Below are 57,394 nucleotides of genomic sequence, written 5' to 3' on the forward strand. Positions count from 1 at the left end.
GGAGTTCGTGCGGGCGTACCGGGAGGCGTGGCGGCAATGGCGCGCAGGGGTTCGCGAGGTCCTCTTTCCGGCGGGAACCTATGCGCTTCATCTCCACGCGGGCGTGCGCGTCGTCGAAATGACCTGAGCGGCGGCTCTGCTCCCCGTTCCCTCGTGCTCGTTCGCGCAGACTTGAGCCGCATCTGCTGCGGACCTGTTGCCGGGCGACAGTGATACTGACCCCCTCCGGCTCCGGTGAGAGCGAGGAGGCCGAGACGGGAACCACTATCCGAGACGGGAACCACGGTCCGGGCACCGGGGCACCGGCGCGGGAACCGCGCGGAACCACGGCTCGGGCTCCGCGACGACGCAGGAGAGATCGGCGACCACGGTTCGGGCTCCGCGAGAGACCCGGGTCGGTTCAGCGCTCGCCGAGGCAACCACGGTGCGGGTACTGGGGCCGGTTCGGGCTCCGGCGGCAGAGCCAACCACGGTCCGGGCACCCGGGCAGAGCCAACCACGGTGCGGGCACCCGAGCCAACCACGGTGCGGGCACCCGGGCACCGGTGGCACCGGCGGCACCGGGAGGCAACCACGGTGCGGGTACCCGCGGTGCGGGTACCCGGCGAGCCCCTCGGAGGGGCAGCACCCACGCGCCGCAGCGAGCGTAGCTTCGGCGCGTCGATCAGGCGCCCCTCTGGGGGCCCTCGCCCCGGAGCGCGCAGCCCGTGCTCGTGCCACCGACCGCTGCTCGACGCGCGGTCTCGGACTTTCGCGCCTTTCCGCCCGCCCGTCCTCTCCCGACCAGCGGCACGTCCGTTGCTATTCCCTTGGATCCGCCGCGTCGCGGCCAACGGTCTCCGAGGAAACCAGGTGCCGAAGCACTCCCCACGACCCGACCTCCGTCTATTGCGCGCCCCCACCCAGGTTGCGCGCACCGGGCGCACCGGACAAGGCTACTTGCGCAGACATCGCGCCACGCTCGTCCTCTTTCCCCTATGCCTCGCCTACGCCGTCGTGCGCTACATCGTGATCAAAGGCGTGCCGTGGAGCGAACTCCCGCTCTTCGTCACCAACAAGGCTCTCGCCTTCACGTCCCTCGCGCTCTTCGGGCTCGCCGCCGTCGCACGAGATCCCGAGCGTCGGCGCGCCGCCGGCCTCACGGGCCTCACGCTCGCCAGCGTGCACACCGTGATCACGCTCTGCCTCCTGCCCACGGCCTCTTTCGCCCCCCTCTTTGCGGCCTTTCCCGCGGGTCGCACGCTGCGCGTCGGGCCCCAGCTCGCGCTCCTCGCCGGAGCTGCCGGTCTCGTGGCCGTCGCCTTCGCCGCCCACCGCGTGCGACTCGCGGTCCCGGCCCTGCTCCTCCTCGGCGTGCTGCACTGCGCGGCCCTCGGCTGGCCGGGATGGTGGCGCGCCAGTACTTGGCCCGGACGGCTTCCGCCGATCACGTTGCTCGCGAGCGCCACTGCCGCCCTCGCGCTCGTCGCGCTCGGCCTCCGGGCGCGCGTGCGCCGACGCGCCGTACACGCTCCGCCGAATCTGCGGCTCCTCGGGGGAGCGCGCACGAAGGTCGCCACGCTCGGCCTCCTCGCTGCCTTGCTCCTCGCCGTGGCGTGTACGGATGGCGCTCCCAGCACCTCGCGCGACGGGGGCGCCGGCGGGGACCCGGCCTCTCCCGATGATGCGGCGAGCCAAGGCCCCGGGCCCGGCGGGCTCCCACGCGACGGAGTCGCAGCGCGCGACGGCAGCCCCGCCCCGTCGAGGGACGGTGCCCCCCGCGACGGTGCGCAACTCCCGGAGGCCGGCGCGCCCGCGAGCGGCAGCTTCCGCTTCATCGCGTGGGGCGACACTAAGTCCGGCACCTCGACGCTCTCCGCGCTCTCCAACCAGGCCCTCGCCCTCAACCCCAAGTTCACGATTTACGCCGGCGACATGATCAGCACCTGGTCGGACGCGGCGATGGACAAGTGGAGGACCGCGGCCAACGGCGACAAGAGCAACGGCATCTTCGACATCACCTTCACCGTGCGCGGCAACCATGACGCGTCCGGCTCCGCGACGGGGTACTTCAACTGGATGGCCAAGAACCACCCGCTCGATCGGTCCGCCGCGGCCATCGGCGCCAAGAGCTTCTCCCACATGCCGGGGCGCGAGAATGGGGCGTACTCCTTCGACTACGCCAACGCGCACTTCGTCGGGCTCGACTCGACCGGTGACGCGGATACGATCAAATCCGACCAGATCGCGTGGCTGGATGCCGACCTCGCGGCCGCCTCCAAGCGCGGCATGACCCACGCCTTCCTCTGGTTCCACGGCCCGATCTACTGCGTCGCGGGGCACTGCGACTGCACGACCAACATCTGCAAGAGCGGCATCTACGCGCTCGTGGCGGTGCTCAACAAGTACAACTTCGTCAGCGCCACCTTCCACGGGCACGAGCACGTCTACACCTATACCTACCTCGACAGCCGACGCGACCCGAAGATCACGCACCCCTTCCATCAGTTCGTGAACGGCGCGACAGGCGCGGGACCCGATGTCTGCGACCCCGGCCGCTACGACTACTGGATGAAGACCCCGGGCTTCCTCGCGGTCGACGTGGATGGCCCGCGCGTCTCGGTGCAGTTCCACAAGCAGGGGGGCACGGTCCCGGAGAAGACCATCACCTGGACCAAGTGACAGGTCAGGCGCGCGGGACCCCCGTGAGGAGCAGCCCGGCCGTGCCGAGCGCCGAATGGCCGGAGGCCGCGCCAAGCGTGAGCACGCCGGGGAGGAAGCCGAACTCGACGGCCGCCCCCGTAGCGAGCCCCATCAGGATGCCGCCGACGTCTGGATCTCCGTTTGACGGAAACTTGGCCTGCGTGGAGGTATGAGAAACTCAGCTGTAGGAGGGCGCCATGAACATCATCGACCTTGGTGACGACCACCGGGCGCTCTTCGCTGCCTGCCTCGAGGACTGGTCGGACGACGTTCGCGAGGCCGGCGACCGCCGGGCCCGCTGGGTCGAGCGCTTCCTTGCCAAGGGGCTGCGGGCCAAGCTGGCGATCGACGAGCACGGTGCCGTTGGCGGGATGATCCAGTACCTCCCGATCGAGCAGTCTACCGTTCAAGGCGCCGGGCTCTACTTCATCCCATGCATCTGGGTCCACGGCCACAAGCAGGGACGCGGCAATTTCCAGGGCCATGGCATGGGAAGCGCCTTGCTCGAAGCAGCCGAGGCGGACGTGCGGACCCTTGGGGCCAGGGGCCTGGCGGCCTGGGGCCTCTGGCTCCCGTTATGGATGAAGGCCTCCTGGTTCAAGCGGCACGGCTACCGCAAAGCGGACCGTCAAGGCATCGCGGTCCTCGTGTGGAAACCGTTCACGGATGACGCTCAACCACCTCGCTGGCACCCCAGGGGCAAGAAGCTCCCCGACCCGGTACCCGGCAAGGTCAACGTGACCGCATTCGTGAACGGCTGGTGCACGGGGATGAACCTCGCCGTCGAACGCGCCCGACGCGCGGCCACCGAACTCGGTGACAGGGTCGTCTACCGAGAGATTGACACCTCGGAGCCTGCCGCCATCGCGAAGTGGGGCTTCTCCGATGCGCTCTTCGTGGATGGCAAGGCCGTTCGGACAGGCCCACCCCCGAGCTACGAGAAGATCCGCTCTGTCATCGCGAGGAGGCTGCGAAGTTGCGCGGAGACGGAGCCGACGGAGCCGCAACCACGGTGCGGTGGGGCCGACGGCAACCACGGTGGGGAATGACGGAATGACGCACGGTGGGGAATGACGCGGTGGGGAATGACGCGGTGCGGGGGCCGACGGCAACCACGGTGGGGAATGACGCGGGGAATGACGCGGTGCGGGGGCCGACGGCAACCACGGTGGGGAATGACGGGGGAATGACCGAATGACGAGGGCGTGCGGGGCGGTCAAAGCCCGTGAAGGAGCGCGGCCCGCGCTGCCTCGGCCATCGCGCCCCGCGACACGGCCTCCGCGGGACAGAAGTGCCGGGCCGTCGCGCAACCTGGGAGGAGGCCCGCCTGCGTCACGACCTGCACGGCGGCAAAGGCGAGGTGATCGCGCGGCACGTCCGTGTAATAGGGTGTGGTCGGCGCCTTCGCGAGATCGAGCGCGAGCCCTCGGGCGAGGAAGCTGGCGAGCATCGCCCGCGTGAGAGGCTCGTCGGGGCAATACCGGGGCGGGCTCGTCGAACAACCGCCGGTAAGCCCGGCCCGCTTGATCGCCTCGATCGCGCCGTAGGCGAAGTGGTCGGCTGGCACATCCTGGAACGAGGGCGTGGCGGGGGGCGTGCTCGTTGCGAGGCCGAGGAGCCGGGCGAGCACGATGGCCGTCTCGGCGCGGCTCAACGGGTCGGCGACGCGAAAGCGCCCGTCACTACCGCCGACCATTACACCGCGGGCCGAGACGAGCTCGACAGCGGGCCAGAGCGCGTGCCCGGGCGGCATGTCGTCGAAGCGATACAGGGAGAGCCGCGCGCCCGCCTTGACGAGGGCGTTCTGCACCAGCACGGGCTTCACCGCGCGGGGCGCGATGCCTCGCGCGACCGCGAGCGCGGCCAAAGCGCCCATCGCCTGTCCCGTGGCCATCGTGGTGGGTTGCAGGCGCGTGGCGCCGTTTGCGAGCCGGCTCTGCGAGAAGTTCTTCTCCGCGGGGAGAAACCCGTCGAGCGTCTCGGGGAGGAAGGCCTCGAGCGGGATCTGGAAGACGCGGCCGGAGCTCACGTCGGCCCGCGTCTCGAGCGCGCTCTCGAGCGTGGCGTCGCTGCTGCAGTTGTGCAGATCGTTGGCGTAGCCGCCAACGGCGATGGCGCTCGGCTCTAGGGTCTTCGAGCGCGGCACGCCCGGGTCGTTGACCAGGTGCCTCGCTGTGAGCGTGCGGGACCCGATCATTCGACGGCTCTCGCGCACGTAGGGGTAGAGGGGGAAGTGCCGCTCGAGGCTCCTGAAGGCGGCGGGGATGTTCGGACAGGGGGCGGGGTCGTAGCCCTCGTCGTTGGCGACGGACCAGAGGGGTTCCCCGAGGTCGGTCTGCAGGTAGTAGAGGAACTGGAGCGTTTTAAGCCGCGCCTCGCAGTCGACCTGCGCGCGGTAGGTGCGGTCCTCGAGGTAGCGCACGGGAAGCGTCGGGTTGGTCACGCCGGGCGCCGGGTTGTAGAGGTTCAGCGCGGGATGGTCGTTGGCCCAGTTGATGCCGGTCTTGGTAATCGCGGCGCTCGTCGCGGCGTTCGCGGCCGTATAGCTGCCGGCGCCCGTCGAATCGGGGGTGCCGCGGTAGGCCGCGTGCGTCACCGCGTCGTACGGGTAGTACGGGGCAAGCCCGAACCAGCTCGTCCCCCCCTTCCTGATCACGCGCTCGAAGTGCGGCTTGGCCTCGGCATAGCCCGGAGGGGCCGACGAAAAGGCCAGCCCCGTCGGGAGGCCCTTCGGGTATTTCTTGGCGATCGCCACATAGGTGAGGTCCTGAAGGCAGGCCGCGGCGTTCGGCGCGTCGCTCGTCGCGTTGCCCACGCGGTAGCGTACCCCGGCGAGCGGCAAGAGGTCGCCGTGCTCGGTCGCGTCGACGAGCACCCTGGCCTGGAAGATCTCTCCACCCGAGGTGCGGACGCCGGTCACGGCCTGCCCGCTTTTCAGCACGGCTGCGACCGAAACCTGGGTGAAGAGCTCGAGCGAGCCCTTGCCGGAGGGCGCCGCACGCAAGAGCTCGAGAAGCTTGTCCTTCCCGACGCGCGGCTCGAAGCACTGCGAGTCGCCGGACCAGTAGCAGGTGCTGATCGATTTGCCGAGCCCCGCGTAGTGCGTGCGGACCCTGTCGATGAGCTCCTTGTAGAGCCCGTAGTCCGCTTCGCGCGCGGAGCTCACGTCCATCGAGGAGACCCCGGCGCTCGTGGCCTGGCCCCCGACCCAGGTTGATTCCTCGAGGAGCGCCACCCTCGCCCCCATCCGGGCGGCCTGGATCGCGGCGGCGGTCCCGCCCGTCCCCGCGCCAACGATCACGACGTCGAAGGTCCGCACCACGCGGGCGTCGAATCGACCGAGATCGGCCGCGCCGCGGTCCGTCGAAGGGCCGAGATCGTGCAAGCCGGCATCGGAGGTGCCGACGCCGCTGTCGCTGTCGGTGGTGCCGGGTCCGCTACCCGGACAGGCGGCAAGGAGCAGCGCGGGGAGCAGGGTGGAGATTGACCGTCGGCTGGGCATGCGCCGGAGCCTAGCACCGGTTGGACCATGCAAAGGAGTGTCCGGCGGCGCCGGGCAAGCGGCGGGAATCAGCGCGGTGCCGGCGGGTGGACGGCAGAGACGACGGCAGGGTGTTCGGCGCGCCGGATCCGGCCGTCCTCCATCTCGTAGAGCGCGTCGAAGACGTCGAGCGCCCGGTGGTCGTGCGTGACCACGAGCACGGCTGTCCCCCGCTCGTGCGCTACCTTACGGAAGAGCTCCATCACCAGGCGGCTGCGCAGGCTGTCCAGCGCCGCGGTCGGTTCGTCGGCGAGGATCAACGACGGTTCGTTGGCCAGGGCGCGAGCGATGGCCACGCGCTGTTGCTCGCCGCCGCTCAGGGTCTCCGGGTACGCGCGCTCGCGGTGTCCGACCTCGAGGTAGGCGAGGAGTTCCCGGGCGCGCTGCCGACCGTGGGGCTTCTCCCCGAGCTCGCAGGCGATCTCCACGTTCTCGCGCGCGGTGAGGAACGAGGTGAGGTTCGCCTTCTGGAAGACGAAGCCGAGGTGGTGCCGTCGCAGCCGCGGCAGGTCGGCGAGCGGGACGCCATCCTTGACGACGCGCCGACCCTCGAAGAAGACCTCGCCGCGCTGAGCGGGGGAGACGAAGCCGAGCGCCTTGATAAGCGTGGACTTTCCCGCGCCGCTCGGACCGAGCAGGGCGGACACCGTGCCGCGTGCGAGGGTGAGGCTCACGTCGTCGAGTGCGGTCACCGCGTTGGCCCCGCTGCCGTAGGTCTTGGTCAGGCCGATGGCCTGGAGCGCGTCGCGCATGGTCAGCCCTCCAGCGCTCGCGCGGGGTCGATGCGCATCACGTGGCTCACCCCGAGGATGCTCGCCAGGGTGACGATGGCGAGGGTCACCACCGGCGCGACGACGGATATCGTCGGCGTGATGAGCACGCGGCGCGGGAAGGCCGGAAAGGCCAGGTCCCCGATGAGGTAGGCCACCGCGTAGCCGAGGGCGCCGAGGAGCCAGGACTGCTGCAAGACGAGCCCGAGCAGGCGCCGGCGCTGCGCGCCCATCAGTTTGAGCACGGCCAGGTCGTGGGTCTTCTCGAGGGTCAGGTTGTAGATCACCATCATCACGATCACCGCCGCCGTGAGCGTGAGGATGGCCGTGAAGAGCCCGATCTGCAGCCGCGCGCGCTGCACCACGCCGCCGAGGAGCAGGGCCTCCTCCTCGTCTTGCGTGTAGACGGCGACGTCTCCCCAGCGGCGGAGCACCTCGCGCACCTCGTCGCGCTGGTGCGGCGCGGTCTCGACGAGCACGGCGGCCAGCGGCGGGGCGGCCAGTGCGGGGGCGCGCCACCTCGGGTCGGTGAGCAGGTCCTCGAGCGCCGGTTGTCCGCGGCCGAGGTCGGTGCGGCGCAGGCGTTCGACGACGCGCTGCCGTTCGAGGAGCGTGGCCTCGGCCGGCTGGTCGTAGGCCACGAGCTGCGCATCGGCGGCGCTCATGAAGGCCACGGAGTCGCCGCCCGAGGTGAGCGCGTTACGCGTCAGCCCCACCACGCGGTAGGGCTCGCCGGCGAGGGTGAGGGTCTCGCCGAGCTCGAGCCCGAGCGACGCGTCGAGGATCAGCTCGCCGTGCCCCTGCGAGAGCGGCCGACCGCGGACGAGTGGAAGCGCCTGGCCTGCGTCGTCGGGCCAGCCGAGGCCCACGAGAGCGATACGCAGCACCTTGCCGTCGCGCTCGCGCTGGATGAGCTGGTAGGTGTAGGGGCGGGCGCTTCGCACGCCGGGTACGGCGGCGACGCGCGCCTCGATGCTCGGGTCGAGCCGGGACGCCTCGGCGAAGGGGCCACGGGTCTCGCGCTGGACCACCCAGAGGTCCGCGCGCATGGCCCGCGTGAGGATCGTCGCGTCGTCCACCATCCCGGCGTAGATCCCCTGCATCGCGACTACGACGCTTAGGAGGAGCCCGAGGCCGCCCGCGGTGCCGAGGAAGCGCGGTAGATGTCGGCGCACGTCGCGGAGTGCGAGGTTCACGGCGTCCTCCAGCGGCGACCGAGGGGCAGACGACCGGCCGGGGAGGCGGCGGCGAGCACGATCTCACCCTCGGCGAGCCCCGCGAGCACCTCGACGTGGTCCTTCCCGGTCACGCCGAGCTTCGGCCGGAGGGTGGCGATCCGCCCGCCCCGATCGACATAGACGAAGGTCCCCTCGGCGTCGCGTTGGAGCATGCGCAGCGGCAGGCGTAGCACGCGGGCCTTGCGCGCGAGCTCGATGCGCACGTCGGCGCGCTGGCCGATCGCCACGCGTTGCGCCAGGCGATCGGGCGTGACCTCGACCTCTATCTCGTGGGTCTGGCGGTCCGCTTCCCAGGAGATGCGGGTCACCTTGCCCGAGATGGCATCGCTCCTTCCCGGAAAGTGGATCGTCGCCGGCTGGTCGACCGCGAGCTCGGAGAGGACCGTCTCGTCCACAGCCGCGCTGACGTGCACGCGGTTCGTGTCGACGAGGCGCAGGACCGTCGAGCCGATGGTCACCGTGTCGCCGGGCTCGCGCAGGCGTCGCGTGACGAGGCCCTCGAAGGGGGCGAGGAGCGTGGCGCGGACCATCGCCACGCGGCGTTGCTCGGCGCCTCCCCGGGCCACGTCGATGCCACGCGTGGCCTCCGAGCGCTGAGCGAGCACCCGGTCCAGGTCGGCGCGGGCGAGGCGTAGTCGGTCCTTCGTGTCGTCGCGCGCCTGGCCACCGATGGCACCCGAGGCGAACAGGGCCTGCGTGCGCGCCGCCTCGCGCTCGGCGGCGGCGAGGACGGCTCGAGCGCGCTCCTCCTCGGCGGCGAGGCGCTCCAGCGAGGAGCGTGCCGCCGAGATCCCCGTCTGTGCCGAGCGCAGGTCGGCGAGGGCCTGGCTCGTCTCGAGCCGGGCGAGCTCCTGGCCGAGGCTCACGCGCGTGCCCTCCTCGACGAGCACCTGACTCAGCCGGCCCACGAGGTCGAAGCCCACTGCGGCCTCGCGCTGGCTCTCGACCAGCCCGCGACCGAAGGCCTCCTTCACCACGAGGCCACGCTCGAGACGTGCGCGCTCGACGGGTACCGGGGCGAGGACGCGGAACCAGAGCAAGGCGAAGGCGGCTGCACCGAGCAGCAGCAGCCATCGGGCACGCCGGAGGAGGTCGAGCAGGCGACGGAGGAGGTTCGAGGGTGTCACGGGCTACCTCACCTTCTTCGGGGCGCGGATACGCGGTTTCTTCGCCGGGCCGCGGGGGCTCGGGGACGCCTCGGCCTGCATCGGCCGCAGCAACAGCGAGAGGGCCCGCGCCACGGCGCGCGAGTCGGCCCCCTGCAGCCCGGGATTCGCGCCGGCGAGAGCCAGGAGCTGCGTCGTGCCGAGCACTACGGCGGAGAGGGCCTCGGCGGGGAGATCGTTGCGGACGGAACCGTCCCGCTGGGCCTCGCGCACGCAGGCGGAGACGAACGCGCGTGTCTGCTCCACGCAGGAGGTGAGCCTCGCCGAGCCCTGGTCGGGAAGCGCGAGCAGGAACTGCTCGGAGAGGACGAGCCGCAGGATCCCGAGGTGCTGGCCTACTGCGGTGCTGCGCGCCTCGACGAAACGCTCGAGGCGCTCGAGCGGAGGCAGCTCGCTCGACGGATAGGTCCCGGCGAGCACGGCCTCCACGCGCACCACGACGGCCTCGAGCAGGGCGTCGAGCGTGACGAAGTGCCGAAAGATGGCCCCGGTCGTGAGGCCCACGGCCTCGGCGAGCTTCCGCGTGGTGAGCGCGGCGATCCCGCGCGTGGCGATGAGGTGCAGCGCCGCGTCCACGAGCTCGACCTGGCGCATCTCGGAGGTTCGACGAGAGGGTGTCACAGATATAGACAGTAAGCACTTACTTACTACAAGTCAAGCCCCTTCGTCCTCCATCGCCCCGAGGCCCCTTCAGCCTCGTCGCCCCCGGTATCGAGCCTCCGAGCGAAGGAGCCAATTACCACCTTCCCTGTCCCCGTATCGCCCTGGAGGGACCCGTTGGCGTCGGGCATGGGCGGCACGCCGGCGTCGGTACGGACCGCGGGGCCGAGGTCACTCGCGCTCCGGCCGGCATCGTTCCAGGCCGGCTCAATGCCGCTCGCGGTGTTCATGTACTTTGTCGGGTCGTCGACGGTCGTGCCGGCTGGCGGAAGGCGGATGAGCGCAGAGATATAGAGGTCAGGGGAGACGGAGGAGATCACCGGCAGCGCCGGCACGAATCTCTCGTCCGCCGTCGTCTTGGGCTTCACCTGGGCGTACAGCGGGTGCGGGTCGTAGGGCGCGCCGAAGCCCCAGACGGCGTCTTCGAGTGGGCCGTCGCTCTTCGGAGGCAGGTCCTCCTTCGGTACCCCGAAGGTGTTGAACTGCGCGGCATGGGCACTCCTCGCGCGCCGGGTTGAACCGGTGACGTGCTGTGAACGAAAGCGTTGTGAATGAACAGAGCACAGACATCAATCGCAACCGAGTTCGTGCGCAGCTGAGGGTGTCCGCGAGGGCCTCAGCGGGCGGACTTCCCCTTAGCGGCCAGAACGAGGCTCCTCGTGAGCTTCACGAAATCCACCCGGTCGAAGGGCTTGTCCACGCGGAGATTGCCGACCTTGGCGAGGTACTCCGAGGCTCCCGGGGTGAACGCACCGCCTGTGACGAAGACGACGTGTCTGGCGAGAGCCGCGTCCTCGGCCGCCAGCCAGGCATGCAGCTCCATTCCCGACATCGCGGGCATCATCAGGTCGCAGTAGACGAGATCGAACCCGCGATCCCTTCGCAAGAGCGCCTGGGCTTCTTGCCCGCAGGACGCCGTGAGCACCTCGTGTTCTCCTTGAAGGATACGTACGATGGCCGCGCGGACCCCGGCCTCGTCGTCCACGACGAGAATCCGCCCCCGGATCGTCGGCTGGGCCCGAGTCTTCTCCGGCTCGGCCTCGTGCGGCGCTCTCCAGTCGTCAGGTGCCCGCGCGAGCCGAATCCGGAAACGCGTCCGCTGGCCCAGCTCGCTCGTGAAGCCGATCTCTCCGCCGAAGCCCGTGATGATGGCGCGGCAGATCGACAGACCGAGGCCCGTCCCGGCGCCAACGCCCTTGGTGGTGAAGAAGGGCTCGAAGATCTTTCCCCGATGCTCGTTCGCGATGCCCTTGCCGGTGTCACTCACCTCGGCAAGGACCTCGTCCCCCTCGGTCCAGGTCCGGATCCGTATCTCGTTCTGCTCGACGCGACCCTCATCGATGGCGTGTGCGGCGTTGAGAAGCAGGTTCAGGAACACCTGCGACAGCTTGCCGTCCGAGGCCAGGACCATGGGTGGCGAACCGAGGTCCTTGACCAGCCGCGCCCGGTACTTGATCTCGTTGAACGCCAGGGTGATCGCGTGCTCGATGGCCTGGTGCAGGCTGACCGGTGCGAGCTCCGTTCGTTCCACTCGCGAGAAGGTCCCCAGCCCTCGTGCGATCTCCCGGATGCGGAGCGTTCCCGACAGGGCATCCCCGACCCGCTCGGCGACGTCGCCGAGCCTCTCCGGCGTGAAGAACTCCTCGCCGGCTCCGAGCAGGTCCCGGACCGTGTCGGGGTCGGTGTGGGAGCACAAGGCGCGGTGACACCTCCGCATGGCCTCGGTCAGCTCGGGCAGCTCCTCGGAGATCGTCTGGATGTTGCAGAGCACGAAGGACAGGGGGTTATTGATTTCGTGGGCCACGCTCGCGGCAAGGGTTCCCATCGTCGTGAGCCGGTCTGCCTGGGCGAGCTGCGCCTGCAGCCGCCTCGTCTCGGTCACGTCGCGAAAGATCTCCAGGACTGCCGGTTGGTCCTGGAACGTTATGCCCGTGTAGAGGATCTCGAAGGTCCTCCCTCCATAGAGGTCGGAAACCTCCAGCGAGGTGCTCTGACCGATGGTTAGTCCAAGCTCGCCCGGACGGCCCTCGCGGGGGTGCTGCGTGTCGGCGGTGCGCGCCCAGCGCCGCTCTCCTGGCTGCCACGAAGCGGTCAACTGCTGGAACCGCTCGTTCGTGAAGAGGACGCGCCCCTCGTGGTCGACGATCTCCATGGGGAACGGGAGGCTTCGGAGCAGGGTTTCGTTGAACTCGAAGAGCTCTCGGTATCTCTTCTCGCTGTCGTGCAGCGCGGCCTCGGCCCTGCCGCGCGCAAGCGCCGCCCCGACGCGCGCGCAGAGTCCCTCGAGGAAGAGGATCATCTCCGGCGTGAGCAGGTATCGCCGACTGTCGACGAGCTGCAAGAGCCCGAGGCTCTGCGTACCCGCGTGCACGGGAATGAGCGCGATGGACTCGTACCCTTCGCCGCGGCAGCTGGAACACGCGCGATCCTGTAGACCACCCTCGGTGATCGAGGCCCAGCGCTCGGCGGAGCTGTTGCGCCAGAAGCTGCCCCCCTCCGTGAAGCGAGGAGCCCGCGGGGCGGCCCCCCCACCGATGACCTGGCCGCACAGGCAGACCGGGACCGGGTTCCCCTTCGCGTCGCGGACGATGACCCCCTGCGCGTCGCGCAGGAACAACGGGCAATTCGTGCGCGGAAGATGTTCCGGAAAGCCGATCGCCTCACCGACGGGGAAGTCCTCCCCGGCCCGGAGGCGGAGGGCCACGGCCTCGATGCCGAAGCAGTCCTTCACGAGCTGCAGCACGCCGCGAAGCGCCTCCGTCTCGCTGTCGGGGGCGTTCAGGAGCGCGAGCACGTCGCTCGTCAAACGCTCCCAGCGCGCGGCCTGCTTGAGGTGGGTGACATCCCGCAGCGACACGACCCAGGCCCTCTTGTCCTCCCACGTCGTGGGGACGACCCGCATCTCGGCGGACCGCGGGAGGCCCCGAGCCTGCGGGATCTCGATCTCGGCCGGCTGGTCGCCACGCATCGGAAACGCAAAGGGGGTACGTAGCAGCTGTTCGGCGCTCCGGTTCAGGAGCCGCTCTGCCGCGGGATTCACGAAGGCGATCGTCCCGCCGGCGTCCACCACGAGGGTGCCGTCGGCGTTGTTGACGAACAGCCCGCGCAGGTCCCGCTCGTGCGCCGCGGCGCGCTGCTTCAGCCGATGCAGCTCCACGTACCCCGCGACCTTCGACCGCAACACCTCCGGGTCCAGCGGCTTGAACGCGAACTCGACGGCGCCCAGGCGATAGCCCGCGAGCAAGGCCTCCCGGTCGGCATTCATGGCAGAGACGAAGAGGATGGGGGTGGCCTGGGACCTGGCCCGTCCGCGGATGAGGCTCGCTGTGTCGAAGCCGTCCATCCCCGGCATCCGGATGTCCAGCACGATCGCCGCGAAGTCCTGGTCGAGGACGAGCCTCAGGGCCTCCTTTCCGGACCCGGCCGAAAAGACCGTTTCTCCGAGAGGCGCGAGAATGGCGTCGATGGCGACGAGGTTCTCGGGCTGGTCGTCCACGATGAGGACGTTGCTCTTCATCTCCCGTTCCCGCCACAGCCCCACGGAGATTTGCCCTCCCGGTATTCCCTCCATCGACGGCGATCGGCCGTCATGTATGGCCAGCTTGCAGTTCTGCGCGGCACCGACCCGAGCATCGCGAGACGAGCCGGAGATCCGGACGGCCGGCCAGCTGCTGGGTTGGCCCGGGGACTGGCTACGGCCAGGGCGCCGGCGGGTTCGTCGCCAGGATCGCGTCGAGCCAGGCCTGCAGCGCGGTCTGGTGCGTGCCCTCCGAAGGGGTGAGCACGTGGGCGTTCGAGTCCACCACGAGGTGCGCGAGGTGCTCGCTCGCCGGCCGCTTGTCCATGGCCTGCGCGAGGAGTTCGTGCACGTAGCGGCAGTTGTTGGTCGCGCCGGCCGCCTTGGCCGCGGGGACCACGGGCGATTGTCCGCAGCAGTGCACGTCGCCCTGGCCCACGAGGTCGAAAAGCGGGACGTGCCCCGTCGAGCCCACCGTGCGCTCCGCGAAGAGGCTCTTGTCCCCGACGAAGGGGCCGATCTTGTCGATCACGGCCTTGAAGGAGAAGGTGGTCCCGTCGTTCACGGCGCCCTTCTCCTGCGGGGTGCAGCCGGTGCCGAAGAGGTCCTCGGTGCGCGCGGAGACGAGATAGGCGTCGAGGAGCGCACCGTTCAGGCGCACACCGCCGCGTTCGAAGGCATGCGCCACGATGTAGGCCCCTGCCGAGCCGGCGCTCGTGCCGTGCAGGAAGATCTGACTCGTCGGATAGCCCTTGAGCGCGCCGCTGCCGCGCGCGGTGAAGTCGATCGCCGCCATCGTGGCGCGGAGGCCGTCCACCGTGTCCGGAGGCGTGCCGTTCGGGTTATTCGGATAGACGTTCCCCATTCCGCCATAGAGGTCGTGATCGCACATCGAGGGCATGAGGAAGCGGTAGCCGGCCTTGAGGCGCCCCGCGGCGATCGTCTTCTTCGTCCCCGCGGGGCCGACGTGCTGCTCCAGCACGCCGCGCAGCTCGGTCGCCCCCTCCTCGAGGTTCGCGGCCTCGCCCCCCACGTACTTGCCCCCCTTCTCGTAGTAGCCGACCCCTCCGCCGTGCATCAGCACCCAGAGCGGCTTCTTCTGCCCGGTGACCGAGGCCAGCTCGACGACGAGAAAGGTGAAATGCCCCTGCTTGCCGCAGCGGTAGCGCGTGTTCCTATAGAAGGCCGTGTTGAGCGTGACGCCGGAGACAGTGATCGGCGCCTGACTGACGAGTGCGATGCCCGAGGTCTCGTAGCGCACCGGAAAGGTCCCGCCGCCACCGCCATCGACCGGCGAGCCGCGGTCCGCGCCTCGCGCATCGAGTTCGGTCGGCGGACGCTGGTCGTCAGTGCGAGGTCCCGCATCGCCCGGCAGCCCCGACCCCCCCGAATCGACTGACGGGACGGTGGACGAGCCCGGACACCCGGCGAGCAGGAGAGCCAGCGGCAGCCAGGACTGAGGAGACAGAGAAGGGAGGACGTGGGGGCGCGAGGTCGAGCGGCGCATTCCGCTCATCTTATAGGGCCCGGCGCGGAATCACCTGCTCATTGTAGCGGCCGATCCGTTGCGGCCCCTCTCGGCCGTCCGCGGACCTACAGCCGTGGCTCGAGCGTCGCGTCGCGCAGCCGGCCGGCGACCGAGCCCATCAGCTCCTTGACGAAGGCCGCCGTGCCGCCGCGGAAGTCGTGCGGCAGAAAGCTGAGCCCCGAGATCTGCGCGATGTTCGGGTGGCCTCCCGACTCGGCGCGCACCACGTCCCAGCCACTGACCCATACGGAGTCGAGGAGCGCGCGATCCTCCTCGGTCAGGTCGCTGTAGCGCTTGTCGCAGGCCGCACGCAGCGTGGCGAGGCGGCCCGTCCCCACCGCCCTACTCAGGCCGTTGATCTTGGCGCGCCCGGCGAACTTGCCGACGAAGTCGGAGAAGCGAAAGCCGAGCGCGTCGGCCGGCGCATCGCGGAGCTCCCGCTCCGAGACCTGCTTGATGCGGCCGAGGGAGACCTGCGTGGCCTTCAGCTCGGCCTCGTAGGCGCTCAGCACGCCGCCCGGACCGAGGAGGATCTGTCCGAGGGCCTGCGGGTTCCGCCGGCCGAGAAAGGCGTTCACGGAGGCCTGCACGAGGCCCATGGGCCACCCGACGCAGAGAAACTGCGCCTCGGGGTGCAGGTCGAAGGCCACGTAGCGGTCGTAGGCGTGTTGTCGCCAGTTGAGCTTGGCACCGTACTTCACGGCCACGTTGCCGAGCCGCATCGACTGGCCGACCTCCAGCGTCGGGATGCGCGCCGCGTCCGGCTCGAGAATGCGCGCGCGCTCGTCCACGACGTAGGTGTCTCCCTTCTCCTGCAGCCGCTCGGGCGTCTCGAGCTCCTGTTCGCGGCCCAGCCGGCGGAGCTCGACGTAGAGGCGCCGCAGCGACGGGCGGTCTGCGGCGACGAGGCGCCCCAGCAGCACGTTCGGGAGCGCCTGGCCGTCCACCTGCTTGCCCTTCGCGGCGAGGAGCAGCTTGTTCGTGACCAGCCCGAGCGCGAGGCGATTCGCGGTAACTCCCTGGTCCGGCGCCGCGCGGAAAAGGAAGCGCCGCACCTCGGCCGGCGTGAAGCGGTCGGCGTAGCCCGCGCTGTCCACCATGTCGATGACCTGGCGGTCGGTGGCGTCGAAGGCCTCCTGGCGCGGGTCGAGACCCGAGAGGTACGTGGCGTTGCTCGGCCCCTTCACGAAGGAGCGCTCCTTCGCGGTTCCGGTCTGCCGGTCGTGGTGGTCCGTGTGCACGTCCATGAAGGGCTTGCCGTGCGCGAAATCCACGAGCACCGAGAGCCAACCGGCCTTGGGGCCGCTCACGGTGTACTCCTCGCCGCCGTACTCGATCCCCTGGAACTCGAAGCGCGAGACTCCCTTCTGCTTGAGGAAGTGGGCCATGGCCATCGCGCTCGCGACCCCGTCGAGATCCAGGTGGTAGTAGATCTTCACCCCTTCGGGGCGGCGCTCGGCGAGGAGCCGCGTGATGCGGTGTCCGAAGGGCGCCTTGGCGCGAGCGGCCGCGCGCTCGGCGGGGGTGAGCGCACCGTGCTTCGCCGAGGCGACCGGTGCGAAAGCCGACGCGGCCAGCAGCGCGAAGAGCGCGAGGCGCGAGGCGAGATCACGTCGCGCGAGCAGAGAGTGTGCGGTGCGCATGGTCAGGACTCCTGAGGAGGGGCGTTACGGGTTCGACGCGCTGCGGGCGACGCTCTAGTGGTCGTACTCCCAGTAGTCGCCGCCGCCGATGAGCGTCGCGCCGAGGTTGCGGAAGAGGTGGCCGCCCGCCTGCGCGGGAGTGGCCTGGAAGGTGCCCGAGAGCTGGTAGTTCCCGCACGGCTCGCGGTCCTGATGGTCGAAGATCAGCTCCTGGCGGAGACGGAGGCAGCCGCCGAGGAGCTCACCGCTGTCGAGGTAGACGAGCTCCGCCGTGGCGCTGAGCGGGCCGTCGGCATAGTAGGGGTCGGTCTCCGGCTCGCCGAACTGATCGAGGAGCGTGTCCCGCATGAGCTGGGCGAAGGCGCGCATGCGCGGTTCGCGGATCTCGTCGAGCGCGAGCGACTCGGTCTTCCGAAGGTTCGCGGGGTGGCTCAGGTTGCCCGCTTCCACGTGGTACCAGGGGTCGCCGAGGATCTCCTTCCGGTCGGCCTCGGGGAGGGCCAGCCACTCCTGGCCGGTGCGGACCGCGGCCACGCGGCGATAGAGCTCGGCGTGGGGGCCCACGAAGGTCTGCACGGGGCGCACGACGACGCGCGGCGGGCGAGCGCGGTGCGGGCGGCTCGGTTCGGTCTGCTGGCCGGTCTTGGCCAGGGCGGCCGGCTCGTCGAGGCGGACGACGAGCAGGGCGGCCCCGAGGCTGAGAGTCGCGGCGACGACGGACGCGCGTCGGCAGAGACGGGATTTCGTATGGCGCATGGATCGGCTCCTTGCGGGACAGAACGACGATGCCGGCTATCAGCAAGGGAAGTGCCAAGCCCGCGCAGGCTCTGGAGGCAGCAATTGGTGGGGTTGCGCGGCGGAGTGCACACGAAAAGACGCGATCGCGGTGGCTCCATACGCCACGTCAGGGGGCGGCGGGCCGGCGCGCGGGGCTCGTGTGACCGCAGCGCCAGTGCGTGGGGCTTGTGCAGTGGCCGGTCCGGCAGACGCGCTGGTCGGGTTTGCCGCGCTGTTTCACGCGTAGGTCTGCGAATCCTTGGCGGCGAGGGTGCGCCAGGCCGTGGCATGGGTCGTGCTATGCGCTTCGTCTATCCACCACCGCTGACAAGGAGTACGTCCATGCGTGCACGTAATGGCGCGGCCACGCGTCTCGTCTCGTTCGTCCTCGTGATCGTGTGCCTGGTCTTCGCCGCGACCGCCGCGAGCGCCAGGGGCCAGGGAGACGATGGCGATACGAAGGGCTTCTTCCATTTTCTGGGATTGACCGGCCACAAGCGGACCGAACGCCAGCTCCGCGTCATGGGCTACGACAGCGAGAAGTCGTTCCGGTGGTACCGGGACCACGCGAAGGGCAGTCGCGACGGACGGAGCGCCCTGAGCGGTTTCACCGCGATCGTGGGCGGGATCTTCAAGGCTGTGAGCGGCAAGAAGTAGCGCGGCCCGCGCCGGGCGCTCCTTCGAAATCGCGAGACCGGAGGCGCCGTGGCGCGCATCCCCGGTGCGCATCCGAGACGGCACTCCCGTCGCAACGGCTTGAAAGCCCGCGCGCCCCCGCGTCCAGCACTTGTTGGCACAGGACCTGCTCCGCGCCTTCCCGACGGAAGGTGGTCCATGCCGTATCGATCCAGTCCCGTGCGTCGCGCAAACGCGGGCGCCGCGCTCGTCCTCGCCTCGGTGCTTCACCTCGCCGCCTGTGCGGCTCACGCTCCGGGGGAAGGCCCCGACGAGCTGCGCGGCAAGAGCTCCCCCTCGGGCACCTCGCCGTCGGTCTTCGGCGCGCAGCCGGCGCACCTGCCGAACGTGATCGCCCAGGCCCGCGCGATGAACCTCTCGTGGATGCGCTACCACCTGCGCTGGGACCTCATCGAGGCCACCCCGGGGACGTACGCCTGGAAGGCGGCCAACGACTCCGACATCGCCGCGATGGCCGAACAGAACCTGCCCGCCGTCTACATCTTCGGCACGCCGGTCTGGGCGCGGCAGCCCGGCCGCGAGGGGAAGCTCTGCGGCCCGATCGACGCGAGCCAGGAGGCGGCGTTTCGGGCCTTCGTGCGTGCCGCCGTGAATCGCTACAAGCCCTGGGTGAGGTACTGGGAGCTCTGGAACGAGCCCGACGCGGCCTACGACCTGCTCGGCGCCACCTCTCCTTACGGGTGCTGGGGCGAGCTGACGCAGGAGAACTACGGCGGCGAGTACTACGCGCGCTTCCTCAAGGCCTTCAGCGAGGAGGTGAAGGCCGCGGACCCGACGGCGAAGGTGCTCTCGGGCGGCATCCTCCTCGGTTGCGACAACGATCCCGGCGGCGCGTGCGCGAACGGCAACGCGGGGACGAACCCCCGCTTCATCCAGGGCGTCCTTGAGGAGGAGGTTCGGCAGGGCGCGCGCTTCTTCGACATCCTGGCTTTCCACAGCTACGCCTACTTCAACAGCCTCGGGAAGGACTTCCAGCGCACCGCCGCGGCGTGGGGGCCCTTCGGCGTGCTCCACGGCAAGACCGACTACCTGCGCCGCCTGATGGGGCAGTACCAGTCGAGCCGCCCGCTGCTCATGAACGAGGGCGGGCTGATCGTGAGCGACAGCTGCCAGCTCAGCGAGCCGATCGTGCAGAACGCCGCCAACGAGGCCTGGCGCCTCTATCTCAGGACCTGGGCGCTCGGGCTCCTCGGCTCCGTCTGGTACACGCTCGACGCGCCCGGGTGGCGCTGCTCGGGGCTGCTCAACGAGGTGAACGGCGTCTCGCCGGCGACGGCGGTCTCGTTTCTCGCGAACACGCTCGCGGGGGCGACCTACGTGGGGTCCGTGGGCTCGGGGGTTGTGGAGGGGTACCGCTTCTGCAAGGGGGAGCTCGAGTATCGCGCGTACTTCACGAACGACGCGGCGCTCGGCGTCCAGCCCCTGCCCACGCCACCCGACGCGGTCGCGCTCTACGACAAGCTCGGCGCCCCGCTCGTCCTCGGCGAGTCGATCCCCGCCAGCTTCGAGCCGCTCCTCCTCGAGCGCCGGCCTGCCGGGGGCTGCAAGGACTACCGCGTCTACCTGCCCGTGATTCGCAAGAACTGACGGAGCGCGTTCGCGTCCGCCGCGCGCCTCGACCACCACAACCCGATCAGCTTGCTTCGGGACGGTGCCTCAGGTCGGGCTGCGCAGGTAGAGCGGGAACTCGAAGCCCGGACGGATCTCGAGCCAGAGGGTGAGCTGCCAGGCGTCGCGCAGCAGCTCGCGCCCCTTGGCCAGCACGGCGGGGTTCAGGCGCAGCGTGAGGCGAAGCCGCTGCGTGACCGTCTGGCCCGCGGGGAGGCGGACGGGACTGAGCTGCGTGCTGCCGACGTGGGTGCCGGCGTGCGCGAGCTCGAGGCGGTTCTTCTCGAGCACCACGTCGTAGGGGGTCGGGTTCTCGATCGCCACCGTGAGCTGCGCGCCGAGCTCCACGTTGCCGCTCACGAGGGCGCGCGCGGCGCGGAGGGCGGTGCTCACCCAGCCGGAGCCGGACTTGGGCAGGTCCAGCGCGAAGGAGGACCAGTCGGGGCGGTAGACGCACTTCAGGATCTGGCTCTTGTGGTGCAGCGCCAGGCCGAGCTGCGTGAAGGTGGTCGCGTTCCAAGCGAAGCAGGCGAGGACCGCGAGCAGCGCGAGGAGGCGGAGCGCGCGCGGCGGGACGGGCGTCGCCTCGGCCACCGGGAGGAGCGCGGCAGCGAGGCGCGTGCCCGAGACCACGGCCCACGACATGGCGAGCACGTTGGCGCCGAAGAGCACGAGCACGCCGTCGGTCACGGGGAGCGAGGCGTCGCGGCCGACCCAGAGCGCGAGGACGATGGTGGGAGAGGCGAAGAAGGCGCCGAAGAGGAGCGCGGCGAGCGGGCGCTTGAGGAGCACGACGAAGAGGCGCGCGTAGGTCACGCCGTGGCGCTGCAGCAGCGGCGAGAGGAAGTCCACGGCGAAGGTGAAGACGAGGAAGCCGTAGCTGGCCCAGGTGGCGAGATCCTTGCGGAGCGGGCTCGGATCGTAGCCCACCCAGAAGATCAGCATCTGCGCCGTGAGGTAGAGGAGGACGAGCTTGAGCTCCTCGAACCCCTGGCGCCAGAGCGGGAGCTCGTGGCCCTCCTTGCCGGTGAGGACGGCGTCGCGCTCGAAGGCGGCGGAGAGTCTCTCCTTGAGCGGAAAGAGCAGCAGCGAGACGAGGAGCAGCGCGCCCGAGGCGACGGCGTTGACGAGCACCGCGCGGGCCTGGCTCTTCACGAGGTGCTCGACGAGGAGGTTTCCCGCGAAGCGGTAGCTCTCGGGGAGGAGGTACCCGGCGAGAGCGGCGCGCAGCGCTAGACCGTGCCCCTGCAGGAGCGTGCCGACGAGGCCGAGGATGAGCCCGGCGAGGAGGAGGTACGCGACGAGCAGCCCGAGGCTACGCGTGCGCAGGCGCAGCGGGGCGACGAGCGCCTTGAAGGTGTCGAGGAGCAGCATGGGCGGGGCCTCCCTTCGCCTCCGTCGAGCTTACCTTCTCTGGTACGCGGTGCGAGCGGCGCTCAGCGCGCGAGGTGCAGCAGGCGCGCCATGGAAGACAGAAAGGCGCGCAGGCCGCGCGGTCGTACCCGGGCGGCGGAGGAGCTGCTCGGGGCGACGGCGGGGGCAGTCGGCGCGTCGACCAGCGCGGCCAGGCGCTGCGCGAGCGCGGCGGCGGCTTCGGGCTTGCGCGCGCTGCGGAGGTACTCGTCCTTGGCGAGGTCGAGCAGGGGCGTGCGACCGTCCCTCGAGCGAACGACGTAGCGTTCACCCGAGCCCGTGAGCTCCATGGCCCAGGTGGCGCCGCCGGGGCTCTTCACGTCCTGCGTGCGGAAGGTGCCGCGCTTCTCGAGGATGTAGCCCGCGAGGGGGCCTTCGCTCAGCACGCTGTACTGGCGCCAGGTGCGGACGCGGACCGTCGGGTTCGCCGGGTCCATGGCCGTGTGGCCGACCGCCGCACCGTCTTCGTAGACGTGGAAGTCGACGCTGTCCTTCTCGAACCATCCGGCCTCGGGGCGCTTGGTGGAGGCGAAGAGCGTGGCCGAGGGGTCGCCGGGAGCGCGTCGGACTTCGTCGAGCCACGCGCGCGTCTCGGCGCGAAGTTCCTCGGGCAGAGGGCCCTTGGCGAGCGCCGCCTCCAGCCGGCGCGCGATGGTGCCCGGCTGCACCTTGCGCACCTCGGGCGTCTTGCCGTCCGTCTGCAGCCAGCCGCCGAGGTCGCGAAGGCTCTGCCGCACGTAGACGCGTCGGCCGTGGACCTTGGCGTAGTGGCCGCGCACGACGGCGAGCTCGGGTTGCTCTTCGACGGCTCGACCGGGCAGGGCCCGGAAGTAGGGTCGCTGTCCGCCGCGCTTCGGCTCGACGTAGACGTAGCCCCAGCGTTTCAGCTCGGCCGGCGACCAGCCCTTGAGGCCCGGTCCGAGGCGCACCAGGCCCTCGGCGCCGGCTCCCGTCTTGGCGTGCGCCCCGACCGCTGCGAGCAGCACGAGTAGCGCGGCCGCTCGGGCGACCCCGCGGCGCGCGGATCGTTCTATGGAGAATCCTCGGTCCATGCGCAGCTCCCTCAGCAACCGGGATGCCACTTTCTGGGCCGCGTCGTTCCCACAGGCCCGTGTCGTTCCCACCGGCCCGTGTCGTTCCCACCTGTCGTTCCCACCGGGGTAGAGTGCTGGACGGCGGATCGTAGCCCGCGGAATGTATGCGCATGGCGGGATGTACTGAGCATGCGCGCAGGGGAATGGAAGGGGAGTGGCTCCCGTGATCCTTGCGGGAGGGAGGCGCAATCCCCGCCTCCCGCGTGGCGCCTCGAGCATCTACCGACTGGCCCACCTGCCAGGGCCGCGCAGTGCGGGCCGGGCCGATGCGCTGAAACGCTGCAGCTATTCGCGCGGGGGCCGCGGCTTCGTGCGGCACACGAGCTGCATATCGCCCCGCGCTAGGGCCGCGATCCTTCGTGAGGTGCCGCGCGGCGACCCTCGCCACGCGGCGACGGCACGTTCGCGCAGCTCGGGTGGAGCGGTAGCGTGCCCCATCGGCGGCGCGCGACAGGAGGCGGAAATGACGACGTACCGAAGTGCCCTGTTCACCGCGCTGGCGGCCGCGCTCGCGTTCGCGCGTCCGATGGCTGCGCAGGCCGCCGACGAGCCGTCGACGCCCGAGCGGCGCTCGGAGGCGCTGGCCGTGCACGATGCAGTCGCGCAGGCCCTCGCCACGCAGCTTCGGGCCGGCGCGATGCCCTTGCCCGCGCTCCTGCAAGAGCTCCCACGATGGATCGTGGCGATTGCCGCGAACGAAGCGGACCGTGTGGCTCGCGTTCCTGGCGCTCCCGCGACGCAGCGCGATGGACGCGGGCACTTCCGCCCCGGCTGCGGGCTCTTCAAGGTGGACACCGGCGATGGGCGGGCCTCGGTCCAGCTCATGACCTCCAGCTTCAACCTTCCCCACTATGAGCCGACGGCCGACGGGACGGCGATGGCCTCGATGTGGCTCAAGGTCACGCGCCGCAGCGAGGCGGGGGCGCAGCACTACCTCGCGCACGCGAGCGACAACGCCGCGCCCGAGGCGCCGACGACGCCCCTCGAGGTGCGCTTCGAGGTCATGAGCCGCTACCGCAACCGGCAGGGCTCCTACGGCGAGACGCCCTGGAGCGCCGGCGTGGGGCTCTTCGAATTCGTGGCCACGCGGGTCGGAACCGACGGGCGGAAGAAGTGGCTCGCGGTGAGCGCGCGACCGCACGCAGCCGGGAGCTGGGTCGTGCAGACGCTCGGGACCACGGCCCGTCCGACGGCAGAGAGCGCCGCCGACGACGCCGTGTCCGTCGAACGCTACGAGCTCTTTCTCAAGGACGGCACGCGTCGCCGCCTCTCCCTCGAGGAGGGGCGTCGCCGCTGGGACTTCGAGACCAAGGTGCAGGTTTCCGAGGAGGGGCCGGTCTGGAACCGTGACTCCCTCGAGGCGCTCGGGATCCAGGTCGTCTTCCCCGTGAAGGGTGGTGCGCGGCGGCCCTACCTCCGGCGGGGCAAGGGGTTCAAGGCCGAGGTGGCGGCTCGGGGGGGCCGTGATTTCGCCGAGATGGAATATCCGATCAACGCCGGGCAGACCTTCGCCGACGGCGTGACCTGGAAGGCGGGCCGCCGTCGGGGTGCCGCGTATCGCCCGGCGGAGCTCGCGGGTGGGCGCAAGGCCACGCCCTAAAACATCGATCCGCCCTCTGCCCACGACCCGCCTTGACACCCGGACGAAACGGCGTCATATGACTTAACAGCGTTACAAACTAAAACGCTGTTGAGTCCGATGGGCACCAAGGAACGCCGCGACCGCCAGAAGCAGGCCACCCGGCAGAGGATCCTCGACGCGGCGCGCGAGCTCTTCGTGAAGGAGGGCTACGAGGCGGTGACCATGCGCAAGCTGGCCGCCGCCATCGAGTACTCCCCGACGGCGATCTATTTCCACTTCGCCGACAAGGAGACGCTCTTTCGCGAGCTCTGCGTGCAGGACTTCCTGGCCATCAGCCACGAGTTCTTCCCGCTCGCGACGATCGCCGACCCCGTGGCCCGGATGCGGCAGCTCGGGCAGGTCTACGTGCGCTTCGCCCTCGCCTATCCGAACCACTACCGCCTGATGTTCATGACTCCGCACCCGCCGATCGACTCCGAGCAGGTGGGCTGCCATCTCGGCAACCCCCGGGACGACGGCTACGCCTTTCTGAAGCTGACGGTCGAGGAGGCGATGCGCCAGGGCCGCCTGCGCCCCGAGCTGACCGACGCCGAGGAGCTCGTACAGCTTCTCTGGGGCTCGCTGCACGGGATCATCGCCCTGCAGATCATCAAGGGGCAGGACACGGTCGTCCCGTGGCGCCCGCTCGAGGCCCTCGCCGAGCGCTTGATGGACATCCACCTGCGCGCGCTCCTGCGCGAGGAGGCCTAGGCCGATGGTCGACCTGGCGCGCAAGAACCTCCTCCACGACAAGCTGCGCTTCCTGATCACCGTCTCGGGCGTGGCCTTCGCCGTCACCCTCGTGCTCGTCCAGGTGGGCCTCTTCTTCGGCATCCTCGAGAACGCCACCATCACCATCGAGCATCTGGGCGCCGACCTCTGGGTCACCTCCAAGAACACGCCAACGATCGACTTCCCGCACGCCTTCCCCGAGAGCCACGTGCACCGCGTGCGTGGCCTCCCCGGCGTCGCGCGCGCCGACAACCTGATCGTGGGCTACATGAACCTGGCCCTGCCGACAGGCGCCGAGGAGACCGCCGCCGTCTACGCCCTCGAGGACTTCGCCGCCTGGAACTTCCCCTGGAAGGTCGCCGAAGGGGACGTGCGCGACCTCCGCCGCGGCCGCTACTTCTTCCTCGACGACTCCGCGGCGAAGCGCTTCGGCGCCTTCAAGGTCGGCGAGTACCGCGAGGTGATGGGCCAGCGCCTGAAGCTCATCGGGCGCACCCAGGAAGCGCGCTCGTTCACCACCACGCCCATCGCCTTCATGGACTACCGCCTCGCGCAGCAGCTCTCGCCCACGATGCTCGGCGGGCGGGCGCCCTTCATCCTCGTCAAGCTAGGCCCCGGGGCCGACCTGGCCGCCGTGCGCGCGGAGATCGCGCGCCGCCTGCCGCACCACGACGTGCTCACGAGCGCCGAGTGGGCCGCGCGCTGCCGCCATTACTGGATCGTGAACACCGGCCTCGGCTTCAACATGTTCCTGACCGTCTTCCTCGGTTGCCTGGTCGGCGTCGTGGTCGTCGCGCAGACCCTCTACACCTCCACCATGGAGCACCTCAAGGAGTTCGGCACCGTCAAGGCCATCGGCGGCAGCAACGGCCTCATCTACGGCATTCTCACGCGGCAGGCCCTCATCGCCGCCGTCTTCGGCTTCGTCCTCGGGGCCATCCCTTCCTATCTCCTCCGGCCGCTGGTCCTGAAGGTGGACCTGAAGCTGATCATCGGCCACGAGCTCGCGGCGCTGGTCTTCGTGGGCACGGTGCTCATGTGCCTCGGCGCGTCGCTCATCTCTTTTCGCAAGGTGGCCGGCATCGATCCCGCGCTGGTTTTCCGAGGCTGACGGAGGCGAGCCATGGGCGTACTTCAAGCGCACGACGTGACGAAGACCTTCCGCGAAGGGCGCGAGCCGGTCGAGGTGCTGAAGGGCGTCTCGCTCACCCTCGCGCGCGGCGAGGTGCTCTCGCTCGAGGGGCCCTCGGGGTCGGGCAAGACCACCTTCCTCTCCATCCTCGGCTGCATCCTGACCCCGACCAGCGGCTCGCTGGTGGTGGATGGAGAGAGCGTGGACGCGCGCCGCCCCGAGCGGCTGCCCGAGCTCCGCAAGCGCTCCATCGGCTTCGTCTTCCAACAGTTCAACCTCTTTCCCGCGCTGACCGCCCTCGAGAACGTGGAGTTCGCCCTGAACATCAAAGGGGTCACCGGTCGCGCCGCCCGCAAGGAGGCCGAACGCGCGCTCGACGCCGTCGGGCTCTCCGACCGCCTGCGCTTCCTCCCGCGGGACCTCTCCGGTGGACAGAAGCAGCGCGTGGCGGTGGCGCGCGCGCTCGCCGGACGTCCCACGATCCTTCTCGCCGACGAGCCGACGGCGAATCTCGACTCGGTGGTGGGGACGCAGGTGCTCGAGCTCTTTCGCGAGCTCGTGAAGCGCGAGAACGGCGCGCTCCTCGTGGTGACGCACGACCCCAAGGTGCGGGCGTTCGCCGACCGCGTGGTGCGCATCTCCGACGGACGTCTCGAAGCGTGAGGGTGAACATGGCCACGTCTCGTTCGGTCAAGCGATGGATCCTCCCCGGCCTCGGGCTTCTGACCACCGTCGCGCTCGTGCTCGAGTGGCAGAACCTGCGCGGGCTGGCCGCCACGGTGGGGCGCAGGTCCGCGGCACGGACGCCCACGCCCATCGGTGCGCTCGCCTCCTCGGGCCCGGGTCCGGTCCGCGCCGAGGGCCGGCTCGTGACCTATCCGGGGGCGGAGGTCTCCGTGGCGAGCGAGGTGGCGGGGACCCTCGCGCGCGTCGCCGTGGTGGAGCAGTCGCGCGTGCGACGGGGCGAGCTTCTGGCCGAGCTGCGGTCGGAGGAGCAGCGGGCCGCCCTGGCCGAGGCGCGCGCGCAGGAGCGACTGGCGGAGGTGGACGTGCGCTTTCTCGAAAAGGAGCTGCGGCGTGCCGAGCGGCTGCAGAGCTCGAGCGCGATCGCGGTGCAGGCGCTCGACAGGGCGCGCCACGAGCTCGAGCGGGCGCGGGCTCGCCTCCACCTCGCCACGGCCACGACGCGTCGCCTGGTCGTCGCGCTCTCCAGGACCCGCGTCCTGGCCCCCATCGACGGGGTCGTGACCGCGCGCTTCGCGCAAGCGGGCGAGACCATCGGCCCCGGCACGCGCCTCGTGACGATCGCCGACCTGTCGCGCACGCGCGTCGAGGCCGAGGTGGACGAGTTCGACGCCCTGCGCGTTCGCCCCGGCGCCTCCGTGCGCATCAGCGTCGAGGGCCTCGACGGGCAGGCCTTCGCGGGTCGCGTGGAGGAGATTCCCGATGCGGTGAGCGGCCGGCGTCTCAAGCCCCAGGACCCGGGCCGCCCGGCGGACACGCGCGTCCTCCTCGTCAAGGTCGCCCTTCTCGGCAAGACCCCGCTCAAGCTCGGTCAGCGCGTGGAGCTCGAGCTGACCGAAGCGGCACGCATCGCACGCTGAGCGAGGGGAGGCGCGACGCGGGTCAGCGCGTACAGCGAGGTGCCCGCTCCCCGGGAGGGTGCTTCACGCCACTCCACCCCCCACGGGTCCGCTTCGATGCGGCACGTTGCGAATCGCGCGCATACGGGCCACGTTGGCCTCGAGGTTGCGCTGTCGCGTCCCGAGGTGCGTGGCCAGGGTGAACAGCTTGGGAAGGTGCGTCCAGAAGGGGCCGCGCCAGCCGACGAGCTCGAAGCCACGCTTGATGGCCAGCGCCAGCGTCGGATGGACGATCGTCTCGGCGTTGGTCATCCAGTTCGGGTGGCGTGCCGCGGCCCGCACCAGCAGGCCATAGAGCTGCTGCAGGTCGATCGTCGGCGAGACGTACCAGGAGGGCCAGAGCAGCGGGTCGTTGGCGTCGAACCAGCCGCTACGCTTGAGCTGTTGCTCGAGGGGCGTTCCGGGGTAGACCCGAATCCCCGTGGTGAAGAGCGCCACGTCGGTGGCCTGGACGTAGCGCTCGCAGAAGGCGAGCGTCTCACCGACGGTGTCCAGCGTCTCGCCGGGCGCGCCAAAGATGAAGAACCAGAACACCTTCAAGCCGGCGCGTCGCAACTGCTCGGCCGCATGGATCACGGCCTCCTTGCGGTAGCCCTTCTGCAGGGAGCCGAGGGTCACATCCGAGGCGCTCTCCGCCGAGCACATCACGCTGTCGAACCCCGCACGCCGCATCAGGTTCAGAAGCGCCGTGGAGGTGGCAGCGGGGTTGATCCCCATCGTCGAGAGCCGTACCGGCAAAGCGCGCACCGCGAGTTCCTCGCAGACTCCGAGCGCGTGGGCGAGGGGCAGATTGAACGTCGAATCCACGAAGTCGACCCGCTTGATGCCGTGGGCGCGTACGACATACTCGATCTCGTCGGCCACGGCGGCCGGGGCCCGTAGCCGATAACGGCGTCCCTCTATGTTGTTATAGACGCAATAGACGCAGCGCAGCGCACACCCGCGCTTCGTCTGGACCGAGTACGGCGCGCCGTGGGTCGCATAGCGTCGCAGGTCGAGCCAGCGCCAGGCCTCGCTCTGGGCCCCGGAGTCGAGGTTCGCCAGGCGGGAACGACCGCCGCGGGGCTCGTGTTCGAGCGTGCGCACTTCGTTGAGCGCCACCGCGGTATCGACCGAGGCCGAAGGGCCCTGGCGGGTCAAGACGCCGTAGTCGCCCGCAGAAGCGTCTCCGCGCCCGAGGGCAGCCAGGAAGGCTGGCAGGGCTTCCTCGCCCTCACCCACCAGGGCGTAGTCGGCGCGAAGGTAGTTCAGTACCTCCCAGGGGGCGACGCTGACGCCGCTGCCCCCTATCACAATCGGCGCGGCGGCCGCGTTTTCCCGAATGGCGCGCAGCACGCCATCCCGGATCTCCGTCAGATAGAACACCGGCCGCTCGAAGTTGCAGTTGTCGATGTTTCGGATGGTAACGCCGACCACGGACGGTGTACCTCGCCGGAGGGCCGCCGTCGTCTCGCGATAGGGGTCGGTGGAGAACGCCAGATCGAGCAGCGAAACGTCGTGGCCGGCCCGTCGCAGCGCCGAGGCCACCATGCACAGTCCGAGGGGCATGGCCGGCCACGGAACGTGCTCGCGGTTCGGGTTGATCAGCAAGATGTCCATCGCCCCTCCCTCAACCCGTCGACGTCCAGCAACGATGGTCGTGTACCCGCGGAAACGGCCTTCAGTTTACCGTCAGGGAACCCTCCGTCGTGTCGGAGACGTATTCGACGATCGCTCGCAGGCGCGGCGCGCTGGCCACCTGCTGCGCCGCCTGCGTGCTCCAGGGGTGGCCCGTGATCCCCCATCGTTGAAATAGCGGGATATCCTCGGTCAGGAACTGCGCGCAGCTGTATTCGCCCTTCGAGCCGTCCCCGCCCGATACGGCGAAGCCCGTCACGCGCCGCGCGCGCCGCTCGAAGGTCCCGGCCAGCTCGCGCAGCTCCGTCGGAGAGACCTCGAGGAGGTAACCGACGTACCCGCTCGTCGAGCCGGGAGGCGTCTTCTCCAGCACGCGCCGCATATTGCGCCGACGGACGAGGTACAGGGTATCGTCGCCTCGCAGCGCCCGCAGAACCCAGCGGACGAGGCTCGGAACGGTGACGTCCGCCGGCTTCCCCGCCAGGTCGTACGTCGCCTCGAGCCCCACCCGGAGCGCCGAATGCGGGTAGCGCAGCCGCGGCGAGAACTTGTTGGAATACTCGACGGTGCGGTCCCCGACGCGACGGTAGAGCTCGCGCAGCACCTTGCTGCTGGCGCTTCCATGGCCGAGCTTCACCTGGAGCACGAGCACGTCCCTGTCACCGATGCGTTCAATGCGGTGCGGGAGGTTCTGTTCGCGAACGAAGCGCTTCAGGCTCTCGTCGACGGTGTCTCGGTGCAAGGTCTTGCCGGGGCCGAGGGCGAGCCAGTCGGAGGCGCGCTCGAGCCTTCGCCCGCGATAGAGCTGCAGCTCCTCTCGTAGCTGTCGCACCACCTCGCGCCAGGGCATGGGCTGGGTCGTACAGGACGTGGCCGCAGCCGGGTTCCCGTCGCCGCGCGAACCCCGCTGGCCCACGAGGCGGGACAGGACCTTCTGGAACGGGTGCGCTGCCGCCGGTGCCGCCGCGAAGAGGCAGGTCGCTGCCAGTACCGCCGCGCACGCGCGGCGCACCGCGCCTTGCACAAGGCGCCGTTCTACCGGTGGTGGGTCACGGCGATGGGGCGTCACCTGGCGCAGCCTCGGGTTCGTGTTCGGGTTCGCTCGTCGGCCTGATCGTGCACGATCCATGCCCCGCACCGCCGTGGCGCGCGAGACGGCCGGCGACGCTCCGTCCTCGGCGTCCGACCCACGCGAGCAGCGTCGAGTCCCGCGGGGTTCACGCACGCGGGTGGCCCATTCGGCGGGAGGCCCGCGCCGCAGGCGGGCCCCTCTGATGCCCTCGCCGCCGGAGTCAGTTGTCCCCGGCCACTCGCGGGTCTCGCCGGCGACTGGCAGGATCCGTGGCCGGTGCGCGCCCACGCCGCCAACTCGAAGTCCCCGGAGATCTTTCACGGTTCAGGGCCGCGGGGCGGTGGCCGTAGCAGGCACGAAACCTGCTCTACTCGGCTTGCCATGCCGAACCGGACGTCTCGCCGCGCGCTCCTTCGCCCGAGGTGGTCCGAGCCACGGCCTCTCGCGGGTGCGGCCGCGCTGGCGGCGCTCGTTCTCGCGGCGGGAGTTTTCTTTGCCCCGCCTGTTCGCGCTGCGGACTGGCAGAGCCTCGTCACGGCGGCTGGCGGCTTCTGGTCCAAGGACCCCTCCGATCCCGGCTGGTCGCGCCTGCTCGCGCCGAACGCGTCGCGGTCCCGAGCGCAGCTCCCCTCAGGAATTCGCACGATGCTCGACGACGACATCCAGCACAACGCCTGGGTGCAAGATCACGAGGAGATGAAGGCCAAGCTGGGGCCCTTTCGCCCCGAAGCGCAGGCCGTCTTCGACGTGCCGTATATCCCGGTCCCCGAGCAGGATATGCGCTACGCCTATCAGGCCAAAGGGATGAGCGAGGCCCTGGCTTCCCAGGTGAGCTATCTCGACCCGTCCGGCCGTCGCATGGTGCGCGTCTTCTTTCACCCGCTCTACGCGAAGGACTATCGCCGCTTGATCGAACAGTACGGCGTGCGTTACGGCGAGTATCAGGCGACCGCGTCCTCCTCGCCGAGGTCCCTTGTGGCGTGGAGGAAGGGAAGTCCCCGACTGGCCTTCGGGCTCAAGGTGAGCCTACACACGACGCTCGAGAGGTACACCCAGCGCTACCGCACCGGGCGCGAGCGCGTGCTGGGCGTCAGCCGCATCATCCGGGGCTTCAAGGCCCATCGGACGGGGTTGGTCAACGAGGCCTTCGCTGCCATCGACGCGGCGGAGCTCGGCCGCCACCAGCTCGCCGTCCTTCCGGAACCTGCCGCAATCGTTCCGCCCGCTCTCAACAGCCCCGGAAGCCGGCACCCGCTCGAGGTGGGCGTCGTCTACCGCGACCTCTCCCCGCTGGTCAGGCCGGTCCGCGGCACGCGCTACGTCCCCGCCTTCGCCTGGATCAGCGCGCTGAAGGCCAACCTCGAGCGCGTCAACGCGCGGCGCGCCACACGAGGCCAGGCGCCGCTGAGCCCGATTCACTGGATCACGAAGAGCGTGGTGGAGCCGATCCTCCGCGCCTACTTCTATCTCGGCCTCGAGCACGGCCTGCAGGGGGAGCTGCACACCCAGAACGTGCTCCTCGAGGTGGACCGCCAAGGGATGCCCACCGGCAAGGTGATGGTCAAGGACTGGGAGGGCTTCCGGCTCGACGCCACGCTCCGGATCCGGAACGGCAAGGACCTCGGGCCGCTGAGCACCTTCAAGGACCCGTTCAAGATCATCTGGCACGAGGGAACGCAGGGGCTGCGCTCGAACCCGGCCCGGCTGGAAGCGCAATACTATAAACAGATACGGAACGTGAATGGCTTCACGGTCTCGCGCGACGTCAACGGCGAGAAGGTGACGAACTACTCGACCCCCGCCGGTCAGCTCCTGCAGCAGCTGGCCCAGGACTTCCCGAACGAGCTGGCGAAGCTGGCCCGGCTGGCCTGCGGCCCCGAGTCGGGGCGCACGATAGACGAGCAGCGAGCCCGCCAGAAGGGGGTGGAGCTGCTCTTCGATTATGTGGCGCAGACCACTTTCCGCCGCATGACGGGTATCTCGCTATCCAAGACCTCCTGGGGCTACGGAAAGGAAAAGGGCATTCACCTCGGCCTCTCCCGGCTGCGCGAGGAGCTCTTTTCCGGCCAGGAGGGGGCCACCGCTCCGGCCGGGAAGGAGGCCGAGCTCGGGGCCGTGCTGGCGGGCTGGTGGGGCAAGCTGGCTCAGCGGTCCGAGCGACGTGCGGACGATCGCGTGTGGAGCACGCGCCGCAAGCCGTCCTCGTTTCGCCTGCTCGGCAACGTCATCGAGGCGATCGGTCATCGCGGGAAGCCGGTTGGCTTCGCGCTCCTCACCCCCGGCCAGCTCGAGAGCCTCCAGGCGGAGCTCGGCCGCGCCGGCATCGAGGTGCGGCCGGCCGGGCGGGCTGCCTCGCGGCTCGCCGAGTATGCGGCGAAAGGATCGCGCCCCGCGGGACGCTCCCCCGAAGGGCGGCGGAGGCCGTCACCGCGCGTGGAGCAGGGGGGGCGCGGCGGGAAGCCAGGCCCCCTCAGGCGAGCCGGGGGCGGGGATTGACCGGGGCCACGGTGCAGGTGTACGAGGGGGCATGCCCCAAGGCGACCTGCTGACCTCGTTGCGGGCGGGCCTTCAGCCCGGGCTCAATCCGATCCTGGATCATCGCAGCGACCCCGAGGTGGGGCTGGACGTGGCCGTGCTCTCGCTCGCCGCCGGGCAGAGCCATCGCGCCGACAGCGATGGGCTCGAGACCGCGTGGGTGGCGCTCGAGGGGCGCGGCACGCTCACCGTCGACGGGCGCAGCATGGCCTTTGACCGCCCGAGCTGGGTGGAGAGCGGTCCCTTCGTCGCGCACGGCCCGGCGGGGACGCGCCTCGAGGTGCGGGCGCGCACGGACTGCCAGCTCGCTTGCCTCGCCACGCCCAACGAGGCGAGCTTCGCGTCGCGGCTCTACACGCCCGAGCAGGTGGCCGACGAGCACCGCGGCAAGGGGCGCTGGCAGGACGCGGCGTACCGCATCGTGCGTACCGTCTTCGATGGAGAGAGCGCGCCGCCCGAGTCGAGGCTCGTCCTCGGCGAGGTGGTGAACTTCCCCGGCCGGTGGAGCTCGTATCCGCCGCACCACCACGCGCAGCCGGAGATCTACTACTACCGCTTCTGGCCCGAGCAGGGCTACGGGCACGGCGAGCTCGGCGAGGCGATCCATCGGCTGAAGCAGCATGACCTGCTGCGCGTGACGCGCGCGCGTGACCACGCGCAGGTGGCTGCGCCGGGCTATTACATGTATTACCTGTGGGCCATCCGGCACCTGGAGGGGGCGCGCTACACGGGGTTCGAGTACGCACCGGAGCATTCCTGGCTACTCAAAGAGGAGGATGAGGGATGAGCCGTATCACGGCAGCCCAGGCGCTCGTAGACGGCCTGGTCGGGGAGGGCGTGGAGGTGGTCTTTGGGATCTTTGGCCACGGCAACGTGCAGCTCAGTCACGCGCTCTACGAGCGGCGAGACCGCATCCGCTTCATCACGGTGCGGAACGAGCAGGCGGGGGTGCACGCCGCGGCGGCCATGGCGCGGCTGACCGGGCGGCCGCAAGCCGTCACCACCAGCGTCGGGCCCGGCGCGACGAATCTGGTCACCGGCGCCGCGATGGCGCGCATCAACCGCTGGCCCGTCTTGCTCCTGCCCGGCGAGGTCTTCGCCGAGAACGTGGGGCCTGTGCTGCAGCAGCTCGAGGGCACGCACGACGAGACGGCGAACGACGCGCTGCGCCCCGTCTCGAAGTACTGGACGCGGCTCCAGCGACCGGAGCGGCTCAGGCGCACGCTGCGCGAGGCGTTCGAGGCCATGCTCGAGCCCGGTAGCGAAGGGCCGGCGACGATCTGCATCCCGATGGACGTGCAGGCCGAGGGCTTCCTCTGGGAGCGCGAGCGACGGCTGGCCCCGCGGGACCGTCGCTACCACCGGCCGGTAGCCGACGCCACGCGCGTGGCCGAGGCTGCGCGCTGGATCCTCGAGGCGCGGCGGCCGCTCATCGTCGCCGGGGGCGGAGCCCTGCGCTCGGACGCGAGCGCGGAACTCGTCACCTTCGCCGAGCTGCTCGGCGCGCCGGTCGCACCGACGCAGGCCGGCAAGGGGGTGATCCTCTTCGAGCACCCGCTGAACGCCTTTGGCGTGGGTCCCACGGGAAGCGCGATGGGCAATCACCTGGCCGCGCACGCGGACCTCGTGATCGGCGTCGGTACGCGCTATAGCGACTTCACCACGGCCTCCGAGACGGCGTTCTCCTCGGAGGCGCGCTTCATCAACGTGAACGTCTGCCACTTCGACGTGCGCAAGCAGCGGGCGCTCCAGCTCTGGGGGGACGCGCGGGCCACACTCGCCGCGCTGCGGGCCGAGTTCGAGCGAGCGGGGGCCACGGCGCGGGGCACGGGGAGCGGCGCGACCTATCAGGCGAGCGGAGAGTACGGGGCGGAGCTCCGCGCCCAACGCGCGGCGTGGCTCGAGGAGACCGACCGCTGGCGCACGCGCGAGGGTCTGCCGCTGCGGCAGTCCACGGCCATCGGCACGATCAACGACCTCCTCCCCGCGGCGTCGGTGGTGGTCAGCGCGGCGGGGACCCTCCCCGGTGACCTGCAGAAGCTCTGGCGCGACAAGGACCCCGCCGGCAAGGGCTACCTCTGCGAGTACGGCTACTCCACCATGGGCTTCGAGATCGCCGCCGGTCTCGGCGCGAAGCTCGCGCTCCCCGACCGCGAGGTGGTGGTGCTCGTCGGAGACATGAGCTTCCTCATGATGCCGGGCGAGCTCGTCACCGCGGCGCAGCTCGGGATCCCCTTCACCGTGGTGGTCTTCGACAACGGCGGCGGTCAGTCGATCCGGGGGCTCCAGCGGCGGAGCGGCTTCGGCGACTACGGGATGGAGTACCTCCGCGCCGACGGTAGCCGGCTGGCGCTCGACTTCGCGGCCATCGCGCGCGGAATGGGCTGCCACGCGCTCCCGGTCGAGGACGCGGCGGGGCTCGTGGACGCGTTCGCGCAGGCCCGGGCCACGCGCGACCGCCCGACGGTGATCGATCTGAAGGTGAGCCGGGACGAGCTGATGGGTGGGTACGGCGGCTGGTGGGATGTCCCCCAGCCGGAGGTCGATGCCCAGGGGGCGCTGCGCGAGGCCCGCGGCGCCTATCTCAAAGAGAAGGCCAAACAGGTGATCCGCTGATGAGCGCCATCGTCGTCGCCAACGCCCCGGTGAGCTTCGGTATCTTCGAGGCCGCCTTTGGAGCCACCAAGCAACTGCCGTACACGCAGGTCCTGAGCATGATCGCCGAGGCGGGCTACCAGGGGACCGAGCTCGGTCCGTACGGGTACCTGCCGACGGAGCCCGAGAAGCTCGACCGGGAGCTCCGGCATCACGGGCTCAAGCTCGGCTCGTCCTTCGTGCCGCTCGCCCTCGCCGACGCCCACCGCTTCGACGAGGCGCGGGCGGAGGTGCGAAAGGTCGCCGCGCTCTTGCGCACGCAGGGCGTGGAGGAGGTGATCATCGCCGACGCGGGAGACGCACGACGCCGCGCCGAGGGGGGGAGGCGTCCCGCCGGCTGGACCGACGCGGAGTGGAAGGTCGCGACGCGCACGCTGGACACGCTCGCGCGCGAGCTGCGCGACGACTTCGGCATGCGCGTGGTGGTGCACCACCACGTGGGGACCTACCTCGAGACGCCCGAGGAGATCGACCGCATGCTCGACGAGACGGACCCGAGCCTGGTCGGGCTTCTCCTCGACACGGGGCACTACGTGTACGGGGGCGGCGACCCGGTGGCGGTGCTCGCGCAGCGCCGGGACCGCATCTGGTACCTGCACTACAAGGACGTGGACGAGGCCAAGCTGGAGCGCATTCGTCGAGAGAAGATCGACATGGACAGCGCGTGGCGCCTCGGGGTGTTCGTGCCGCTCGGGCGCGGCCAGGTGGACTTCGCGACGCTCACGCGCAGTCTGAAGGATACGCACTACCGGGGCTGGGTGGTCGTCGAGCAGGACACGATGGCCGACGCCGACGGGAATCTGACGCCGGATCCGTTTCAGAGCGCGAAGGCGAGTCGCGAGTACCTGAGGACGCTCGGGCTATGACGCGGCGAACGCGAGCGGTCCGCATCCATCGGACGGGGGGCCCCGAGGTCCTGTGCGTGGAGGAGCTCGAGCTCGGTGTGCCGGGCCCGGGGCAGGCGCTGGTGCGGCACGAGGCCATCGGCGTCAACTTCATCGACACCTACCACCGGAGCGGGCTTTATCCGCTGGACGGCTTTCCCTCGCCGCTCGGACACGAGGGGGCCGGGGTCGTCGAAGCCGTGGGACCCGGCGTGAGCGAGGTCTCCGTCGGGCAACGCGTGGCGTACGCGGGGCGTCCGGTCGGCGCTTACGCCGAGGCGCGCCTGATGCCGGCGGAGCGGCTGGTACCGCTCCCGGCGGGGATCGCGAGCGAGCAGGCGGCAGGGATGATGCTCAAGGGGATGACCGCGGAGTACCTCTTGCGGCGCACCTACCCCGTGAAGGCCGGGCAGACGGTGCTCTTTCACGCGGCGGCGGGGGGCGTCGGGCTCATCGCCTGCCAGTGGCTCAAGCACCTCGGCGCGACGGTCATCGGCACGGTGGGCTCCGACGAGAAGGCGGAGCTCGCGCGGGCCCACGGGTGCACCCACACCATCGTCTATACGCGCGAGAACTTCGTCGAGCGCGTACGCGAACTCACGGGGGGACGCGGCGTGCCGGTGGTCTACGACTCGGTCGGGCGCGACACCTTCCTCGGTTCGCTGGATTGTCTCGAGCCGCGCGGGACCTTCGTGGGCTTCGGCAACGCCTCGGGCAAGCCCGAGCCCTTCGACGTCACGCTCCTCGCGGCGAAGGGGTCGCTCTATATGACGCGGCCCACGCTCTTCACCTATACGGCGAGCCGGCCGGAGCTACTGGCCTCGGCGAACGCCCTCTTCGAGGTGGTGCAGGCGGGGGCGGTCAGAATCGAGGTGCGGCACCGTTTTCCGCTCGCCGAGGTGGCCGAGGCGCATCGCGCGCTCGAGGGGCGACGGACCACGGGCTCCTGCGTGCTGGTGCCATGATGGGGCTCGGACCTTCGATGCGGAGGCGTGCCATCGCAACGAGCCTCGTGGGGTTTGCGGGGGCGCTGGTGCTCGCGGGCTGCCCCGGAGACGCCAAGCCCTACCGGCCGGGAGTGGTCGCCGACAGCGGCTGGCGCGACGGGCAGGCCTTCAAGCCGCCACCGGGTTCTGCCGACGGTGCGGGGCCGGGGGGGGACGGCAGCGTGGGTCCCGTTCCTGATGGCGCCGCGCCCAGGGCCGACGGCCCGCCCGGCACCACCGAGAAGCCGCGGCAGTGTCAGCGCACGTGCAAGACCCCCGACGACTGCTGCGAGAAGCCGCCCTGCACGACCTACCCCGATCGCTTCTCGTGCACCAAGGGCTATTGCCGCGACGAGGGGTGCAGCGGGGATCCCGATTGCGCGGGGCAGCCCGATACGAAGTGCCTCACGGTGAAGGGGCAGAAGGTCTGCGCCGAGCCCTGTTCGGCCAGCGTGCCGTGCAAGACCTTCCCCGGCGACACCTGCGTGGAGAACGCGTACTGCAGCGCCTTCACCCCCGCGGACTCGCCCCCCTGCAGCGCGACGCAGGCCTGTCCGAAGGAGGCCGTCGTGGGGAAGTGCTATCTCGCGGCCAAGATCTGCGGCTGCTCGGACAGCCCCGCCTGCCAGGCCGCGTTCGGGGGCACAGGGGGGACGTGGGTCTGCGCGGAGCTGTAAGGGCGGCGGCGTGGTCGTGACGCGGCACGTGGGACGCGGCGCGCCTCAGGGCGTGAGGCCGAGGCGGAGGTAGCGCACCGTGGAGCCGCTCCCCGTCGATGCGGGGGCGGCGGCGTAGAGCGCGAGGTGCAGGCGGCCGGCGGCGTCGAGCGCTGCGCTGCCGAGGTGACGCGCCACGAGCCCCTCCTTGACGATCGCACGGGAGAAGCCGCCGCCGGCTTGCAGCGAGGCGAGCTCGAGCCGCCCCTCGGTCTCGTGGGCGCCCTGCCAGCGGCAGCCCATCGGCGGAGGCCCCGGCGGGTTTGGCGGCGGAGGCCGGGTCGGTCCATCGCAGGTGGCCGTGAGCTTCGCGTGATGGCGGAGCCGACTGACGAAGAGCCGCACGTCGCCGTTGCCACTCGCCACCGCGCCGACGGGCACGTGCTCGACGAGGTCGTAGCTGCAGCTCTCGCCGGTCATCGTGGGCTGGCGGGTGCACTTGTCTCCCACGTCTTCTGACGCGACGGCGGTGAGTCTCCACGCGGCGGTCGTCGGGTCGCGGCTGGCGTGCGTGAGCTCCAGGCGCTCCGGCGAGGCGGGCGCGAAGCGCTTGAAGAAGACGTGCGGGCGCCCGAGCGGCTCACCCGGGACGGGAGTCACGACGAGGGCCACCTGGCTCGCGTGCGAGAGACTGGAGGAGCCGTAGCGTGCGACAGGCTCGGCGCCAAGGGGGGGCGCGGCCCAGGCCAGCTCCCATTCGCCCTTCACGGTGCGAAAGAAGGCGAGCTGCGCCCTTCCCTCGGGGGAGAGGGCCACGGGAGGAGAGCCGGCTTCGCTCGGCATCACGGGGAGGATGGGGGTGACGATCCAGGAGATCGGCTGCGGCGTGGGCGCCGGCGCGAGGGAGAGCAGGGTCGTGGATTGCGGCCCGCCGTAAACCAAGTGCACGAAGCCCGGCGCGTAGAGGCAGCCCGCGCGGTCCACGGCCAGGCCCCCCGACCAGCCCGTGCGCTGCGCCGGCAGCGATTCGTGCACGGTCCAGGTCGCGCCCGAGAACGTGGCGCGGCGATTTCCCGACGGGGTGCCGTCGTAGAAGAGAGCCTGCGGCGCGTCGTTCGGTCCCATGACGAGCGCGCCGGTCGCCAGCGGCGAACCGGTGGGCGTGACGCTCCACGTGCTGCCCTGTCGACGTGCGTAGAAGCCGTGGTAGCCGCTTTCGGCCACGGAGAAGAGGAGCGCCGGCTCGCCCTTCGCATTCAGCGCGAGGCTGGGCGCGTCGTTACGGTACGCGGGCTTGGTGGGCAAGGTCTCGTCCACGAGCACGCCGCAGGGGAGGCCCGCGCCTCCGCACAGGGGACCAGCGTAGACGGGCGGGGCTTTGCCGCAGCGGGCCTGTCCCCCGTCGGGCGGGACCGCGTTCGCGTCCGGCCGGGGGGGCCCCGAGTCCTGGCACCAGGTGCTGTCGGTCCACGCGCCGAGGTCGGTGTCGTGGTAGCCCTCGAGGGAGGTCCCGGCATCCGACGGCCCGCCGTCCCCGCCCTGGCCGAGCGATCGGCCGCCGCAGGCCGCGATGGCGAGAGTAAGCGCCAGCGCGGCGCCGAATAGGCCGATCTTGGAACGAGCTGGCTGCGTGAGGTGCATGCTCTCCGTGAGAGCAACCCGCGTTCCACTTGCCGTGGTGCGTGCAACCTAGCAGGATGATGACCGCGGGCGCGCGAGCCGGTGGCCGATGGCTGTGCCAGAGAGTGCCAGGTGGCACAGCGGCGGGCGTCTGACCAAGGGCCCGGCCCGAAGCCCAAGGAGCCGACATGACGCACCCGAAGTCGCTGCTACATCAGATGACGCTCGAGCAGCCGACCCAGTTCTGGAACGACAGCTGCGAGGAGCAGAGCCTGCGTCGGGCCATCGAGCACGGGGCCACCGGCGCGACCACGAACCCGGTGATCGTGCTCGAGGCGATCGACGCCGACCGCCCGCGCTGGCTCGAGTTCGTGGCGCGGCTCCGGCGCGATCACCGGGCGGAGACCGAGGAGCAGCTCGCCTGGCGGCTGGTCAGCGAGGCGGCCACGCGTGGCGCGGACCTCTTGCGCCCGATCTGGGAGGCCCACGCGGCGCGGCGCGGCTGGATCTGCATGCAGGTCAGCCCGCGGCTCTACCCCGACGCGCAGGCCATGGTGGCGCAGGGGCGACGCTTCGCCGAGCTGCGGCCCAACATGGCCGTGAAGGTGCCGGCCGTCGAGGGGGGTCTCCAGGCCATCGAGGAGCTCGTAGCGCACGGCGTGTCGGTCAACGCCACCGTGCTCTTCACCGTGCCGCAGGCCCTCGCCGTGGCGGAGGCGATGGAGCGCGGGCTGGATCGCGCGGACTGGGCCGGCCGCGACGTGACGCGCATCGCCTGCTGGGTGACGATCATGGTCGGGCGCCTCGACGATCACCTGCGCGACCAGGCCGCGGCGCAGAACCTCACCATCGAGGCCGAGCAGGTGCGGCAGGCCTCGACGGCGGTGATGCGCAAGGCGTACCGGCTCTTCAAGGAGCGCGGCTACCGCGCCACGCTGCTCGCCGCGGCGATGCGCAGCCACCACCACTGGTCCGAGTTCGTGGGAGGCGATCTGATCGTGACGATCCCGCCCGCGTGGCAGGAGAAGTTCAACGCCTCGGGAGTCGAGGTGCGGCCGCGCATCGACGAGCCGGTGTCCGAAGCCGTGGTGGAGTCGCTTCGCACCGCGTTTCCCGACTTCGTGCGCGCCTACGACGAAGACGGGCTCGCACACGAGGCCTTCGTCTCCTTCGGCGCGGCCACCAAGACCCTCCACCAGTTTCTGGACGGCTACGAAAAGCTCCTGCGGCTCGTGCGGGCCGTGATGTTGCCGCTCTAGCCTCTGCGTCGGAAAACGATCGGGTGCGGGTGCCGGGGCGGACTTTCGGGGTCATCTTTCCCTCGTAAGCGCCGGGGGCGCAACAGGGGAGGCTCATGACCGAGCTCGCACAGAAGCAATGCATTCCATGTCGTGGCGGCGTTCCTCCGCTCTCGGGGGACGCGATCCAGCCGCTTCACGCCGAGGTCCCCGCGTGGCGGGTCGAGAACCGGCACCACCTGGAGCGCGAGTTCGGCTTCGTGGATTTCGCCACGGCCCTGCGCTTCGTGAACCGCGTGGGAGCGCTGGCCGAGGACCAGGGGCATCACCCGGACCTCCATCTCGCCTGGGGGAAGGTCGGCGTCGAGATCTGGACCCACAAGATCGACGGCCTCACCGAGAGCGACTTCGTGCTGGCCGCGAAGATCGACCTGCTCTGGGAGACCGCTGAGGGACGCCGGGACGAGGACCGCTCGCGCTAGCAGGCGTGGACCTCGCACGGACTCCAGCTGCACGACGAGAGGCACCACTGCCACCCGCGCTGTCCTCCGGTCGTGCAGCAGCGGTGGTTGGTCCCGTTGTCCCAGGTGCACGCAACGCCGGCCTTCTTCACGCAGGTCCGCTTGCAGCCGGTGCTCCCGTCGCAGGCGACCTTGCTGCAGCTATCGCAGCTCGCCGTGCCGGAACAGGTGGAGCTGCAGTTGCCGGGGACCCACGCTTCCCACTGGCAGCTCTGGCCACACTGCCGCGTGGGCGTCTGCTGCGCGCAATCGCCGCAGCTCTGAGTCAGGCCCGTCTCCACCGTGCCGGGGACGCACACGCAGGGGAGCGGGTTCTGGTCCGTTTTTCCGCCCTTATCCATTGCTCCGCTGCCATCGCGTGCGGAGCTGCCATCGCGAGCGGAGCTTCCGTCGCGCGCGAGCGCGTCCGCCTTTCGGGCGTCGTCGGGTTTCGCGTCCGCGTCCGAGCTGTCGCGGGTCCCCCAGTCCGTTCCCACCCCGGTGTCCCCGGAGGCGTCCAGGTCCGATGCCACGTGCGCGTCGGAGAACGGGCCGCTTCCTCCGTCGGTCGCGACCTCGACGCATCGGCTGGTCAGCTCGGCCGAGAGCTCCCCGTAGCGTCGCCCTGACGGGCAGGAGGTGTCGGCGAAGCTGCAGAACCCCGAGGCCTCGCACGTCCCGGTCTCGCCGCCGCGCAGGCACTGGCTCCCGGTGGAGCACGCATAGGGCCGCGAGGAGGCCGAGCATCCGGCGATCAGGGTGGCGCCGGCGAGGACGACCACGCCCAGCGCGGCGGCAGAAACGCCCGGACGGCCGCGACGGGCGCGGGAGCCCGAGAGGTCCGTCGGGGAACTGCTGGTTTCGTGGACCACGCTCTACCAATTCTAATGCGGTCCACCCCACCACCGCAACGACGGCGCGGCGCGCGCGCATGCCGCAAAGAGACCGGCGCGCCGCGGCGTGACGGTGCCGCGCGATGATAGACTGCGGAGGCGACGGTCGAGGCGCCATGTCAGCTTCCAGGATCACCCGGGTTCTGCTCCACGGTCTCACCTTCTTGGCGCTGCACTCCGCCTGCAGCGGCGGGCCCGGCGGCGGCCCGGGCCCCGAGCTGTCGGGGCTGAGCCTCGAGGGGCTCCCGGCGGTGCTCGACTTCGGTCGCGCGGCGCTGGTCACGGACGCGGAGCGCCCGGTGAAGACGGTCACGCTGACGCCGCTCGACGGGGCGGCCACCGCGGTGGTGCGGCTCGAGGGCCCGGACGCGTCGGCGTTCAAGCTCGGACAGCAGTGGTTTGCCGGGGGCTCCGTGCTCGCGAGCCTGAGCTTCTCGCCCACGGAGGCCCGGAGCTACGAGGCCACCCTCGTCGCGCACGCGGCGGGAAGCGCCGGGCAAGTGCAGCTCCCGCTCAAGGGCGTGGGGACGAGCGGGAGGGCCCGCCTCGTCGCGCGCTATCCCTCGTTTCTGCCCGACGGCTCGGTGGTGATGCTGAGCGTCGCCACCCGCCTCGGCGAGGTCACCGTGCCGAACGAACAGCTCCTGCGCTTCGTCCCGGCCACGGCCACGCTCACCGGCCTGCTCTCGCCGGTACCCTCGGCCTCGACGCCCCAGGCGCTCGGGTCGAGCTACCTGCGCGAGCAGACCAGCACGGGGCTCGTCGTGGGGCTGCGCCTCAACGCGCCGAGCCCCTCGGTGAACGAGTCGCTCCTCTACCGCGTGGGCCTGACGGGCGGCGCTCCGGAGCCGGTCTTCACCTCGGCCGAGGCCTGGCCGCAGATGGAGCTTCACGGCCTCGGGGTCAGCGCGGACGGCCTGCAGGTGCTCACCTCGGCGGTCTACCGCCAGCCGAAGCCCACCGACGGATCGGAAGGGACCGACGAGACGCAGTGCTACGTGAAGGATCTGCGCGCGGGGCGTCTGCTGCGGGTCGGCGACACGGGCAAAGGAGCCGTGGGGTGCACGCCGCTCGGGCTCTCCGCCGACGGGGCGACGGCCGTGCTGGCGGTGGACACGACGAAGCGCGGACTGCAAGGCGGCGGCCTCGAGCTGCGGCTGGTCAACACAACGGCCGGGGGCTCGGGGACGGTCTTCAAGCTGCCGGAGAACGGCACTCCGTTCGAGCTCCGCGAGCTGAGGGCCTTCTCGCCCGATCTCTCGCAGGTGGCGGTGGTCACGGCGGCGAAGCTCGCGGCCGAGGACCCGGACGACACCGAGGACCTCTATCTCGTGCCGCGCACCGGCGGCGCCGCGCGGCTCCTCTCGGCGGGGCTCAAGTCCCAGCTTCGCGAGGCGGTCGGCCTGCCCCCGGCCGGCGGGACCAATCTGGCCTGGTCCGAGGTGCGCTTCTCGCGCGACGGGACGCGGCTCAGCTTCGCCGGCCACGTCAATACCGGCTACGGCAACCCGGCCAAGAAGTTCTCGACGGGGCTCTACGTCGTGGAGCTCGCGCGAGGCGAAGCGAAGCTCGTGGTGCGCGGCACGAGCGGCTACCAATCCATGGACTGGTTCCACGTGAGCTCCGACGGGAAGGCCGCGTGCTGGAGCGTGCAGCAGAGCCTGGGCGCCGGTCATGGCACGACGTGGTGGATCGAGTACGCCGCCGCCGAGGAGTGGCCCGTGACCGTGGCGGCGCCGTGAGCTCGTTCGCGCGGGCTCCCGCGCCGGAGGCGAGATGGACGAAGCCAAGCTGATCGAAAAGCTCCGGCTCATCGAGGCGCTCTTCTCGGGCGCCACGACGCCCGGTGAGCGCGCCGCCGCCGACCACGCGCGCCAGCGTATCCTCGAGCGCCTGCGCACCGTCGAGCGCGCGGACCCGCCCATCGAGTACAAGTTCACGCTCGCCGATCTCTGGTCCCGCCGCGTGCTCGTCGCGCTCCTTCGGCGCTACGACCTGCAGCCGTATCGCTACCGCGGGCAGCGCCACACCACGGTGATGGTGAAGGTCTCGCGGCGCTTCGTGGACGAGACCCTGTGGCCCGAGTTCAGCGAGATCAATCAGACCCTGCGAGACTACCTGTCGGAGGTCACGGATCGCGTCGTGTCGCGGGTGCTGAGCGACGATCTTTCCGAGGCCGAAGAACGACCTGAGCCCCTCGCCCTCGGTCCGCGAGGAGGGGGATGACGAGCGCGACGGTCTGCACGAAAGCCGTGGTCCCGCAGCTCGCGCTGGTGCTTTTTTCCGTCGCCGCCGGCTGCGCGAACACCTCGAGCGGCGGGGTCGATGCGCGAGGGCCCTCGACCGACGGGGGAGCGCGAGATGCAGTGCCCCTGTTCGATGTCGCGCGGCGCGACGGGTCTGCGCCCGATGCGGCGGGACCCGCGATTCCCAGCTATCGCGGAGTTTTTGCGCGCGCCGCGAGCGGCCTCTACGCCGCCTTCCCGTCGAGCGTCGCGGTCGATGGAGTGGGGAATACCTACCTCACGGGTGCCTTCGCGGGCACCGGCACACTCGGCTCGTTCGTGCTGTCGGCTCCCTACGATCCGGAGACGCTCTTCGTAGCGAAGCTGGATGCCCAGGGTCGCCCGCTCTGGGTGCGGCAGACCACGGGCGCCCATCGTTCGGCGGGCTCTGCGATTGCGGTCTCCCCCGACGGCCGCGCGATTTACGTCGCCGGCGGGTTCATCGGGGAGGCCACCCTTGGCGCCTACGCGGTCAAGAGCGTGCCAGCGCCTCCGACTGTTCCCGACGTGCTTCCGGACGACATGCTGCTCGCAGAGCTATCCCCCGATGGCGAGGTGCGCTGGCTGAAGCGCTTCGGGGGCGACGCCGAGGAGTGGCCGCATGCGTTGGCCGTCACGCGCGAGGGTGACCTGATCCTCGGCGGCAGCTGTTCCAGCACGGCGCATTTCGACGCCGAGCGGGTCGTCTCCGCCGGTAGCTCGGATATCTGCGTGGCGCGGCTCTCGCCCACGGGACAGGTCCGCTGGGTTGTGCGAGGCGGCGGACCGAACACCGACCTCCTGACCAGTCTGGCGGTGGGGCCCAGCGGAGGCGTCTACCTCGGTGGTCAGTTCTACGGCGAGGCGCGCCTGGGCCCGCAGAGCCTGCTGGGTCAAGGGGCCTACGACGGTTTCGTGGCCAAGCTCTCGCCCGCCGGTGACTTCCTCTGGGCCCGCGGATTCGGTGGCGCCGGCAGCTACGACGAGGCGCGCGCCGTGGCCCTCGACGCGCACGAGGAGGCGCTGTTCATGACGGGTCGCTTCTCCGAGCAGATGGTGGTCGGGAGCACGCGACTCAAGTGCAGCGGCCTGCAGGACCTCATGCTGGCGCGCTTCTCGGCCGGAGATGGCCGTCCCGAATGGGCCGTGGCTGTCGGCGGTCCGGCGGCGGACGCAGGAAACGGGCTCGTCGTGGGTGCGAGCGGCGCGCTCTTCGTGACCGGGACCTTCGAGGAGATGCTGGTTCATGGGCCGGCCACCCTCAACGCCGTCGGAGCCGAGGATCTGCTCCTCGGCGCATTCACTCTCGACGGCAAGCTGGCCTGGCTCCGGTCGGCCGGCGGTCTCGGCAACGACGGGGGCTACGCGCTCGCCTCAGGCCCAGGCAAGGCGCTGCATCTGGCAGGGCAGTTCCGCGGCACCCTGGTGCTCGACGGAACGACGCTCGTTTCACCGGGGCTCAATTTCTTCGCCTGGAAGCTCCTGCCGGAGTGACTCCGATCGGCCGGCGAGCTAGCGACACCCCCTAGCCCCCTGTCCCGAGCAGTGGCGCCAGGACCGCCCGGTCGAAGTAGACCTCGTTGCGCGCGAGCTCGTCGCCACGCAGCACGGCCAGGTCCATGCCGTCGGCCTCGATCACCTGCTCGCCGCCGGGCCGGCGGAAGGTCGCGCGCCAGAGAAAGGCCACTCCCTCCGTCTCCCCGAGCGCGAAGACCTCGCGCCGGGCCCAGGTCATCTGCCAGGCCGCGAAGAGCTTCCGCAGATAGCGCCGCAGGGCGTCTCGCCCCTCAACGTGACCGCGGGTGTTCGGGTCGCGATAGCGCACGTCCTCCGTGTAGCAGGCCACGACCCGCTCGACGTCCTGCGAGTTCCAGGCGTCGAGAAAGCGCTCGATCACTGCTTCCAGGCTCTGCCTCTTCATCGTCCTCCTCCTGCTTCTTGAGCTCGCGAGTCTCGGCCAGCTCCTGGCGGAGCTCTAACCTCCGGGCCGTCGCGGCTCAGCGATCGTAGCCGCTGCCCCGCTCGCCGATGCGCCTCCACTCCGACCCGGCGCCGGACAGGTAGATATCGAGGGTGGTGGTGGCGAGCGCCGTGACTCCCGTGGGGCTGACCGCGATGTACGACAGCGCCGCGCCCGCGAGCGTCGGAGAGGCCACGGGCTTCGCCGCCTTGCTCGCGAGGTCGAGTTCGCGGAGCTCGGTGGCCCCGAAGAGGAGCGTCTTGCCCCCCGGAGGAAAGTGTGCGGCCGTGACCTGGATGCCGCCGTCGACCCGGGTGAAGTCGTCGCCACTGTTCGACGAGAGGAAGAGCCCGCCGCGCGTGACGGCGGCCACCATCGCCGGGTCGCTCGGGTGCACGGCGAGCTGCAGCGGTTGCGCGCCGGAGAGGCCTCGGGCGGCGCAGGGCGAGAAGCTCTTCCCGTCGTCCGCGCTCGTGTGGGGTCCCACGGCGAGCGTCCCGGCGGCCGCGGGATTGAAGACGTAGATCGCGTGGCTGTCGTAGCCTACGGCCATCACGTGGAAGTCGATCTGCCCGCTGAAGGCCAGCCGCGTGAGTGTCTTGCCGCCGTCAGTGCTCTTCACCACGCCGAACGGGTTCGGCTCGGAGGAGGCGGGGTCGGGATGCCCGCTGCTGTAAAACCCTTCGCGCGTGGCGGAGTAGCCCATGTAGTCGTGCCGGGGCAGGTTCGGGCTGCTCCAGTGTCCGGCGGCGAAGGTGCGGAAACCATCGTGCGCGGGCAGGAAGAGGGTCCCGTTCGCCGCGAAGCCGAGCCCGTGCGCGTGACTGAAGGTGACGACGGCGCCCGGAGCCGCGTCCGAGGTGTGGACCGGTCCATCGTGGCTGTGCTGGTGCCCGCCGCCGTCGGGTGGGTTCGTCGTCGACGAGCTCGCGCTGCACGCGCAGAGGGCGAGCCCCAGGATCGTGAGACCTCGTGAGCGGTACCTGGTCATGCGTTCTCTCCGGTGGTTCCCGAGGACCTTCCCTTGCGCCCCCCTCGGGAAAGGGGCCCGGGCGTGGTGGCGATGAGCCGCGTCGCGAGGTCGAGGCCGCGCTCCACCAGCTCGCGCGCGGCCTGGGTCAGCTCCTCGCTCCGCTTCACGACCTCCACGTTACGCTCCATGTCCTCGGCGCTCCAGCCCCGTGAGTGCGCGATGTACGGGAACTGCGGGAACTGGCAGCCCAGCTCGCCGAAGAACCCCAGCAGCTGGCCCGCCACGGCCTGCACGTTGTCCTGACCGCCGGTGATGATCGCGCCCACCACCTTGTTCTGGAGCAGGACCTTGCCCGCGATGGTCGTCTGGTTCTGGATGCAGTTCATGCGCTCCACCATCTTGAAGTAGAGGCTGCTCGGCGCGCCCCACCGGATGGGCGTGGCGACGACGAAGACATCCGCCCAGTGCACCAGCGCCTCGTACACCTGGTCGAGCTGATCCGCGGGATCCATCTGGGTGATCGAGCAGGGCCAGGTGCAGGCGCGCGCCGCCTTGGAGTAGAACCCCTCGCAGTGGCGGAAGGAGAGCTCGCGCAGGCGGAGGAGCCGCGTCTCGTGGCCGCGTGAGGCCGCGTGAGCGACGGCCGCCTCGAGCAGCGCGTCCGAGGTGGAGTACCTCGGGTGGTCGGCCTGCATGGCCGTGGTCGAGATGCCGACCACCCGGGGCGGGCCCGGCTGGCGCGCGACGGGACGCGCGAGCGGGTGCGGTGCGTGCGGCTTCCGCGCGCGCTTCGTGTGGGGCCGCGCGCTGACCTCGACCCGTCCCTCGCGGACCCGCACCCGATAGGCCGGCACGACGTCCTCCTCGAAGCCGCGCTCGCCCTGTCCCTCGAGGCGGTGAAACTTCCACTGGTGCCAGGGACAGACGACGTAGTTCTCGTCGAGCGTCCCCTTGCCGAGGGGGCCCCCCGCGTGGTTGCAGGTGCCGTGGATGGCCCCGAAGGTGCCGTCCCGGTAGCTCAGGGCCACGCGGGTCCCGCCCACCAGGATCTGCTGCAGCGCGCTCTGCGAGAGCGCCTCGACCGAGCCGACGTCCTGCCACTCCTCCTGCTCCCGCGCGGTCATCGAGCCTCCTGCCGTCCCGCCCTACGGCGGCGTGTCGCACGTGATCTCCACGCCGTAGTTTGCTACCTCGCGGCAATTCGCGCGGCAGGCTTCATCGGTGGTCTGCGAGCCGGGCCCCGCCTTGTTGTAGCTCGTGTACGCGGCCACCTTGCAGCGCGCGTCGCGGTCCTCCTTGGTCGTCTTGGCGAAGGCGGTCAGTCGAGGTGGGGGTTCCCGTTCGCGGCGAGCCCTCCCTGAGGCTACTGCTTCTCCAGCGCCCCCAGATCCGGCGCGGCCCCCTTCTGAAAGCCCGACGTGACCGAGAGCGTTTGCCCGCCGAAGGAGAAGGACGACTTGCCCGCATCGATCGCCGGGCTCGCGGCCCCGAGGGTGAAGTCGGCGCCGAGCAGCGGGTCTCTGCCCACGAGGTTCTTTGTGGGGTCCAGCGTGGACTGCTCCTGATCCTTGGCGTTGCCGAAGAAGAGGTTGCTCACCACCTGCGAGGTTCCGGCCACCTTCCACAGCGCGCGCGTCTTGATGCCCTTGAAGAGGTTGTTTCCCACCAGCGCATTGGCCCCCCCGGAGATGCCCGCGCCGCACTCGATGAAGCTGTTGTTCAGCACCACGATCTCTTCCTTGATCGGCTCGCCGAGGTAGCTCTGGCTGCTGTCCGACTGGTGGTTCATGCCCACGCCGGCGGTCCCGGTCCGGAGCAGCACGTTGCGTTCGATGCGGATCTTTCGCAGCTTGGGGTCGGCGCCGTAGCCGTCCATGAACTGGATCGCGTCCTGCTTCGGGTCCTTGATCACGTTGCCGCGGATGATCACCGTCTGCAGCTTCGTGATGCCAGGATGGAAGCGCATCTCGATGCCGTCCTGCGCGGCCGTGTCGAGCGTGTTGTTCTCGATCGTCACGTCGAACATCCCGTCGATGTCGATGTTGTCGTCGCCGCCGTTGCTCTTGATGTAGTTGCCGTGGATGACGACCGGCCCCGCTTGCCCGTCCAGCGCGACGACGTCGTTGGCGGCGATCAGGCGGTTGAACAGGATCTGCGTGCCTGCCGCCCGGGGCTGGATCGTGTCCTTGCCGTTCGGCTCGAGCACCGTTACTCCGAGGAGCCTGCCGCCGTCGGCGGTCTTCGCGGCGAAGACCACCTTGCCGGTCAGCTTAACCGCCTCGACGTCGGCCGCGTTCTTGGTCGAGCAATAGCTGGAGGTGAGGGTGATGCGCTTCTTGGCGATGGTCAGGGTGCCGATCGCGTACGCGCCCGGCTCCACCAGGATGGTGTCGCCCTCCTTGGCTGCCGTCAGCGCTGCCCCGATGGTCTTGTGCACGGAGGGCACCTTGAGCAGGGTTCCGCTGCCGCACGAGGTATCGACGGGGCTCGGTCCGACGGGGCCGGGCCCGCCGCTGTCTCTCTGGGTCGCGCCGCTGTCCTTCTGGGTCGCGCCACCGTCTTTCCGGGTCCCGCCGGTAGGCCCGTCCCCGGCGAGGCCCGCGTCTCCCGGGCTGCCGCTTCCCGCCTCTGCCGGGCTGCCGCTTCCCGCGTCTCCCGGGCTGCCGCCCCCCGCGTCGCCTCGCGCGGCAAGACCCGCGTCGTCGAGCGCCGCGCCGCTGGCGTCCGAGGTCGCACCATCGCCGCCGCCCGTGGCGGGCGAGCCGCAGGAGCTTGCGAGTAGTGCCAGGCCAAGACAGGCCGAGCAGGTGATGGCTTGCAGCACGCGACGTGTTGGCACGAGGTGGCTCCTTTGAGGCGGGCCCTGGCGCGGGAGGTCAGCGCCTGACGCGTTGCGTCTCCCGGGGAAGGCCAGCGATGGGGGTCGACGTGGATGCTTTCACGTTGCGTGCCGGGCGGGGTGCCGGCGCCTTTCGGCTGCCACGGCGTGGCCTGGACCTCCCGTGGTCATGGTGTGCGGTGGGGGCCAAGGCCTCGCGGACGCCGCTTCGGTGTTACGGTTCGCGCGGAGACCACGGAGACGACGCCGGTGCTGGAGCCCGCCCGTTCATCCCGCCGACCCTGGAGCGGCGCCGCGTTGATGGCCGCGGCGTGCGTGGCCTTCGCTGCGATGGGGGCCTTCGTCAAGGCGCTCGGGCTGCGCATCCCCTACGAGGAGGCGGTCTTCTTCCGGAGCCTCCTCGGGCTGCCGCTCCTCGCGGGACTCCTGGTGCGTCGCCGGGTCTCGCTTCGCCCCCGGCGCCCTTCGCTGATGGTGCTGCGCAGCTTCTACGGGCTCTCCGCCATGCTCTGCACCTTCTACGCCCTGCAGCGGGGCAAGCTCGCGGAGGTGACGGTGGTTTCCCTGACCCAGCCGATCCTCGTCGCGGTGCTGGCGCGCCTCTGGCTCAAGGAGCGGACCGCGAAGAGCGCCGCGCTGGCGATGCTCGTCGGGGGGGTCGGGGTGATTCTCGTGGCCAAGCCGAGCGCGCAGCTCGTGAGTCCCGCCGTGCTCGCCGCGCTCCTCGCCACGCTGCTCAGCGCCCTCGCGCACATCACCGTCCGGCGCCTCTCCAGCTCCGATTCGCCGGAGCTGATCGTGACCTTCTTCTCGCTCGCCGGGGTCCTCGTGGGGGGGCTGCTCGCGCTGCCACGCTTCGTGCGGCCGAGCCCGCTCGACCTGGGGCTCCTCACGGGCGCGGGCCTCTCGGCCACCTTGGGGCAGATCCTCATGACCACCGCCTACGCGCGCGAGGAGGCTCCCGTGGTGGCCACGGTGGGGAGCGTGCAGCTGGCCGTGGCGCTGGTGCTCGGCTGGGCCCTGTGGGGGGAGCTACCCGACCTGCTCTCCTGGCTCGGGAGCGCGCTCATCGTCGGGTCGAGCCTGCTGCTCGGGATGAGCCGCCGGGCGAGCGTCGACCAACACTCGTAGAACACCGCTACAGCTCCCGGGCGGCCCGGTGCGCTTCCGCACCGCCGGGACGGGTGTTCGACCTTCGCGCGTGTCAGATTCTGAGCGGGCGAAGCGTCCTCTCGTGCGCTGGGACGCGGCCCCGTGGGTGAGCAGGTGGAGCACGCATGACGCACTACGGGCTCAAAGGCGCGTTGATCGAGGCCTCGCGACTCGCGCTCCTCGGGAAGCGGACGAGCTCCTGGGTGCACGAGCTCGCGGCGCTCGGGGAGGCGGGCCGTCCGTCGCTGGCGGAGCTGGCCGGTCGGCTTCCCCTGCGGAGCGAGGGGGGCAGGCCGATCCTCGACTGGCTCGCGGCGCAGGAGGTCGAGGAGCTCCACCCGGAGGGCGAGCTCACCGGGCGACGTGGCTTCGCGTCGCTTGAAGCCGCCGCGGGCGCGACGCTGCCCGAGTCGGCGGAGGGCGCGACGTTGCCGGTGCGGTTTGCCGCGGGCGTGGCCGACGTGCCGTTCGCGCGGCTGCGCTTCGTGAGGGCGCGGCCGGCGCTCGATCTGCAGCGCTGGCGCGTCGAGCAGCCCGCCTTCGCGCTGCGCCTCGGGGCCTTCGGGACGGTGCTCGCGCTCGCGCCGGATCTCGAGCTCACCGGTCGCGAGCACGCGCGCCTGCTCTGCCGCGCGGTCGCGCTGGCCGAGCTCGGCTTCCCCGAGGCGGGCCTCGAGGAGCTGCGCGGGATCGAGCATGCGGGCGCGGTCCGGGCCTTCGGTCTGGACGGCCTCTCGCTGCGCATGGAGGTGCGGCGTCTGGCGGGGGACCCCGAGGCGGCCCTGGAGCTCGCCGGGAAGGAGGCCGCGGGCCTGCTCGCCTCGGCCTCGGTGCCCGAGCGAGGTCGCTACCTCGTGCGGCTCGCGCTCGCGGAGCTCGAGAGTCCTGCCCCCGAGTTGCCGCGGCTGCACGCGCTGCTCGACGACGCCGACCTGCGTCTGCGCGGCTCCACGCCGTCGGATTTGGCCCTCGTTCAGCTCGCTCTCGCGCGGCTCGCGCTCCTCGCGCGGCGACCGGAGCTGGCGGCGGCTCGGGCGACGGAGGGGCTGCGTGTCCTGCGCGGCGGCACGGCCCTGCACCTCGCGGGTCGGCTCTTCTCCCGGCTCGCCGCGGCGACGGACGGCGGTCCGGGTCATCCGGTGAAGGTCGCCACGTTGGCCGCGGCTGCCTGCTGCGCGCGCCACGCGGGCTGCGCCGGTGATCTGCTGGCGGCCCTGGCCGAGCTTTGCCGCCTCGAGACCGACCCGGTCCGTCGCGCGAGCTGCGAGGCCGAGGCTGCCCTCCTCGCGCAGCACCTGGATCGGCCCATCCCCGGCCGCCTGGCCCCGCTTCTCGTCGAGCTCGGGCGCATCCCCCCCGCGTCGCTCGGCCTGCTCGCGCGGGCGCCGGCGCGTTCGGCTGCGGGAGGGGCTGCGGGAGGGGCTGCGGGAGGGGCTGCGGGAGCGGCTGCGGGTTCGGGCGCGGGAGGGGCTGCGGGAGGGGCTGCGGGTTCGGGCGCGGGTTCGGGTTCTGCTTCTGGGGCGGCGTCTCTCCTCGACCGCTTCGACGACGAGCTCGTGGCTGCGCCCGGAGTCTCGCTGGTCCAGGCCCGCGAGTGGGCCGGCTGGGGTGCGCGTCTGGCGCGGAGGGTGCTTTCGGAGCCCGCTGCGGGACTCGCGCGCCTCCCCTTGCCGACGCACGCGACGCTCGAGGCGGCCGAGGCCTGGTTCTGGCGCAGCCGCGCTGCGAGCTCCGCCGAGGGCGCCCTCCTCGCGCGCTACCACCAGCGACTGGCCGAGCTCCATCCTGGCTGCCTTGCCGGCCTCGCCCGGCACCTCGAGCAGCGCTTCCGCCTCGCCGCGCGCGGCACCCTCGATCGCGCCGCGCTCCAGCAGGCGAGCGACCTCGTCCGTCCCGCGCTCCTCCTCGGCTTCGACCTCGAGCTCGCGCTCTTGACGTCGCTGCCGCCGAGGCGGTAGTTCGCGGCCGGCGACCGCGCTCTTGCCGAGGGCACGCGCTCATTCGTCCCCGAGGCGCCTCAAGAGGTCCAGAAAGGCGCGTGCGGCCACGATCCGGATCCCCTGGTAGCTGCCCAGAGCCAGCAGGTGGTTGTCGCCGCTCACCACGAGCTCCGCCATGCCTTCCACGGCGGCCGCGAGGTACTTGTCGTCTTCGGGATCCGCGGCCACAGCGTGCGTTTCCAGCGTGCCCTCTACGGGTACCGCGACGGCCTCCAGCGCAGCCAGCCAGAGCTCGAGGTCCCTGTTCGACGCAATGATGCGCTTTCGCACGCGTGGGTATCCGAGCAGCCGGCCAACTTCCTCCAGGATGGCTGGAGACAGCACCAGCTCGAACGCACGCTGATGGAGACAGAGTCGTAGGATCTGCCCTGGAGGACCCTGAGGCCGCATCAGGGCGGAGGCGAAGATGTTGGCGTCCAGAACGACGCGCACCGGTCTCAGCCTCGGCGCCGCCGGGGTCGGCTCCGGTGCTTCGCCTCGTTGGCCAGGTCGTCGGCCTCACGTTGCGAGAGCGACGGCTCCTGTCGGTCGAGCAGCTCCAATAGGTGCATCGTAGCTGCCCGCTGCATTTGCTCCAGCCTCTCGACGGGCACCACCGCGGCGAGCGCTACTCCCTTGCGCTCGATGATGTACTGGTCGTGGCGCAGAGCGACCCGGTTCAGGATGTCACCGAGCTGCCGTCGGGCCTCCATGGTGGAGATCGTTCGTGTCATCACATCCTCCAACATCTACAACTATCATAGTTGAGCACCGTGGTCCGTTCTACCGGCATCGACCGAGATTCTTGGCTCCCGCGCTCTCGACACGCTGCGTCTGGCTCTGCGACGCCGCAAAAAACCTCCAAGGAAGGACCGGGGTCGCGCTGTCAGATGCGCGGGGGGTCAGCCGTCTGGCCCCCGACGACTCACGAGAGCGATCCGCGCGGGCTCACCCGAAGGGGAGGTCTGCGCCGACGGAGGTCCTCGATGACGAACCCTGGCACCCTCGACATCGCGCCCGGTCCGTCCCTGGCGGCACGCCCTTCGACCGACGCTGGCCCGAGTCTCCGTCCGTCGCTCGCCGACCTCGAGGACCGCATCGATCTTCACGGCCCGCTCGAGGAGGACCCGATCGTCGGCTGGCTCTGCGGCTGGCGCGTTCGGCTCCTCGCGCCGGTGAACGGTCGACCGGCTGGCACCCCTGGCCACGTCGTGCCCATGGAGCACCCGGCCTGGCAGCGCTGCAACCGCCGCCACCTGCTCCCCGTGGAGGCCGGCTCCGAGCTCGTGATGGTCCCGTTCGCAGACCTGGCCATGGCCGGCGCCGGGCCCCGCGAGGTGGGGGAGTCGCTGGAGAGCTGGCTCGAGCGCTGCCTGCGGGCCGGGGACCTCGAGGTCATCCTCGCGCAGCGCCCGGACGGCCTGGCCCCTTCGGCGCAGGCGCACCTCGCGCTCTATCGTGCCGCGGCGCTGCGCCACGCGGGGCGACCGGAGGAGACGCTCTCCGCGCTCGCTGACGCGCGAAGCCTGTTTCAGACATCGGAGCAGCGCGTGGACGCCGCGCGTCTTCGTTGTGGCGCGTTCCGGGACCGGCAGCGACCTGCAGAGGCGCTCCTCGTTGGACGCGAGGTCGAGCCGCTGCTTGCCTCGGTCTCCGGACGAACGCGGGGTCGCTTTCTCACGGCCCTGGCCTTTGCGTATCACGCCGCGGGGCGCGCCGAGGACGCGGGTCGGCTGTTGACCGAGGCCGAGAGCTGCGCCGCCGAACCTGGTGACGCGCTGACGTCCGGGGAAATCGCCCTGGTTCGAGGCTGCCTCCTCCGCGGGTCAGCTCCCGAAGCCGCCCTCGTGAGTCAAACAGCAGCGCTGCGGCATTTCCAGACGGCGGGGGCCATCCCCGAGTGCGGCTACGCCCTCGGCAACCTGATGCTGCTCGCCATGGATCGCCTCGACGCGGGGCCGCCGAGCCGGGAGGTGGTCTGGAGGCTCCTCGGCCTGTGCTCGGCGGCGGCGGCCTGCTTTCGCGTCGCGCGGAATCGGCCCGCCCTGCAGAAGGTCTTCTCCCTGCTCGTCGAGAAAGAGCGCGACCCCGTGCGAGCGCTCGACCAGCTCGATGAGCTCGTCGCCCTGGATCCGGGCGCCACCGCGTCGGACCCGTTGCACCACTTCGTGCGCGGGCAGAGGGAACTCGCGGCCCAGCGCTGGGACCAGGCGGAGGCCTCGCTCGCCTGCGCCGCGCACCTGATTTCCGAGGACGAAGATCCCGAGGGAGCCGCCAAGATCGCCGCGCGGCGTTCGCTCCTCGCCACGGGGCGCAGCGACGAAGCCGCCGCACGAGCCCACCTCGCGCACGCTGAGGCGCTCGTGGGGGACATGCACGATTCGGCGACAGGTGACACGCTCGGGCAGGCCGGGTGGGCTGTGGAGTTCCTGTCGGACCTTCCCGGGCCCGAGCTTCGCGACCTGGCGCTCGCGCAGTCCGTGCCTGGCGGCGCGCTCTCCCACTGGGGCTCCGCGTCCGTCCGCGAGCTCCTGGAGCAGGAGCAGGCGTCGATCGTGGAGTGGGCGAGCGACGGGCTCTCGGCGCTGGACCCGGCCTTGCTCGAGCTGGACCTCGACCACCTGGTGGGCACGCTCTTCCGCCACGGCCGGTGCCTCGCGCACGTCTTCTTTCGGCGTGGCCGGCCATCCCCCTCGGTGGCCGTGCCCCTCGGCCCGGGCATCCTGCGCCGCTGGCTCGCACAGCTCGAACATCCGGAGACCCGAGAGCACGCCCTGGTCAGCGCCGCGGTCAACACGGCGCTCTCCGCCGGCGAGGTGGGCGCCGCGCTGCCGATCCAGTTTGCCGTCGCCACGTGCCTCGGCGAGGACCCCGAGCTCGCTCGGCCCCGAGAGCTGCTCACCGACATCCTGCGCGTGACCCTTGTCCGCGGCCTGACCCTGGAGGTGATGGTCGACGCCGCCGCGCGCGAGGTCGAGGAGCAGCTCAACGCGCGCGCCGTGGCCCACGAGCTCGGCGAGCCGCCGACCGATTCGGGCATCGAAGCTCCTCTGCTCGCCCAGGCCCAGGCTCGCTTCTCCAAGCCCAAGCGGAACTGGCGCGACCAGCTCCGCAGCCTCACGCGCCTCCTCGAGCCCACCGCCTGTCCCTGGCCGCGCGATCTCCGCTGCCGTTGCGGCGCCGATCTGCGCCCGTACATCTTCTGCTGCGACCACACGCAGCCGGTGGACTACGCCGCCCATGCGCCCCGCCTGCGCGGGGGCTACGTCATCCCCTGCGACCTCTGCGGCGGCGAGCTCCACGGCTTTCGCTGCGATGCCTGCGGCCAGGTCCTGACCTGGGACCTCGGTGTGGTCCCGACGCTGAAGGGGGAGAACTAGGCCGGTTCGGGCAGGAGAGAAAGTAGAGCGTCCTGCACCCTCTCGAGTGCGCGATCCGCATCGAAGGACGCCCCGGTCACGAGCAGCGGTGGCACGTCGCTAAGGAAGACCTTGTCGTCGATCTTTTCAGCCATGTTCCGCTCGAACTCCGCACGGGTGACGTGTCGGCCTTCGTTCGCCAGGTACTGCCTGAAGCAGGCGACGATCTTCTCCGGCTGCAGTCCGACGACGCGCTCCAAAGCCTCCGAGAGATCGAAGAGGTCTCGCCCCTTCTTCCGCTGATAGAGGGCCCGGAGCTTTGTTCCAAGCAACTCCTCTGGCTCGTAGGTGAGTACGTCCGCCGCGCCACCGTGCCAGCCGCTTTCAACCACGAACCTCGTTCGTCGCGGACCGAGCACGCGACCATGTTCCCGCGTGTTGGTCTCCACCTTGAGCTTGAGGGGGGTGAGGGGCCTCGTTTCCGAATCGAAGCGGTAGACGAATGTCATGCGGCCCTGACCCTGCTTCCATTGCGGTTTCCCCAGCCAGGGGTCCAGTCGGGCCCGGATGGCACTCATGACAGGTCCGATAGGCCCCGCATTCACTTGCACAAGGTCGATGTCCTCCGAGTATCGGCCGGGTGGGTCGAAGAAGAGCTTGTGGAGCGCGGTGCCTCCCCGAAACGCTACTTCACGAGCCAGAAGGTCGTCCGAGTAGAGCTCGACGAGCGCACGGCACACCACGAGGTCCT

Annotated in this window: 46 protein-coding genes (1 of these 46 cut by a window edge); 23 read left to right on the plus strand and 23 right to left on the minus strand. The window is 70.7% G+C overall.

The genetic code is table 11. The features are described 5' to 3' along the window. Positions 1–939: 939 nt before the first annotated feature. Together IT371_30875 and IT371_30880 are read left to right on the plus strand one after the other, a co-directional pair. Positions 940–2,661 carry a metallophosphoesterase gene (locus IT371_30875; GenBank protein MCC6752095.1) on the plus strand — a complete coding sequence of 574 codons (1,722 nt, stop codon included), beginning with the start codon at positions 940–942 and terminating at the stop codon, positions 2,659–2,661. 218 nt (positions 2,662–2,879) lie between these two features. After that, entirely contained in the window at positions 2,880–3,731 is an 852-nt protein-coding gene (locus IT371_30880) for a GNAT family N-acetyltransferase (protein MCC6752096.1), read from the plus strand. A 167-nt stretch (positions 3,732–3,898) separates the two neighbouring features. On the opposite strand, the gene IT371_30885 is transcribed toward IT371_30880, so the two are convergent. The 10 genes from IT371_30885 to IT371_30930 all read right to left on the minus strand — a co-directional run bounded on the left by IT371_30885 (position 3,899) and on the right by IT371_30930 (position 17,501). Further along, a complete protein-coding gene (locus tag IT371_30885) occupies positions 3,899–6,184 on the minus strand; it encodes an FAD-dependent oxidoreductase (protein MCC6752097.1) in 2,286 nt (761 codons plus the stop codon). Between the two features lie 68 nt (positions 6,185–6,252). Next, a complete protein-coding gene (locus tag IT371_30890) occupies positions 6,253–6,975 on the minus strand; it encodes an ABC transporter ATP-binding protein (protein ID MCC6752098.1) in 723 nt (240 codons plus the stop codon). Positions 6,976–6,977: 2 nt separating this feature from the next. Next, positions 6,978–8,189, minus strand: a complete 1,212-nt coding sequence (locus tag IT371_30895; protein MCC6752099.1) for an ABC transporter permease — start codon at positions 8,187–8,189, stop codon at positions 6,978–6,980. Continuing rightward, positions 8,186–9,358 (minus strand): efflux RND transporter periplasmic adaptor subunit, encoded by a 1,173-nt coding sequence (locus IT371_30900; protein ID MCC6752100.1) that lies wholly within the window; start codon positions 9,356–9,358, stop codon positions 8,186–8,188. Before IT371_30900 ends, IT371_30895 begins: the two co-directional genes overlap by 4 nt. A 3-nt stretch (positions 9,359–9,361) precedes the next feature. Beyond that, positions 9,362–9,991: a TetR/AcrR family transcriptional regulator gene (locus tag IT371_30905; protein ID MCC6752101.1), complete on the minus strand. Its 630-nt coding sequence runs from the start codon at positions 9,989–9,991 to the stop codon at positions 9,362–9,364. A 53-nt stretch (positions 9,992–10,044) separates the two neighbouring features. Beyond that, complete coding sequence (locus IT371_30910; protein ID MCC6752102.1) at positions 10,045–10,425, minus strand: hypothetical protein; 381 nt, start codon at positions 10,423–10,425, stop codon at positions 10,045–10,047. A 248-nt stretch (positions 10,426–10,673) separates the two neighbouring features. Then, on the minus strand, positions 10,674–13,574 hold the full coding sequence (locus IT371_30915; protein MCC6752103.1) for a response regulator: 2,901 nt from the start codon (positions 13,572–13,574) through the stop codon (positions 10,674–10,676). Positions 13,575–13,749: 175 nt separating this feature from the next. After that, positions 13,750–15,081 (minus strand): hypothetical protein, encoded by a 1,332-nt coding sequence (locus IT371_30920; GenBank protein MCC6752104.1) that lies wholly within the window; start codon positions 15,079–15,081, stop codon positions 13,750–13,752. 86 nt (positions 15,082–15,167) lie between these two features. Next, a complete protein-coding gene (locus IT371_30925; protein ID MCC6752105.1) occupies positions 15,168–16,745 on the minus strand; it encodes a hypothetical protein in 1,578 nt (525 codons plus the stop codon). 54 nt (positions 16,746–16,799) lie between these two features. Further along, positions 16,800–17,501: a hypothetical protein gene (locus IT371_30930; GenBank protein ID MCC6752106.1), complete on the minus strand. Its 702-nt coding sequence runs from the start codon at positions 17,499–17,501 to the stop codon at positions 16,800–16,802. Between the two features lie 363 nt (positions 17,502–17,864). Here IT371_30930 and IT371_30935 point away from each other — a divergent pair, with 363 nt between their 5' ends. Both IT371_30935 and IT371_30940 read left to right on the plus strand, forming a co-directional pair. Next, positions 17,865–18,179, plus strand: coding sequence for a hypothetical protein (locus tag IT371_30935; protein MCC6752107.1), 315 nt, complete (start codon positions 17,865–17,867; stop codon positions 18,177–18,179). A 177-nt stretch (positions 18,180–18,356) separates the two neighbouring features. Then, positions 18,357–19,805, plus strand: a complete 1,449-nt coding sequence (locus IT371_30940) for a hypothetical protein (protein ID MCC6752108.1) — start codon at positions 18,357–18,359, stop codon at positions 19,803–19,805. Positions 19,806–19,874: 69 nt separating this feature from the next. Here the strand turns inward: IT371_30940 and IT371_30945 are convergent, their stop codons facing one another. Both IT371_30945 and IT371_30950 read right to left on the minus strand, forming a co-directional pair. Then, complete coding sequence (locus IT371_30945; protein MCC6752109.1) at positions 19,875–21,200, minus strand: hypothetical protein; 1,326 nt, start codon at positions 21,198–21,200, stop codon at positions 19,875–19,877. A gap of 62 nt (positions 21,201–21,262) precedes the next feature. Continuing rightward, positions 21,263–22,291 carry a hypothetical protein gene (locus IT371_30950; protein MCC6752110.1) on the minus strand — a complete coding sequence of 343 codons (1,029 nt, stop codon included), beginning with the start codon at positions 22,289–22,291 and terminating at the stop codon, positions 21,263–21,265. A gap of 505 nt (positions 22,292–22,796) precedes the next feature. Here IT371_30950 and IT371_30955 point away from each other — a divergent pair. The 5 genes from IT371_30955 to IT371_30975 all read left to right on the plus strand — a co-directional run bounded on the left by IT371_30955 (position 22,797) and on the right by IT371_30975 (position 27,422). Further along, positions 22,797–23,933: a hypothetical protein gene (locus IT371_30955; protein ID MCC6752111.1), complete on the plus strand. Its 1,137-nt coding sequence runs from the start codon at positions 22,797–22,799 to the stop codon at positions 23,931–23,933. Between the two features lie 99 nt (positions 23,934–24,032). Continuing rightward, positions 24,033–24,665 carry a TetR/AcrR family transcriptional regulator gene (locus IT371_30960; GenBank protein ID MCC6752112.1) on the plus strand — a complete coding sequence of 211 codons (633 nt, stop codon included), beginning with the start codon at positions 24,033–24,035 and terminating at the stop codon, positions 24,663–24,665. Between the two features lie 4 nt (positions 24,666–24,669). Further along, on the plus strand, positions 24,670–25,797 hold the full coding sequence (locus IT371_30965) for an ABC transporter permease (protein ID MCC6752113.1): 1,128 nt from the start codon (positions 24,670–24,672) through the stop codon (positions 25,795–25,797). A 12-nt stretch (positions 25,798–25,809) separates the two neighbouring features. Then, the gene (locus tag IT371_30970) at positions 25,810–26,481 is read left to right on the plus strand and encodes an ABC transporter ATP-binding protein (protein ID MCC6752114.1); all 672 of its coding nucleotides are present in this window, start codon (positions 25,810–25,812) and stop codon (positions 26,479–26,481) included. An 8-nt stretch (positions 26,482–26,489) separates the two neighbouring features. Continuing rightward, on the plus strand, positions 26,490–27,422 hold the full coding sequence (locus IT371_30975) for an efflux RND transporter periplasmic adaptor subunit (GenBank protein MCC6752115.1): 933 nt from the start codon (positions 26,490–26,492) through the stop codon (positions 27,420–27,422). 63 nt (positions 27,423–27,485) lie between these two features. Here the strand turns inward: IT371_30975 and IT371_30980 are convergent, their stop codons facing one another. Then, positions 27,486–29,060, minus strand: coding sequence for a cobalamin-dependent protein (locus IT371_30980; protein ID MCC6752116.1), 1,575 nt, complete (start codon positions 29,058–29,060; stop codon positions 27,486–27,488). A gap of 61 nt (positions 29,061–29,121) precedes the next feature. After that, positions 29,122–30,090, minus strand: coding sequence for a hypothetical protein (locus IT371_30985; GenBank protein MCC6752117.1), 969 nt, complete (start codon positions 30,088–30,090; stop codon positions 29,122–29,124). A 705-nt stretch (positions 30,091–30,795) separates the two neighbouring features. On the opposite strand from IT371_30985, the gene IT371_30990 reads away from it, so the two are divergent. The 6 genes from IT371_30990 to IT371_31015 are packed head-to-tail and all read left to right on the plus strand — an operon-like array spanning position 30,796 to position 37,887. Continuing rightward, positions 30,796–32,646 carry a hypothetical protein gene (locus tag IT371_30990; GenBank protein ID MCC6752118.1) on the plus strand — a complete coding sequence of 617 codons (1,851 nt, stop codon included), beginning with the start codon at positions 30,796–30,798 and terminating at the stop codon, positions 32,644–32,646. 31 nt (positions 32,647–32,677) lie between these two features. After that, entirely contained in the window at positions 32,678–33,472 is a 795-nt protein-coding gene (locus IT371_30995; GenBank protein ID MCC6752119.1) for a 5-deoxy-glucuronate isomerase, read from the plus strand. Next, on the plus strand, positions 33,469–35,301 hold the full coding sequence (locus IT371_31000; GenBank protein MCC6752120.1) for a 3D-(3,5/4)-trihydroxycyclohexane-1,2-dione acylhydrolase (decyclizing): 1,833 nt from the start codon (positions 33,469–33,471) through the stop codon (positions 35,299–35,301). Before IT371_30995 ends, IT371_31000 begins: the two co-directional genes overlap by 4 nt. After that, positions 35,301–36,206: a TIM barrel protein gene (locus tag IT371_31005; GenBank protein MCC6752121.1), complete on the plus strand. Its 906-nt coding sequence runs from the start codon at positions 35,301–35,303 to the stop codon at positions 36,204–36,206. The genes IT371_31000 and IT371_31005 overlap by 1 nt, the downstream gene beginning before the upstream one ends. Then, entirely contained in the window at positions 36,203–37,189 is a 987-nt protein-coding gene (locus tag IT371_31010; protein ID MCC6752122.1) for a quinone oxidoreductase, read from the plus strand. The genes IT371_31005 and IT371_31010 overlap by 4 nt, the downstream gene beginning before the upstream one ends. 17 nt (positions 37,190–37,206) lie before the next feature. Then, a complete protein-coding gene (locus IT371_31015; protein ID MCC6752123.1) occupies positions 37,207–37,887 on the plus strand; it encodes a hypothetical protein in 681 nt (226 codons plus the stop codon). Between the two features lie 45 nt (positions 37,888–37,932). Here IT371_31015 and IT371_31020 read toward each other — a convergent pair whose 3' ends face one another. After that, entirely contained in the window at positions 37,933–39,507 is a 1,575-nt protein-coding gene (locus IT371_31020; GenBank protein MCC6752124.1) for a hypothetical protein, read from the minus strand. A gap of 167 nt (positions 39,508–39,674) precedes the next feature. Between IT371_31020 and IT371_31025 the strand changes: the two genes are divergently transcribed. Both IT371_31025 and IT371_31030 read left to right on the plus strand, forming a co-directional pair. Further along, entirely contained in the window at positions 39,675–40,745 is a 1,071-nt protein-coding gene (locus tag IT371_31025; GenBank protein ID MCC6752125.1) for a transaldolase family protein, read from the plus strand. Between the two features lie 95 nt (positions 40,746–40,840). Next, positions 40,841–41,206 (plus strand): 4a-hydroxytetrahydrobiopterin dehydratase, encoded by a 366-nt coding sequence (locus tag IT371_31030; protein MCC6752126.1) that lies wholly within the window; start codon positions 40,841–40,843, stop codon positions 41,204–41,206. Here the strand turns inward: IT371_31030 and IT371_31035 are convergent. Further along, on the minus strand, positions 41,203–42,096 hold the full coding sequence (locus IT371_31035) for a hypothetical protein (GenBank protein ID MCC6752127.1): 894 nt from the start codon (positions 42,094–42,096) through the stop codon (positions 41,203–41,205). The genes IT371_31030 and IT371_31035 overlap by 4 nt on opposite strands. Before the next feature lie 137 nt (positions 42,097–42,233). Here IT371_31035 and IT371_31040 point away from each other — a divergent pair, with 137 nt between their 5' ends. The 3 genes from IT371_31040 to IT371_31050 are packed head-to-tail and all read left to right on the plus strand — an operon-like array spanning position 42,234 to position 45,875. Beyond that, complete coding sequence (locus tag IT371_31040) at positions 42,234–43,859, plus strand: hypothetical protein (protein ID MCC6752128.1); 1,626 nt, start codon at positions 42,234–42,236, stop codon at positions 43,857–43,859. A gap of 34 nt (positions 43,860–43,893) precedes the next feature. Further along, positions 43,894–44,343, plus strand: a complete 450-nt coding sequence (locus IT371_31045) for a hypothetical protein (protein MCC6752129.1) — start codon at positions 43,894–43,896, stop codon at positions 44,341–44,343. Then, positions 44,340–45,875 carry a hypothetical protein gene (locus IT371_31050; GenBank protein MCC6752130.1) on the plus strand — a complete coding sequence of 512 codons (1,536 nt, stop codon included), beginning with the start codon at positions 44,340–44,342 and terminating at the stop codon, positions 45,873–45,875. Before IT371_31045 ends, IT371_31050 begins: the two co-directional genes overlap by 4 nt. A 31-nt stretch (positions 45,876–45,906) precedes the next feature. On the opposite strand, the gene IT371_31055 is transcribed toward IT371_31050, so the two are convergent. From IT371_31055 to IT371_31070, 4 genes are all read right to left on the minus strand, one after another. Further along, complete coding sequence (locus IT371_31055; GenBank protein MCC6752131.1) at positions 45,907–46,302, minus strand: nuclear transport factor 2 family protein; 396 nt, start codon at positions 46,300–46,302, stop codon at positions 45,907–45,909. A gap of 76 nt (positions 46,303–46,378) precedes the next feature. After that, entirely contained in the window at positions 46,379–47,332 is a 954-nt protein-coding gene (locus IT371_31060) for a glycosyl hydrolase (GenBank protein ID MCC6752132.1), read from the minus strand. Further along, positions 47,329–48,438: an NAD(P)H-dependent oxidoreductase gene (locus tag IT371_31065; protein ID MCC6752133.1), complete on the minus strand. Its 1,110-nt coding sequence runs from the start codon at positions 48,436–48,438 to the stop codon at positions 47,329–47,331. The genes IT371_31060 and IT371_31065 overlap by 4 nt, the downstream gene beginning before the upstream one ends. A gap of 239 nt (positions 48,439–48,677) precedes the next feature. Further along, positions 48,678–50,153: a right-handed parallel beta-helix repeat-containing protein gene (locus IT371_31070; GenBank protein ID MCC6752134.1), complete on the minus strand. Its 1,476-nt coding sequence runs from the start codon at positions 50,151–50,153 to the stop codon at positions 48,678–48,680. 300 nt (positions 50,154–50,453) lie between these two features. On the opposite strand from IT371_31070, the gene IT371_31075 reads away from it, so the two are divergent. Together IT371_31075 and IT371_31080 are read left to right on the plus strand one after the other, a co-directional pair. Further along, complete coding sequence (locus IT371_31075; GenBank protein MCC6752135.1) at positions 50,454–51,284, plus strand: DMT family transporter; 831 nt, start codon at positions 50,454–50,456, stop codon at positions 51,282–51,284. Between the two features lie 146 nt (positions 51,285–51,430). After that, positions 51,431–53,263, plus strand: coding sequence for a hypothetical protein (locus IT371_31080; GenBank protein MCC6752136.1), 1,833 nt, complete (start codon positions 51,431–51,433; stop codon positions 53,261–53,263). A gap of 39 nt (positions 53,264–53,302) precedes the next feature. Here the strand turns inward: IT371_31080 and IT371_31085 are convergent, their stop codons facing one another. Beyond that, a complete protein-coding gene (locus IT371_31085; GenBank protein ID MCC6752137.1) occupies positions 53,303–53,737 on the minus strand; it encodes a putative toxin-antitoxin system toxin component, PIN family in 435 nt (144 codons plus the stop codon). Positions 53,738–53,742: 5 nt separating this feature from the next. Next, positions 53,743–54,018, minus strand: coding sequence for a type II toxin-antitoxin system Phd/YefM family antitoxin (locus tag IT371_31090; protein ID MCC6752138.1), 276 nt, complete (start codon positions 54,016–54,018; stop codon positions 53,743–53,745). A 252-nt stretch (positions 54,019–54,270) separates the two neighbouring features. Here IT371_31090 and IT371_31095 point away from each other — a divergent pair, with 252 nt between their 5' ends. Then, positions 54,271–56,664: a hypothetical protein gene (locus tag IT371_31095; GenBank protein MCC6752139.1), complete on the plus strand. Its 2,394-nt coding sequence runs from the start codon at positions 54,271–54,273 to the stop codon at positions 56,662–56,664. On the opposite strand, the gene IT371_31100 is transcribed toward IT371_31095, so the two are convergent. After that, a protein-coding gene (locus IT371_31100) for a nucleotidyl transferase AbiEii/AbiGii toxin family protein (protein MCC6752140.1) crosses the window boundary here: on the minus strand, positions 56,661–57,394 show its 3' portion. The gene runs 70 nt beyond the window's last position; only the last 734 of its 804 coding nucleotides appear in the window; its start codon lies off the right edge, out of view — the gene reads right to left on this strand; it ends in the stop codon at positions 56,661–56,663. The two genes, IT371_31095 and IT371_31100, sit on opposite strands and share 4 nt — an antisense overlap.

The organism is Deltaproteobacteria bacterium, assembly GCA_020848905.1.
In the GTDB taxonomy this organism is placed as follows: Bacteria; Myxococcota_A; Polyangia.

Excerpts from the sequence above, each read along its gene's own strand:
- IT371_30980 (MCC6752116.1), bottom strand. The coding sequence starts at position 29,060 with ATGGACATCTTGCTGATCAACCCGAACCGCGAGCACGTTCCGTGGCCG.
- IT371_30935 (MCC6752107.1), top strand. The coding sequence starts at position 17,865 with ATGCGTGCACGTAATGGCGCGGCCACGCGTCTCGTCTCGTTCGTCCTC.
- IT371_31020 (MCC6752124.1), bottom strand. The coding sequence starts at position 39,507 with ATGCACCTCACGCAGCCAGCTCGTTCCAAGATCGGCCTATTCGGCGCC.
- IT371_31045 (MCC6752129.1), top strand. The coding sequence starts at position 43,894 with ATGGACGAAGCCAAGCTGATCGAAAAGCTCCGGCTCATCGAGGCGCTC.
- IT371_30965 (MCC6752113.1), top strand. The coding sequence starts at position 24,670 with ATGGTCGACCTGGCGCGCAAGAACCTCCTCCACGACAAGCTGCGCTTC.
- IT371_31025 (MCC6752125.1), top strand. The coding sequence starts at position 39,675 with ATGACGCACCCGAAGTCGCTGCTACATCAGATGACGCTCGAGCAGCCG.
- IT371_31095 (MCC6752139.1), top strand. The coding sequence starts at position 54,271 with ATGACGAACCCTGGCACCCTCGACATCGCGCCCGGTCCGTCCCTGGCG.
- IT371_30890 (MCC6752098.1), bottom strand. The coding sequence starts at position 6,975 with ATGCGCGACGCGCTCCAGGCCATCGGCCTGACCAAGACCTACGGCAGC.
- IT371_30930 (MCC6752106.1), bottom strand. The coding sequence starts at position 17,501 with ATGCGCCATACGAAATCCCGTCTCTGCCGACGCGCGTCCGTCGTCGCC.
- IT371_31010 (MCC6752122.1), top strand. The coding sequence starts at position 36,203 with ATGACGCGGCGAACGCGAGCGGTCCGCATCCATCGGACGGGGGGCCCC.
- IT371_31065 (MCC6752133.1), bottom strand. The coding sequence starts at position 48,438 with ATGACCGCGCGGGAGCAGGAGGAGTGGCAGGACGTCGGCTCGGTCGAG.
- IT371_30880 (MCC6752096.1), top strand. The coding sequence starts at position 2,880 with ATGAACATCATCGACCTTGGTGACGACCACCGGGCGCTCTTCGCTGCC.
- IT371_30975 (MCC6752115.1), top strand. The coding sequence starts at position 26,490 with ATGGCCACGTCTCGTTCGGTCAAGCGATGGATCCTCCCCGGCCTCGGG.
- IT371_30970 (MCC6752114.1), top strand. The coding sequence starts at position 25,810 with ATGGGCGTACTTCAAGCGCACGACGTGACGAAGACCTTCCGCGAAGGG.
- IT371_30920 (MCC6752104.1), bottom strand. The coding sequence starts at position 15,081 with ATGCGCCGCTCGACCTCGCGCCCCCACGTCCTCCCTTCTCTGTCTCCT.
- IT371_30950 (MCC6752110.1), bottom strand. The coding sequence starts at position 22,291 with ATGGACCGAGGATTCTCCATAGAACGATCCGCGCGCCGCGGGGTCGCC.
- IT371_31040 (MCC6752128.1), top strand. The coding sequence starts at position 42,234 with ATGTCAGCTTCCAGGATCACCCGGGTTCTGCTCCACGGTCTCACCTTC.
- IT371_30905 (MCC6752101.1), bottom strand. The coding sequence starts at position 9,991 with ATGCGCCAGGTCGAGCTCGTGGACGCGGCGCTGCACCTCATCGCCACG.
- IT371_31050 (MCC6752130.1), top strand. The coding sequence starts at position 44,340 with ATGACGAGCGCGACGGTCTGCACGAAAGCCGTGGTCCCGCAGCTCGCG.
- IT371_31090 (MCC6752138.1), bottom strand. The coding sequence starts at position 54,018 with ATGACACGAACGATCTCCACCATGGAGGCCCGACGGCAGCTCGGTGAC.
- IT371_31005 (MCC6752121.1), top strand. The coding sequence starts at position 35,301 with ATGAGCGCCATCGTCGTCGCCAACGCCCCGGTGAGCTTCGGTATCTTC.
- IT371_31075 (MCC6752135.1), top strand. The coding sequence starts at position 50,454 with ATGGCCGCGGCGTGCGTGGCCTTCGCTGCGATGGGGGCCTTCGTCAAG.
- IT371_31060 (MCC6752132.1), bottom strand. The coding sequence starts at position 47,332 with ATGACCAGGTACCGCTCACGAGGTCTCACGATCCTGGGGCTCGCCCTC.
- IT371_30885 (MCC6752097.1), bottom strand. The coding sequence starts at position 6,184 with ATGCCCAGCCGACGGTCAATCTCCACCCTGCTCCCCGCGCTGCTCCTT.
- IT371_30940 (MCC6752108.1), top strand. The coding sequence starts at position 18,357 with ATGCCGTATCGATCCAGTCCCGTGCGTCGCGCAAACGCGGGCGCCGCG.
- IT371_30915 (MCC6752103.1), bottom strand. The coding sequence starts at position 13,574 with ATGAAGAGCAACGTCCTCATCGTGGACGACCAGCCCGAGAACCTCGTC.
- IT371_31015 (MCC6752123.1), top strand. The coding sequence starts at position 37,207 with ATGCGGAGGCGTGCCATCGCAACGAGCCTCGTGGGGTTTGCGGGGGCG.
- IT371_30945 (MCC6752109.1), bottom strand. The coding sequence starts at position 21,200 with ATGCTGCTCCTCGACACCTTCAAGGCGCTCGTCGCCCCGCTGCGCCTG.
- IT371_30925 (MCC6752105.1), bottom strand. The coding sequence starts at position 16,745 with ATGCGCACCGCACACTCTCTGCTCGCGCGACGTGATCTCGCCTCGCGC.
- IT371_30990 (MCC6752118.1), top strand. The coding sequence starts at position 30,796 with ATGCTCGACGACGACATCCAGCACAACGCCTGGGTGCAAGATCACGAG.
- IT371_30955 (MCC6752111.1), top strand. The coding sequence starts at position 22,797 with ATGACGACGTACCGAAGTGCCCTGTTCACCGCGCTGGCGGCCGCGCTC.
- IT371_31055 (MCC6752131.1), bottom strand. The coding sequence starts at position 46,302 with ATGAAGAGGCAGAGCCTGGAAGCAGTGATCGAGCGCTTTCTCGACGCC.
- IT371_31000 (MCC6752120.1), top strand. The coding sequence starts at position 33,469 with ATGAGCCGTATCACGGCAGCCCAGGCGCTCGTAGACGGCCTGGTCGGG.
- IT371_30960 (MCC6752112.1), top strand. The coding sequence starts at position 24,033 with ATGGGCACCAAGGAACGCCGCGACCGCCAGAAGCAGGCCACCCGGCAG.
- IT371_31080 (MCC6752136.1), top strand. The coding sequence starts at position 51,431 with ATGACGCACTACGGGCTCAAAGGCGCGTTGATCGAGGCCTCGCGACTC.
- IT371_31030 (MCC6752126.1), top strand. The coding sequence starts at position 40,841 with ATGACCGAGCTCGCACAGAAGCAATGCATTCCATGTCGTGGCGGCGTT.
- IT371_30995 (MCC6752119.1), top strand. The coding sequence starts at position 32,678 with ATGCCCCAAGGCGACCTGCTGACCTCGTTGCGGGCGGGCCTTCAGCCC.